This window comes from Bacillus cereus group sp. BfR-BA-01524 (assembly GCF_022662595.1).
Classification (GTDB): domain Bacteria; phylum Bacillota; class Bacilli; order Bacillales; family Bacillaceae_G; genus Bacillus_A; species Bacillus_A thuringiensis_S.
Map to the genome: position 1 here is coordinate 1 of NZ_JAKUDW010000023.1, position 57,671 is coordinate 57,671.

The window sequence follows — 57,671 nt, forward strand, 5'->3', positions numbered from 1 at the left end:
AGAATAAGAAGAGCTAACAGTATTGTATTGCCAAGACGTTCCCCGATAATATCTGTTACTTTTATTTTATGTGCGTAAGAAATACCGAAATCCCCTTGTACAGCATTTGAAATCCACCTTACATATTGAGTGGGAATAGGATCGTTTAAACCTAGTTTTTCACGTTGTTCTTCGAGCACTTTTGGATCGGCTTTTGGGTTTGCTAGTTCAGCGCCACTTAATGCATCACCTGGCATTGCCTTAGCCAGTGTAAAGACGAGTACGCTTAATATGAATAATTGCGGTATCATAACTAAAACCCGGCGTAATATAAATTTCCACATGTTTTATCACTCCCTTAAGGTAATGCCACCCGGTGTGTTGGCGAGATTGGTTTTAAATCGTAAGCACGACCATTTTCATTGAAATAATTTTCGTATGATTTCTCATACTCAACGCTTACCTCACGACGCAATTTACGTTGTTGCTCGCGGTTTTCTGGACGAATATCAGGAATAGCTGATATTAGGCGCTTCGTATAGATGTGCTGTGGATTATTATAAATTTCAGCACTAGTTGCTTCTTCCACAATGCGTCCGCGATACATAACACCGATACGGTCACACATATGGCGAATTACACCTAAATCATGACTAATAAATAGGTATGTTAGTCCGAGTTCAGATTGTAAATCTTGTAAGAAGTTTAAAACTTGAGCTTGTACCGACACGTCAAGTGCAGATACAGGTTCGTCCGCGATAATAAGCTTCGGTTTTAATGTAAGTGCGCGTGCAATACCAATCCGCTGTCTTTGTCCACCGGAAAATTCATGTGGGTATTTATACATAGACTCAGGATTTAAGCCAACTTTATCAAGATAATCTTGAACAGCTCTACGCTCTTCATCAGGTGAGAGTTTCTCAAAATTTCGAAGTGGTTCAGCGATAATATCCATAACACGTTTCTTCGGGTTTAAGGATGAATAAGGATCTTGAAAAATCATCTGAATATCTTTTCGTTGTTCTCTTAGTTCTGAGCGACTTAATTTTGTTAAATCTCTATTATTAAAATGAATACTACCGCCTGTCGCTTTTGTTAAGTGCATAATTGCTTTTCCAGTTGTTGATTTGCCGCTCCCAGATTCCCCAACGATTCCGTATGTTTCGCCAGGTTGTAGTTCGAAGCTTACGCCATCAACAGCGCGAACGTAATCTAATGTACGACCGAAAACACCACCTTTAATTGGAAAATGTACTTTTAAATCTTCTACTTTAAGCAGTGCCATGAGTTACGTCATCTCCTTTCTTATGTTGGAAGTTGAAGTGTTTGTAGCAAGTGCAACGTACCCAATGGTCTTGTTTTACTTCATGTAAAACGGGATTTTCTTCATGTTGATCAGGTCTAATCCATGGAATCCGTGCTTGGAATCGACAACCTGTGCGAGGTAACTTAGCTAATGTCGGTACAACGCCTTGAATAACATGTAATTTTTCTTTTTCAGCAGATGTAGACGGGATTGAATTTAATAAGGAACGAGTATATGGATGAAGAGGGTTATTAAAAATCTCTTCGACTGTTCCTGTTTCTACAACTTGTCCTGCATACATAACGACGATACGATCAGCGGTTTCGGCCACGACGCTTAAATCGTGTGTAATTAAGATGATGCCCATTTTCGTTTGTTCTTGAATGGAACGTAATAAATCTAAAATTTGCGCTTGAATGGTTACGTCAAGTGCAGTTGTTGGCTCATCTGCAATAATGAGCCCTGGCTTACAAGCAATTGCAATTGCGATAACAATTCTTTGTCTCATTCCGCCAGATAATTCGTGTGGGTATTGTTTATATGTAAGTTCTGGTTTTGGAATACCAACTTGATGGAGTAGTTCTAAAGTGCGTTCTTTCTTTTCTGCTTTCGAAAGACTTGTATGGTAGTCTAAGTTTTCTTCAATTTGTTTTCCAACTGTCATAAGAGGATCGAGTGCTGTAAGAGGTTCTTGGAAAATCATTCCGATATTTGAACCGCGTACTTTGTTTATTTCGGCGGTTGACATGCTTAGTAAGTCCTTATCTCTATAGTAAAGCTGCCCTTGTAATTTTGTATTTGCTTCATTATGCAGTCGCATAATAGAAAGGGCAAGTGCACTTTTTCCGCAACCTGATTCACCAACTATCGCGACAATCTCATTTTCATGGACAGTTAACGAAACGTTATCAACTGCTGCATGATATTGATCTTGTATGCGAAAGGAAGTTTGCAAGTTTTCAATACGAAGAAGTGGATTCTTCATGGCTATCCCTCCATCTTTTCTGAAAAGACTAAATATTTTGTATGTTGTTATTTTAATATAAATTGACAATGTTTGACAAGGATAAGTTGAAAAAATATTCAAAAATCTTTTTATATAAAAGTGGAATGCAGTTGTATTAGGTATTGAAGTGATTTGGAAGCGCTAACATATATATGAGAGGAAAATAAATCTTTTGTAAGAAAAAAGATTTATATGTAGAAAAAAGAGAGGCATTCTGGAAAGAATGGTCTCTCTTTTTTTGATAAGTATAATATTTGTACTTAAGCTTGCTTTTGTTTTGTTGACCCTGTATTTAAAGTAAGGGCAAGGAAGAACATTGCAAGTATGCAAGATGCAAGTAATAAGATGAATCCGCCATCCCATCCGAATGCATCTACGATAAAGCCCATAGCGGCACTAGCGAAAGCAGCTCCGCCTAAGTAACCGAAGAATCCAGTTAAGCCTGCTGCTGTTCCAGCAGCTTTCTTTGGTGCTAAGTCAAGAGCGTGTAGACCAATTAGCATAACCGGTCCGTAAATTAAAAATCCAATTGCGACAAGTGCGATACTATCAACCATTGGATTACCAGGAGGGTTTAACCAGTAAACAAGAACTGCGATAAATACACCAACCATAAATAAAATACCAGCAGGTGCACGACGTCCTTTAAATAGTTTATCACTCATCCATCCGCAAAGAAGTGTACCTGGAATACCAGCCCATTCATATAGAGCGTAAGCAGTACGTGAGCTACTATGAGTAAAGCTTTTTTCTTCTACTAAATAAGTAGGAGCCCAGTCTACAACGCCGTAACGTACGAAATATACGAAAACGTTCGCAATAGCGATGTACCATAAAAACTTATTGTTTAGTACGTATTTAAATAAAATTTCTTTTGCCGAAAGTTCGCGTTCGCGATCTTTTATTTTCTCATCTGGTGGATATTCTCCAGTATGCTCTTCAATAGAAGGTAGTCCACAAGATTGAGGCGTATCTTTCATTGTAATTAATACATAAATACCAACTAAAATTGAAAGAATACCTGGGAAGTAAAAAATACTTTTCCAGTCATCTGCGAAGAAGTATAAGCCTAATGTTACAAGAGAAGGCATAAGCGCGCCGCCGACATTATGAGCGACGTTCCAAATAGACATTTTTGTACCACGTTCGCTAATAGAGAACCAGTGAACCATCGTACGGCCACAAGGAGGCCAGCCCATACCTTGTACCCATCCATTTAAAAACTGAAGTACAAACATAAGTATAATGCTCGTTGTAATGAAAGAAAATGAGCCGAAAATAATATTAATGATACCTGATAAAAATAGCCCAGCTGCTAAAAAGTAGCGAGGATTACAACGATCGGATACGATACCCATCAAGAATTTACTTAATCCGTAAGCGATAGATACTGCTGAAAGGATAACCCCAAGTTCCCCTTTACTAAAGCCTTGCTCGATTAAGTATGGCATTGCTAGTGAAAAGTTTTTTCGAACAAAGTAGTAGCCTGCATAACCGATGAAGATACCTAAGAATACTTGTAAACGTAATTTACGGTATTCGCTATCAACGCGATCAGCTGGTAAGCGTTCCGCGTGGGGCGCAGGTTTAAATAATTGTGTGAAAAACATAAAATGAAAATCCTCCCCTAATTAATTCGAAGCGTTTTAAGACAGAGAATATAAAAAGGCCATGAAATATAAAAAAGTTTCCTTTTTTATGATTCATAGCCGTGTACTCCGTTTCTCCGTGACTGTCAATATTAACTTCGTCGAAAATTATACAACTTTGTGACAAAAATGTAAACGTTTTTATGAATAAAAGTATTGACGGATTTTGTTCGCGGGATTAATATTTAAATACGTTAAATATTTTATTGTTTAAATAAGAGGTGGATAACATGCCAAATGATATGACGCATATCGATAAAATTCAAGCTCTTGCCTTTTCGATTGGAAAGAAAATGCAGACGGAGTTATTAGAACAAATGCAAGCAACAGGACTTACACCACCGCAGTTTTATATTTTAAAGATTTTAGATCATTATGGGGCTTCAAGAGCGACAACATTAGCAAAAAAGATGTATGTGAAGCCTAGCGCGATTACAGTGATGATTGATCGTCTAATCGATCAAGAACTTGTAGAACGCTATCACGACAAAGATGACCGTCGTGTTGTCATCATCGAGTTAACGAAAAAGGGGAAAGCTAGAGTAGAAGAGGCAATGACAGCTCGCAACGAGCATATTGCAAAATACTTTTCACATTTAGAGTTGCAAGAAAGAGAAGATTTATTACGTCTCTTTGAGAAGTTAGAAACCATTATTTGCGGGACACAAGAGAAAAAAGAGAATAACTAAGAGGAATTGAGGAGATTACATGGAGCAACAAGAAAATCAAAATAGAAAGTTGTTGTTAATCGGTTTAGTAATCGCGATGCTATTTGCTGCATTAGATGGAACAATTGTTGGTACAGCAATGCCACGTATCGTCGGTGACCTAGGCGGATTAAGTTTAATGACATGGTTAACAACGGCATATATGTTAACATCAACGACAGTTGTACCAATTGCAGGTAAATTAGCGGATTTACTTGGTCGTCGTAACGTATATATAACAGGGCTAGTTATTTTCATGATTGGTTCGGCGTTATGTGGTATGGCGAATGGTATGACAGAATTAATTATTTTCCGTGGTATTCAAGGTCTTGGTGGCGGTATTATGATGCCAATGGCTATGATTATTATTGGAGATATGTTCACGGGAAAAGAACGTGCGAAATGGCAAGGTATTTTTGGTGCGTTATACGGTCTTGCTTCTGTAATTGGACCACAAGTTGGTGGTTGGATTGTAGATGCAGTGAACTGGAGATGGGTATTCTACATTAACTTACCGGTTGGTATTTTAGCAACAATCTTTATTGCAATGGGATTAAAATCACATAAACAAACAGGACCAATTAAAATTGATATCGCTGGAATCTTTACGATGATTCTAGGTGTTGTAAGTTTATTACTTGCGCTAACGTTTGGCGGAAAAGATTATGCATGGGATTCTTGGCAAATTATCGGTTTATTTGCACTAGCTGTAATTGGTATCGTTAGCTTTGTTATTGTTGAAACGAAAGCTGAAGAGCCGATTTTACCAATGCATTTCTTTAAAAATCGCACATTTACAATACTGAATGCGATTGGATTCTTTATGAGTATTGGAATGTTCGGCGCGATTATGTTTGTACCATTCTTCATGCAAGGTATTGTAGGAGTAAGTGCTGCTGAATCAGGAACAATTATGACTCCAATGATGATTACAATGATTGTAATGAGTATTATCGGTGGGCAACTTGTACTAAAAGTTGGTGTAAAACCACAAATTATCGCAGGTATGCTTATTATGGCCGGTGGTTTCTGGTTATTAACAACGATGGATATGCACACAACGAAGCTTACAGCTACTTCTTATATGATGGTTATCGGTTTAGGAATGGGTCTTGTAATGCCGACATTAACATTAGCGTTACAAGAAAGCTTCCCGAAAAAAGACCTTGGTGTCGTAACGTCATCAAGTCAGTTCTTCCGTCAAATTGGTGGAACATTTGGTATTACAATTTTAGGGTCAATTATGAATAACACTTCAGGTACAACGTTAACAAATAAATTAGTACCTGTATTAGATACATTCCCGAAAGAAGCGGGACAAATGGTAACGAAATTTAAAGATATGATTCACACAGATCCACAAGGTTTATATTCGATGCTATTTAGCCCAGAGGCATTAAAACAAATGCCAGAAGCGTTTGCTAACAGCATTGTACCTATTTTGAAAAACTCTTTAGTAGACTCGCTTCATACTGTATTCTTAACAGGATTAGTATTTATCGTAGTAGGTGCCATCTTTACGATTTTCTTACAAAAAATTAAACTATCAGATCGTAAAAAAGATGCTGAAGAGCCTGCTGTAGAAGAAAAAGAAAAAACTGTATCATACTCGTAATGAAGAAGCATCGCCTTATGGCGGTGCTTTTTTGAGTATAACCTTAAAAGCTTTTTAGTGAGAAATGATTGACGTATTTTTAGAAATACGTTATATTATTTTCTGTAAACGGTTACATGAAATGAGGAGAAAAGAGAATGAGTACGATTAAAGACGTTGCGAAATTAGCGGGAGTATCTGTTGCGACCGTTTCCAGAGTTTTAAATAAAAATGGATATGTTCACGAAGATACATTAAAAAAGGTAGAGCGTGCAATTGAGATGTTAGATTATAAGCCTAGTACAGTAGCGCGTTCACTGTATAATAAAAAGTCTCGTTTAATTGGCTTAGTTGTTCCAAATATCGTGAATCCGTTCTTTCCAGAAGTTGCACGTGCCGTAGAAGATGTAGCACATAAACAAGGTTACACAGTTGTCCTTTGTAACTCTGATGAAAGTTTAGAAAAAGAGAAACAATACATTGATGTACTTAGACAAAATAATGTAGATGGATTTATTGTAGCAACGAATCCACAAAATAGTGTTAATTACATGAATTTATCTGTCCCGGTTGTTGCGATTGACCGTATGTTTAATGAGCGTATTCCTACTGTATATGCAGATAACTATGCAGGAAGTCAGGCTGCGACAAAGTTGTTACTAGATAAAGGATGTAAACATATTGCACATATTCGCGGTCCACGTGATGTGAGTACTGCAAATGAACGTTTTGAAGGTTTTGTAGACGTTATTACGCAAAATAATCTTTCGTATATGATTGCAGAGAGTACGTTTGATCCAGCAAATAGTGAGCGTGTAGCGATGGAATTATTAGAAGAATACCCGCATATTGATGGTATTGTTGCTGGGAATGATTTAATTGCGATTGGTATTGTAAAGGCCGCACTTCAAAAGGGGATTGCCATTCCAGATGATTTACAAATTATCGGATTTGATGGAATTTCTTTAACAGAAATGATGTATCCATCTATTACAACAGTTGCACAACCGATATATGAAATGGGAAAAATTGCAACAGAGTTGTTGTTAGAGCAAATGGAAGGAAATACATTAGAAGAGAAACACTATCGTTTGCCGATTGAAATTATAGAACGAAATACAACGAAGTAAGGAGATGAAACAGATGCCAAATATTGCAGTAGTAGGAAGCATTTCAATGGACTTAGTGGCTGTTTCAAAAAAACGGCCGAAAGCAGGAGAAACAGTAATTGGTGAAGCGTTTCATACAATCCCAGGAGGGAAAGGGGCAAACCAAGCAGTTGCTGCAGCTAGGTTAGGAGCAAATGTAGCAATGGTTGGAGCTGTAGGAAATGATGATTATGGAACAGTAGTTAGAAAAAATTTAGAGAACGAACGCATTTTTATCGATTATGTGGTACCGGTTACAGATAGAACGACAGGAATTGCTCATATCGTTTTAGCAGAAGAAGATAACAGTATTGTTGTCGTACAAGGTGCAAATGCTCTTGTAAATAAGTCAGTTGTAGATTGCTCCAAAGACCTTCTTGTAAAAGCGGATATGGTTGTTCTTCAACTAGAAATTCCACTTGAAACAGTAAAATATGTATTGGCTATTTGTGAGGAGCATAATATTCCTGTTATGTTGAATCCAGCGCCAGCACAAGTTTTATCAGAAGAAATTTTAGAAAAAGCAACTTATATTACGCCAAATGAACATGAGTGCCGCATCGTATTAAATGATTTTACATCACCAATTGAAGATTTACTGGCTAAATATCCAAATAAACTATTGATGACAGAAGGTTCTAACGGTGTTCGTTTCTATAATGGCAAGGAGATTGTACATGTTCCTAGCATTGCTGTTGATGTAGTGGATACAACTGGAGCTGGTGATACATTTAATGGTGCGTTAGCAGTTGCACTTTCTGAAGGAGAGACACTTCAAAAAGCAATTCGCTTCGCGAATATTGCCGGTGGTCTTTCTGTAACGAAACTTGGAGCACAGGGCGGTATGCCAACGAGAGATCGAGTACGTGAAGTGCAGGTGATTGTTGGATGAAAAAGCATGGTGTATTAAACAGTGAAATCGCGGCAGTCCTTGCTTCACTTGGGCATACAGATACGGTTGTAATTGCTGATTGCGGATTACCGATTCCGGATGGAGTAAAACGAATTGATTTAGCTGTTGAGATTGGAAAACCGAGTTTTTTAGAGGTGTTACAAGTTGTAGCTGATGATATGGCAATCGAAAAAGTGACGTTAGCAGAAGAAGTCATTATAAATAATGCGGAAGTAAATAAAGAAATAGAGCAGAAATTAATAGAGCCAGCATTTGAGTATGTATCTCACGAACAATTTAAAGAGCATACAAAGAAAGCGAAGGCGATTATTCGTACAGGCGAGGCTACGCCTTATGCAAATGTAATTTTACATGCAGGCGTGATTTTTTAATAAAGGGAAGTGATGGGAATGCATATTGAAATGAAAAACATTTCAAAGGCGTTCAATGGTAATCCTGTTTTGAAGAATGCACAGTTTATGATTGAAACAGGAGAAGTCCATGCATTGATGGGGGAAAATGGAGCGGGTAAATCAACGCTCATGAAGATTTTAACAGGTGTATACAAAAAAGATGGTGGGACAATCACGATTGATGGGCAAGAGCGTACCTTTAAAAATGCGAAAGAAGCTGAAGAGTACGGCATAGCATTTATACATCAAGAACTAAACATATTGCCGAATTTAACAGTAGCTGAAAATATGTTTCTCGGTAAAGAGTTAATGTATGGGAAAACAGGTATTTTACGCACTCGACAAATGAACGCGATTGCGCAGCAGCAACTAGCAGAGCTAGGATTGCATGTAAGAGGCGCTATGTTAGCAGAGGAACTATCGGTTGGACAACAGCAAATTATCGAAATTGCGAAAGCGTTAATGACAAACGCGAGCGTTATTATTATGGATGAACCTACTGCGGCACTGACGGATCGTGAAATCGAAACGCTCTTTACAGTAATCAATAAGTTACGTAAAGAAGGTGTTTCATTCGTGTACATTTCGCATCGTATGGAAGAGATTTTCTCAATATGTGATGCCATTACGATTTTGCGTGATGGAGAATACGTCGGAAAGAGAGTAATTCCAGAAACGTCATTTGATGAAGTAGTGAGTATGATGGTGGGGCGCAGCATTGGTGAACGTTACCCAGAGCGAAATAGTCAAATTGGTGATGTCATTTTTGAAATGCGTAACGGAACGAAAAAAGGAAAATTTGAAAATGTTTCGTTTCAAGTAAGAAAAGGTGAAATCCTTGGTGTAGCTGGTTTGATGGGGGCTGGACGCACTGATATTATGAAAGCGATATTTGGTTATGAACCTTTAGATTCTGGACAAATTTTTATAAATGGACAAGAGGTAAAAATTGATAGTCCAATAGATGCAATTAGACAAAGAATTGCTTTCATTACAGAAGATAGAAAGTCTGAAGGGTTAGTGTTAGATTTTTCAATTCGAGAAAATTTAGCTTTACCGAATTTAGAAAGTCTTTCAAAGGGAAGTGTTCTAAGTAACGAGCTAGAACAGCAGTTTACAGAAGATATGATGAAGCTTCTTAATGTGAAAGCATCTAGCGGGGAGCAGACAGTGAAATCTCTTTCTGGTGGAAATCAGCAAAAGATTGTAATCGCAAAATGGCTAGGCATTCATCCGCAATTACTTATTTTAGATGAGCCAACAAGAGGTGTAGATGTTGGAGCGAAAAAAGAAATTTACTCTATCATGAATAAGCTTACAGAGCAAGGCGATGCCGTTATTATGGTATCATCTGAGCTTCCGGAAGTTTTAGGGATGAGTGATCGAGTTCTTGTCATTCATGAAGGAAAAATCGGCGGCATTTTAGGGAAAGATGAGGCATCACAAGAGTCTATTATGGCACTAGCTACAGGGGGAGAGTAAGGATGGCTAAGAAGGGGAATGTATTACAACAACTCGGTTCTTTAATCGGTTTAGTATTAATTATCGTCGTAATTACAGCTTTAAATCCAGCGTTCATTGAAATTCCAAATTTATTTAATATACTGCGTCAAGTATCGATTAATGCGCTTATTGCATTCGGAATGACCTTCGTAATTTTAACAGGGGGTATTGACTTATCGGTAGGTTCTATTTTAGCATTATCAAGTGCACTTGTTGCTGGAATGATGGCAAGTGGCATGGATCCGTTCCTTGCAATGGCAGTTGGACTATTAGCAGGTCTTGTAATGGGAATTGTAAACGGTATCATCATTGCGAAAGGAAAAGTAGCTCCATTTATTGCAACTTTAGCAACAATGACTATTTTTCGTGGGTTGACGCTTGTTTATATGGACGGACGTCCGATCACTGGTCTTGGTGATCATTTAATGTTCCAAATGTTTGGCCGCGGTTATTTTCTTGGTATTCCGGTACCAGCTGTTACAATGATGATCGCTTTCGCAGTACTGTACTTCATTTTGAAGAAAACGACATTTGGCCGTCGTACATTTGCAATTGGTGGAAATGAAGAAGCAGCAGCACTGTCAGGTATTAATGTTACGAGAATTAAAGTAATGATTTACGGTCTTTCCGGAATTTTGGCAGCGCTTGCAGGTATTGTCTTAACATCACGACTAGATTCTGCACAGCCGACTGCAGGTACTTCTTACGAATTAGATGCAATTGCAGCAGTTGTATTAGGTGGAACAAGTCTTTCTGGGGGAAGAGGATGGATTGTTGGTACATTCATCGGTGTACTAATTATCGGTGTACTAAATAACGGTTTAAATTTATTAGGTGTATCTTCTTTCTTCCAACAAGTTGTAAAAGGACTTGTAATCTTACTAGCTGTATTAATTGATCGCCGAAAAGAAGCATAATGGAGGGACAGTTCATGAAGAAATGGTTACTTATACTCGTTGCATGTATTATGGTCATTACTGCTGGTTGTTCAATGGAACCACCAGAATGGGCAAAGGATTCTAGCGATAAAGGTCGAAATAAAACTATTAAAGTTGGATTCTCTGTTTCAACTTTAAATAATCCCTTCTTTGTAACTTTGAAAAAGGGTGCAGAAAAGAAAGCGAAAGATAGCGGCATCGAATTGATTGCTGTTGATGCGCAAAATGATGCAGCGAAGCAAACGAACGATGTTGAAGATTTAATTCAAAAGGGTGTCGATGTAGTTGTTATTAATCCGACCGATTCAGATGCTGTTGCTTCAGCGGTAAGTGCGGCAAATGCAGCAAATGTTCCTGTTATTACAGTAGACCGCGTTGCGAATTCAGGTAAGGTTGTTTCTCACATTGCTTCTAACAATATCGAAGGTGGTCAAATGGCTAGTGATTACATTCGTGAATTAGTCGGCGAAGGAGCAAACGTTGCTGAGTTAGAAGGAATCCCTGGATCGTCTGCTGCTCGTGAACGTGGGAAAGGATTCCATAACGTAGCCGATAAGTCTTTAAAAGTAGTTGCCAAACAAGCGGCTGATTTTGATAGAGCGAAAGGATTATCTGTTATGGAAAACATTTTGCAAGCAAATAGCGATATTAAAGCCGTGTTTGCGCATAACGACGAGATGGCATTAGGTGCACTTGAAGCATTGAAGTCTGCTGGAAAAACAGATGTAGTAGTTGTTGGATTTGATGCAACTGAAGATGCTGTGAAAGCGGTTAACGATGGGCGTATGGCTGCAACAGTCGCTCAAAAACCGGAATTAATCGGAGAGAAGGCGATGCAAACAGCAAAAGAGATAACACAAGGTAAAAAAGTGGACAAATCTATTCCGATTGAATTAGAGCTTATTAAGAAAAATAAATAAATATAAAATGAAAATTAGGAAGGAAGAATAACAAATGAAATTCTTTATTGATACAGCAAACATTAACGAAATTAAAGAGGCAAATGCATTAGGCGTAGTAGCTGGAGTAACGACAAACCCATCACTTGTAGCAAAAGAAGGCGTAGATTTCCATGAGCGTATTCGTGAAATTTGCAGCTTTATAGAAGGACCTGTAAGTGCAGAAGTAATTAGCTTAGAAGCTGATAAAATGATTGAAGAAGGAAAAGAATTAGCGAAGATTGCTCCAAACGTTGTTGTAAAAGTTCCAATGACAACAGAAGGTTTAAAAGCAGTAAAAGCGTTCTCTGATTTAGGAATTCGTACAAACGTTACATTAGTATTCTCAGCAGTTCAAGCATTACTTGCAGCTCGCGCTGGTGCAACATATGTTTCACCATTCTTAGGTCGTTTAGATGATATCGGTCATAACGGTATGGATTTAATTCGTCAAATCGCAGAAATCTTTGCAATTCATGGCATCGAAACAGAAATCATTGCAGCATCTGTACGTCACAGCGTTCACGTAACTGATGCAGCATTAAACGGTGCACATATTGCAACAATCCCAGCAAACGTAATTGCTTCATTAGTGAAGCACCCATTAACAGATCAAGGAATTGAGAAATTCTTAGCTGATTGGGAAAAAACACAAGAGAAATAATAGAAAATCAAGAATCCTAGTTTAATTGACTAGGATTCTTTTTATTTAAAAGAATTTTCATGCAATTTTGCATATTGTCTTTTAAATTTGTTATATAAGATATTTAATATATATCACATAACTCTTTATTTTTCATATTTCGATATAAAGTGAAACTTTAATCAGTGGGGGCTTTGTTCATCAGCACACTGAGTATTAGTTTTACCAAGGGATAAACAGATAGAGGGTCTGACCAGAAAACTGGAGGGCATGATTCTATAACAGAAAGTTCAATGTTTATAGAATTATGTCTTTTTATATAGGGAGGGTAGTAAACAGAGATTTCGACAAAAACGCACCGATTTATCTGAATTTTAAGTTTTATAAAAGGAGAGAAATGGAATGAGAAGAAAAGCCCCATTTAAAGTGTTGTCATCATTAGCAATTGCAGCAATTATCGGATGCACATCTGTAATGAGTGCGCCGTTAGCATATGCAGAAACGCCAGCAAAAGAGAAAGAGAATGTGTCTACAACGCCAATTGATTACAATTTAATTCAAGAAGATCGTTTAGCGGAAGCTTTGAAAGAAAGAGGAACAATTAATCCAGCATCTTCTAAAGAAGAGACGAAAAAGGCTGTCGAGCAATATATTGAAAAGAAACAAGGAGATCAGGCGAACAAAGAAATTCTTCCAGATGCTCACTCACAAGAAACGTCTGATTTCACAAAAAAATTAAAAGAGAAAAAGATGGAAGAAAAGGAAAATGTAAAAAAGACTGAAAAAAATATTAATCTTGAGCAAAAGCCAGAACCAAATAAAAAGCAATTGAATGGGCAAGTTCCAACTTCAAAAGCAAAGCAAGCTCCATATAAAGGATCTGTTCGATCAGATAAAGTATTAGTGCTACTCGTTGAATTTAGTGATTATAAACATAATAATATTGATCAAACACCAGGTTATATGTATTCGAAAGACTTTAGTAGAGAACATTATCAAAAGATGTTGTTCGGTAAGGAGCCTTATACATTATTTGATGGTTCAAAAGTAAAAACGTTTAAACAATACTATGAAGAGCAGTCTGGTGGTAGTTATACGACAGACGGATATGTAACGGAGTGGCTAACAGTTCCAGGAAAAGCATCTGATTATGGAGCTGATGGTAGCAGTGGTCACGATAATAAAGGTCCGAAAGGTGCACGTGATTTAGTGAAAGAAGCTTTGCATGCAGCTGCTGAGAAAGGACTAGATTTATCTCAATTTGATCAATTTGATAGATATGATACAAACGGGGATGGGAATCAAAATGAACCTGACGGTGTAATTGATCATTTAATGGTAATCCATGCTGGTGTTGGTCAAGAAGCAGGTGGTGGTAAATTAGGTGATGATGCGATCTGGTCACATCGTTCAAAATTAGCAGTAGATCCAGTAGCGATTGAAGGTACAAAATCAAAGGTAGATTACTTTGGTGGAAAAGTAGCAGCACATGATTACACAATTGAACCAGAAGATGGAGCTGTAGGTGTGTTTGCGCATGAATTTGGACATGATCTTGGATTACCAGATGAATATGACACGAAATATACTGGAAATGGTTCACCTGTCGAAGCTTGGTCATTAATGAGTGGAGGTAGTTGGACAGGAAAAGTCGCAGGAACGGAGCCGACAAGTTTTTCACCACAAAATAAAGACTTCTTACAAAAGAATATGGGTGGCAACTGGGCAAGAATATTAGAAGTAGATTACGATAAAATTAAGAGTGGTGTGGGAGTTCCTACCTATATTGATCAAAGTGTTACGAAATCAAATCGTCCAGGCGTTGTACGTGTTAACTTACCAGGTAAAAGTGTTGAAACGATTAAACCGGAGTTTGGAAAGCATGCATATTATAGTACAAGAGGCGATGATATGCATACAACGTTAGAGACACCATTCTTTGATTTAACAAAAGGAACAAATGCAACATTCAATTATAAAGCAAATTATGAGTTAGAAGCAGAGTGCGATTTCGTCGAAGTACATGCAGTAACAGAAGATGGAACGAAAACATTAATTGATAGGCTTGGAGAAAAAGTAGTCCAAGGAGATAAAGATACAACAGATGGGAAATGGATTGATAAATCATATGATTTAAGTCAATTTAAAGGGAAAAAAGTGAAACTACAATTCGACTATATTACAGATCCGGCTGTAACATATAAAGGTTTTGCGATGGATAATGTGAATGCAACTGTTGATGGACAAGTTGTATTTTCTGATGATGCAGAAGGACAGTCTAAAATGAATTTAAATGGTTTTGTTGTTTCTGATGGGACAGAGAAGAAAGCTCATTATTACTACTTAGAATGGAGAAACTATGCGGGATCAGATAATGGATTAAAAGCAGGAAAAGGTCCAGTGTATAATACAGGTCTTGTCGTTTGGTATGCAGATGATAGCTTTAAAGATAACTGGGTTGGGGTGCATCCAGGTGAAGGATTCCTTGGGGTTGTAGATTCTCATCCAGAAGCACTTGTTGGTAATTTGAACGGGAAACCAGCGTACGGTAATACGGGCATGCAAATTGCAGACGCTGCATTTTCATTTGATCAAACACCAGCATGGAGTGTAAATTCGTTAACACGTGGACAATTTAATTATAATGGATTACAAGGTGTTACAACATTTGATGATTCAAAAGTATATAGTAATAAACAAATTGCTGATGCAGGACGCAAAGTTCCAAACCTTGGACTTAAATTCCAAGTTGTTGGACAAGCAGAAGATAAGTCGGCAGGTGCTGTTTGGATTAGACGTTAATAAAATAAAAGCACATTCTTCAAATGAAGGATGTGCTTTTTAATTTGTACAGTAAGTTATTATTTTAGTTCATGTAATACAAATGTTTATTCATGTGTAGTGTATCAAATTATGTGGGGAAAGGAAATATTTCCGAGGAAATTGTCGAAGTATCGTCGGTATTTATAAACTTTCTTTTTAAAAGAAGAGAAGTATTATTGCCTTTACGGCCCAATTTATTTACATTGTTATTTGGTTATACACAAAAGTAATATATTGGGCAAAAAAGAGTTCTATTCGATAGGGCTCTTTTTATAGATAGAAAGGAGTAAGCGATAAATGAAAGAAGTTATTGGATGTCCACAGTGTGAAGGGGATATTACTGTACAACATATTATTGATCTCCCGCATCCTTTTTCATTAAGGTGTCCACATTGTAAGGTGAAGTTGAAAGAAATAAGGATAACGCCATGTTTAATATTAGCGATGATTTGTATAATTCCACTGTTTATTATTATTGGAGAGAGTATTAAGGAATTACTAGTAAAATATTTTTCTATTGTAGACAATGTACCAACTGTACTTATTTTCTTTTTATTTTGTTATCCATTGTATTATTTCTATGAAAAATATAATGCTATATTATTTATTAAATATGGTTTGTTGAAAGTTAAAAGTTGAATTGAATAGGAGATTGTCATTATGCTTTGGAAAATATATTTAGTTATTGTAGCAATGTTAGCTATTATTTCGTTAGTAAGGGGTATGTTTCAAACACCAATTCAAAAGTTTGACTTTGTAGTATCTATTATTATGTGGATAGGGCTCTTTGGTTTTGTATTTGATATACAAATATTAACCCCAATCGTTTGGAAATGTATCTTCGTGTTTAGTATTATTTGGACTTTAACTGCAGTTTTTGTTTTTCGTTTATATGAAGAGCGAGATGAGCCGTTACCTTTTATATTTAAAGTAATTGGAATTATTCCAACGCTTCCATTATATTATGGATTATATCAATATGCATTTTAAAAAAGACAACGATGGATTATCCCATCATTGTCTTTTTTACTTTGCTTCTTACATAAATCATCCCAGCAAATGTTAATAAAAATGCTGTCCCGATAATGAAGCTAGCGCTAGGTGATGCTCCGATTGCGCCGACTGTAAAGGAGCCAGCAACAACTCCTAATGAGAAGAAGGCATAAAATAATCCGAATGCCTTTCCGCGATTATCGTCTGTAGTATTTTCAACGAGTAAAGCGTTAATAGACGGGAAGAGGATCGCGAATCCAATTCCATAAATCATCATTACGATAAAGAGCATACCTTTTGTAGCAAATAATCCGAGTAAAGATAATGCGAATGCCATAACTGCAATTCCGATTAGCATTAGTTTCGAACGATTAAATCGATCGTAAATACGATTTGTTGGAAGCAAGAAGAAGAGGATAGCAGTTATACCGAATACACTTAACATCATGCCTGTTGTAGATGCTTTAAGCGCTAATGCCTCAACTTTTACTGGTAACATATAAGTGACAATTCCTTGTGAAAACATTAATGTGAAAGCACCAATATATGCTTGTAATAACGGTTCTGATTTTAAAAGTTCAACCATATCTTCTTTGTTCATCATTTGCGTTCTTGATGTATCTTTTCTTGATACGTTATTTGGTAAGAAGAATAGAGATACGATTGTACCAAGAGCCATTAAAATAGAAATAGTAATGAAGACCCATTCTACGCCAGCTGTTGCTTTCATAATACCGCTGAAAGCAGGTCCGACGATTGCCGCTGTTCCAACAGCAGCACCAGATAGAGCCATTGCTTTTCCTTGTTTTTTTGCATTTGTTTGTTTTGATAAAAATGTAAAGGCAGCAGGAATTAAAAAGCCATCACTAAATCCATGCATAAAGCGAACAACTAATAGTTGTTCACCACTTTGAACAACGGTGTATAACAAGACTATGAAACTCGTAATTCCCATGCTTATATAAAGGATTTTTTTTGCACCAAATTTATCGACAGCGGCTCCAGCAATAATATTACCGATCATATTAGCGAATGAGTACATACCGACAACTAGCCCGATAATAAGAGGAGTTCCTCCAAGGCTTTGAGCGAAAGTACTCATAATAGGTAATTGTGAAAATGTATCTAAAAATGCCACGATAACGATAAAGTAAATAAAATATTTCAAGCGATATTCACCTCTCCTATGCTATTATGGCACAATGCTAATTTCACCTGCAATGAAATTGAATTAACAGATGTGGAAAAAAGTACAAAGTGACAAAATATTGAACGTTATTTGTAAAAAATTAGTGAAAATGCGATTGTTTTTTTGAAATATATGGATAGAAGTATTATAATAGAATCGTAAACTTCACCAGGTTAAGTATATACATAGAGAGGGATGTATAAAATGAAAGCACTACTTTGGCATAATCAACGTGATGTACGAGTAGAAGAAGTACCAGAACCAACAGTAAAACCAGGAACAGTGAAAATCAAAGTTAAATGGTGTGGTATTTGTGGGACAGACTTGCATGAATATTTAGCAGGGCCTATTTTTATTCCAACAGAAGAACATCCATTAACACATGTGAAAGCACCTGTTATTTTAGGTCATGAGTTTAGTGGTGAGGTAATAGAGATTGGTGAAGGAGTTACATCTCATAAAGTGGGAGACCGCGTTGTTGTAGAACCAATTTATTCTTGTGGTAAATGTGAAGCTTGTAAACATGGACATTACAATGTTTGTGAACAACTTGTTTTCCACGGTCTTGGCGGAGAAGGCGGCGGTTTCTCTGAATATACAGTAGTACCAGAAGATATGGTTCATCACATTCCTGATGAAATGACGTATGAACAAGGTGCGCTTGTAGAACCAGCAGCAGTAGCAGTTCATGCAGTACGTCAAAGTAAATTAAAAGAAGGGGAAGCTGTAGCGGTATTTGGTTGCGGGCCAATTGGACTTCTTGTTATCCAAGCAGCTAAAGCAGCAGGAGCAACTCCTGTTATTGCAGTTGAACTTTCTAAAGAACGTCAAGAGTTAGCGAAATTAGCAGGTGCGGATTATGTATTAAATCCAGCAACTCAAGATGTGTTAGCTGAGATTCGTAACTTAACAAATGGTTTAGGTGTAAATGTTAGCTTTGAAGTAACAGGTGTTGAAGTTGTACTACGTCAAGCGATTGAAAGTACAAGCTTCGAAGGACAAACTGTAATTGTTAGTGTATGGGAAAAAGACGCAACAATTACTCCAAATAACTTAGTATTAAAAGAAAAAGAAGTTATTGGTATTTTAGGATACCGTCACATCTTCCCAGCTGTTATTAAATTGATTAGCTCCGGTCAAATTCAAGCAGAGAAATTAATTACGAAAAAAATTACAGTGGATCAAGTTGTTGAAGAAGGATTTGAAGCACTTGTAAAAGATAAAACACAAGTGAAAATTCTTGTTTCACCTAAATAAGATAGAATCGAAAAGAGTAGCCCTTTTCTAGAAATAGAAGAGGGCTACTTTTTTTCTATACTGAAAGGTGATAGACTTTCCTTTGACTAAATGTATTTTTGTTTGGAAGGGAGAATCTAATGCTTTCATTTTTGTTAACTTTAAAGCGAATGTTAAGAGCTTGTTTACGAGCGTGGAAAGATAAAGAATTTCAAGTATTATTCATATTAACAATTTTGACTTTACTATCGGGTACGATTTTTTATAGTACAGTTGAAGGGTTACGTCCTATTGACGCTTTATATTTTAGTGTGGTCACGTTGACGACTGTCGGTGATGGGAATTTTAGTCCGCAAACTGATTTCGGAAAGATATTTACAATCTTATACATATTTATTGGGATTGGATTAGTGTTTGGATTTATTCATAAGTTAGCAGTTAATGTACAATTGCCAAGTATATTATCGAATAGAAAAAAAGAGTAAAGCATGTGGGTGCTTTACTCTTTTTTTACATTAGTTTAGACAAGCCTTAATAATAGTTTATTAAAATGAAAGTGTATTCATTCATTATATTCACTGTGTATAAAGTTATAATGATATGAACATTTGCATATTTTAATTTAGTGATAGAAATTTCGTGAAAGGTGGGATATTCTAGTCATAGGTTAACCGGACGACATCATAGGATCCTAACAAAATGTTTACAATAATTCAATTATAAAATGGAGGATTTTATATGAAAAAGAAAGTACTTGCTTTAGCGGCAGCTATTACATTAGTTGCTCCATTACAAAGTGTTGCATTTGCTCATGAAAATGATGGGGGACAGAGATTTGGAGTTATTCCGCGCTGGTCTGCTGAAGATAAACATAAAGAAGGCGTGAATTCTCATTTATGGATTGTAAACCGTGCAGTTGATATTATGTCTCGTAATACAACACTTGTAAAACAAGAGCGAGTTGCACTATTAAATGAATGGCGTACTGAGTTAGAGAACGGTATTTATGCTGCTGACTATGAAAATCCTTATTATGATAATAGCACATTTGCTTCACATTTCTATGATCCTGACAATGGGAAAACTTATATTCCGTATGCAAAGCAGGCAAAGGAAACTGGAGCTAAATATTTTAAATTAGCTGGTGAGTCTTACAAAAATAAAGATATGAAACAAGCATTCTTCTATTTAGGATTATCTCTTCATTATTTAGGGGATGTAAACCAACCGATGCATGCGGCAAACTTTACGAACCTTTCGTATCCACAAGGATTCCATTCTAAATATGAAAACTTTGTAGATACGATAAAAGATAATTATAAAGTAACGGATGGAAATGGATATTGGAACTGGAAAGGTACGAATCCAGAAGATTGGATTCATGGAGCGGCAGTAGTTGCGAAACAAGATTACGCTGGCATTGTAAATGATAATACGAAAGATTGGTTCGTGAGAGCTGCTGTATCACAAGAATATGCAGATAAATGGCGCGCTGAAGTTACACCAATGACAGGTAAGCGTTTAATGGATGCACAACGTGTTACTGCTGGATACATTCAGCTTTGGTTTGATACGTACGGAAATCGTTAAGTATTTGAAAAAGGTCAAATCTCAGAATAGAGTATTTGGCCTTTTTATCACTATACAATACATGGAGGTATGAAACGTGAAAGGTAAATTGCTAAAAGGTGTACTTAGCTTAGGGGTTGGTTTAGGAGCTTTATATAGCGGAACGTCAGCTCAAGCAGAAGCATCTACAAATCAAAATGATACATTAAAAGTGATGACGCATAATGTATATATGCTATCAACAAACTTATATCCGAACTGGGGACAAAATGAGCGTGCTGATTTAATCGGGGCGGCAGATTATATAAAGAATCAAGATGTTGTTATATTAAATGAAGTGTTTGATAATAGTGCTTCAGATCGTTTATTAGGGAATTTGAAGAAAGAATATCCAAATCAAACAGCAGTATTAGGTCGTAGTAGTGGAAGCGAATGGGATAAAACGTTAGGAAACTATTCATCTTCAACTCCTGAAGATGGTGGCGTTGCGATTGTGAGCAAATGGCCAATCGCTGAAAAGATTCAATATGTATTTGCAAAAGGATGCGGGCCAGATAATTTATCGAATAAAGGATTTGTATACACGAAAATTAAGAAAAATGATCGTTTCGTTCACGTGATTGGGACGCATTTGCAGGCTGAAGATAGTATGTGCGGAAAAACTTCACCAGCATCTGTACGTACGAACCAATTAAAAGAAATTCAAGATTTTATTAAAAATAAAAATATACCAAATAATGAGTATGTGTTAATTGGTGGTGATATGAACGTAAATAAAATAAATGCAGAGAACAATAATGATTCAGAGTATGCATCTATGTTTAAAACATTGAACGCTTCTGTACCATCTTATACTGGACATACAGCGACTTGGGATGCAACGACAAACAGTATTGCAAAATATAATTTCCCTGATAGCCCTGCCGAATATTTAGATTATATTATTGCAAGCAAAGACCATGCGAACCCATCGTATATAGCGAATAAGGTGTTACAGCCGAAATCTCCACAATGGACTGTTACATCGTGGTTCCAAAAATATACGTATAATGATTACTCTGATCATTATCCAGTAGAGGCGACTATTTCTATGAAGTAGTTTCAAAAAGTTTCTTCGTAAAGAAGAAACTTTTTTTATTTGCAAACAGGAAAATCATACTTTCTTTCCAATATGTATAAGACATATTGAGAAGAGGAGAGAAAAATGTGGATCGAGGAATTTTTAAAGAAGTTCCATTACCGTGTGCATTTTTGGATGAAGTGGCTTTAGATAGAAACATTCAATCGATTATAGAGTTAAGTGGAAATAAGAAGATTCGTATAGCGAGTAAATCGTTACGTTCTGTTCCAATTATGCAAAAGATTTTAGCTGCAAATGATCGATTTCAAGGTATTATGTGCTTTTCACCTAGAGAGATTTTATTTTTAATAGAACAAGGATTTAATGATTTATTGCTCGGATATCCTGCTTATGATGAAAGAGCTTTGTATGAAATTAGTTTGCTAACAAAGAAAGGTTTCATTATAACTTGTATGGTGGATTGTGAAGAGCATATTGTGTATTTAGAAAAAATTGCTGAGAAATCTAAAGGATGTTTTCGTGTTTGTTTGGATATTGATATGAGTAGTCGTTTTTTTCAATTTCATTTTGGTGTACAAAGATCCCCGGTAAAAAATGTGCAGGATGCGTTGAAAGTAGTAGAAAAGGTGAGAAGGTCATCATATTTAATGTTAGATGGTGTGATGGGTTATGAAGCTCAAATTGCTGGGGTGGGCGATCATATACCGAATCAATGGCTGAAAAGTAAAGTGATTTCGTATTTAAAGAAGAAATCAGTGTTAGAAGTTAAAGAAAGAAGAGAACATATTGTAAAAGCAATACAAAACCTTGGTATTGAGCTAAGGTTTGTAAATGGAGGGGGAACAGGAAGCATAAAAACAACCGAGAAAGATAATTCAGTTTCAGAGATTACAGTAGGTTCTGCTTTTTATTCTCCGAAGCTGTTTGATTATTATAAAGAGGTGAAATTTCATCCAGCGGTCGGATTTGCCTTACCAGTTGTGCGTAAACCAGCCCCGTTTATTTACACTTGCCTAGGTGGTGGATATATTGCTTCAGGAGCAGTTGGAAAAGATAAAGAGCCTGAAGTTTGGAGACCGAAGGGTGCAAAACTATTAGCTTTAGAAGGTGCTGGCGAGGTACAAACGCCAATTTTTTATAACGGCGAGGAACGAGTGGATATAGGAGAGTCCATTTTGTTTCGTCATAGTAAGGCTGGCGAGTTATGTGAACGCTTTCCTTTTTTGTATCGTGTTAAAAAAGGAGAGATTGTTGGGGAGTATTCAACATATCGGGGGGATGGCCAATGCTTTCTATAAAGGGGAAAAAGTGGAGGAATTGGACAGGGAATGTAGAAGGAACGCCGCATTATACGATGTATCCAGAAAGTATACAAGATGTAGTAGAAGTTGTGGATCTTGCACGAAAAAAGGGGAAGAAAATTCGTGTTGTCGGTTCAGGACACTCGTTTACCCCCCTTGTGCAAACGGAAGAAGTTTTAGTTTCTTTAGATGAATTGAAGGGCATTGTGAATATTGATGCAGAGAAGATGGTTGCTGAAGTATGGGCAGGAACAAAGTTACATGATTTAGGGAAGTTACTTGAGGAAAAAGGTTATGCGCAAGAAAATTTAGGGGATATTGATTCACAATCTATTGCAGGAGCGATTAGTACGGGGACTCATGGAACGGGTATTACCTTTGGGAGTTTATCAACACAAGTTATAGAGATTACGGCAGTTTTGTCTAATGGTGAGAGTATAGTTTGTTCGGAAGCTGAGAACGTAGAATATTGGAGAGCGTTTCAGTTGTCACTTGGAATGTTAGGTATCATTGTAAAGATAAAATTGAAGGTTATTCCAGCGTATGCACTCGTTTATGAAAGTGAAAAACAGTCATTATCTACTGTAATGAACAAACTAGAAGAATATAAGAAGAATCGTCATTTTGAATTTTTCGTTTTTCCTTATTCTGATGAAGTACAAGTGAAATTTACGAACGAAACAACGAATACAGGCAGTGATTTGAAATGGCATAAACTAAAGGTTGAGTTACTTGAAAATAGGATGTTCTCTTTGCTATCTCAAGGGTGTAAATGGTTTCCTTCTATAAGTAAAGGAGTGAGTCGATTATCAGCTAAGGCTGTACCAAACACAAAAATAATTGGCCCGAGCTATGAAGTATTTGCTACATCACGTACGGTACCATTTTATGAAATGGAGTATAGCATTCCCTCAAAGTATATGAGGACGGTTGTAGAAGAAATCTCAAATCTTATTGAAAAGAAAAAGTATAAGGTGCACTTCCCAATCGAATGCCGCTATGTGAAAGGTGATGATATATGGCTTAGTCCAGCCTATGGAAGAGATTCAGCGTATATCGCTGTTCATATGTATAAAGGTATGAAATATGCTGCTTACTTTGGCGAAGTGGAAAAAATTTTTCTGAAGTATGAAGGGCGTCCGCATTGGGGGAAAATGCATACATTATCATATGAGCAATTACAAGATATATATCCAGAGTTTCATTCGTTTTTACAGGTGAGGAAATCTCTAGATGAACTTGGAATGTTTTTTAATCCTTATGCAGAAAATTTATTTATCCCGCTATTTGCCGGGCAGTAAGACCCCCACTGATTAAAGTTTCACATTATGTATATGAAAAAGCTGACAAGTAATTATTTGTCAGCTTTTTTTAACGTAATTGCATTTCTTGTATGACTAATATGTTCATAAAATAGTAGTTTATCACGGCTAAATACATGCAGTAAAACATGAATAATAAATAGGCCGTTAATGATAAATAGGAATAACAATGTAACGAGTAATACTAAAGGTTCTGTATGATTTAACATAGAGCTACTAGAAAGAATGTAATTGATTCCGCCTAACGCAAAATAAAATATACCGTAGCGAATAAATAGTTCTTTTAATGTAATACGATCTGATTTTCCTTTCAGGTGAATGCGAAGCAATGCTTTCCCAATTGTTTTTCCATTCGTAAAGTATGGAATAATAATAAAGTAAATAAGGATTGAACACGTAATGAAAATGAGTTCATACATATTGGTGTAAGATTGCATATTAGAAACGAAGAAAGAATTTCCTTTGTTTTTAATGACAGGTACAACGATAGATAAGAAAATCCAATCAATTTGCATTGCAATAAGGCGACGAATGAATCCGACTGGTTTCGTTTCCAAATCAATATAACTATCTAACTCATTTGTCTTCGGAAGGAAGTACGTAAATATTGGTGCAATGATAAAACCAATTACGCCACCTAATGTATTTAAAAACAAATCATCGATATCAAATAATCGGTATGCACAATTGTATATACCGTATAATCCAGTCACTTGTGTTAGCTCGAAAAATAGTGAAAGGAAAAAGGAAATGCAAATTGTTTGTAAGAAACTACGTCGGAAATAATAACGTAAGTAAATACCGAATGGAACAGTTAATAGAACATTAAAGGCAACTTGTAAAAACGCAGACTCTTTTAATAAGTAGAAATAAGTAGCTGGTTTCGTTAAAACTGCCGATGTATGACTACTAATCTCTTGCATGAAATAAAATGGTGAGAGTTGCATGTGTTGTGTATTAGCTGGTTGTAGGCTACAAGTATCAAACGTTTGTGGTAACGGCAAAATAACAAGAAAATAGGCATTTAATAAGTAAAGTAATAATGAGTATAAAATAAATGAGCGCCATTTATTTAAATAACCGTATTTTCGATAATTAAATATTAAAAAAGGGATTAAAAGAAACATTGCTAAAAAGGGAAATAAAATAAATGCTGTTTTTACTGGAAATAAATATGCAGTCAAAGTAAAACTCCTTTCAATGAAAATTCGTTTATCATTATAGCGCTAAAAATATTTAAATACAAAGTTAAAATCTTTCGAAATAGAAATAATTACTAATTTTATAGGAATTAAGTTATAATAAATTTAATATGAGGATATTATGATTATATAAGTTGAGAGAGGGTACAAGAGATGCGATATGAACTTTTTTCTGTAAGTGGGGATCATATTACGACTTTTGAAAGTGCATGGCGTTTTCAGGAGGGAGAACAGATTTTTGTTCATGATGATCAAACAAAAAGAAACTTTATTATTATTCGTCTGACGCATGATGTATTTCAACAAAATAAACATGTTATTCGTTTGTATTGTCAAGAAAAGAAAGTGTATGCATAAGAGAAGCCCTCTTACAGTATGAAAAGTAAGAGGGCTCTTTATCCCGCTATTTGTGGGAAGCACGATTGGTGAGGATTAAAGTTTCACTTTATCATTTTGCACTTCGTAAGGAATAAAAACAGAAGGGTTAATGTACATAGGTAGCATTTGATTTGGAAGAAAGGATATAGCCTTGTATTTTGCGCTTCAAAGTTACATTTCTTTCTCTTTGAGAAAGCCATGTACGGTAATCTTGTTGTGTTTTCCATAACATACGAATCATATATTCTGCCTTATCATTTGTACGATGAACATGTGAAAACTCTATGTTAATACAACCGTTCGTTCCGGGAGAAGGATAATATTGTTTAAGCCCATAAAGAAGCTCACTTTCATATCCGTACTTAATGTGAATGAGTTTAGTAACAATAAACATATAAACACCTCTTTTACGATAATAGTAGGAAAGATAGCTTTACTATAATAGTGAATTTAAATATTATTATATTATTCAGAAAATTCAAAGTAAATGATAGATTTTAACTTAATAAAGGTATAAAAAAGCGAGGCATCTAGTGTAATAGAATGACTCGCTTTCAATTTGTAAGTTTCATTTTATAAGAAAATAAGAGTAAGTACACCTACGATAATACAATAGAAAGAGAAATATTTTAAATTTCCTTTTGCCATAATGTTCATAAACCATTTTAGTGAAATATACGTCATGATAAATGTTGCGATGAATGCAACAACATATGGCACGAATAATGTGTCTAGATTTGGATCATTTGCAATGTCTGTAATGCTTAACAATAAGCCACCTAAGCTAACAGGAATGTATAGTAAGAATGAGAAGCGAAGAGCTGTTTCTTGCTTCATACCAAGTAACATTGCTGCTACGATTGTGGCACCAGATCGGCTTATTCCGGGAATCAGTGCGCAAGCTTGTGCTAATCCGACGATGATTGCATCTTTCATAGAAAGGTCGCCATCATTTTTACGACCGCGTAAATTTCTAATAATCCAAAGGCCGACAGCAGTAATGAGAAGGGAAATCCCAACCATCTTCACACCTTTTAAGTATTGATCGATGTAATCTTTAAATAAAACACCAATAACACCTGCTGGAATGGTTGCAATAACAAGATAAATAATAAAGAAGAAATCTGATTTTGCGTCTTCTGCTCTTGTAAATATATAAGAGAGACCATTCTTCGTTAGACGAATTAAATCATTTCTATAAATAAGTAATACAGCTAATAATGAAGCTGAATTAACAAGTAGTTCGAAGCTAAACCCTTCTATTTTTAGTCCTAGCAAATGTTGTGCTAAAACGAGGTGACCACTTGAAGAAATCGGAATTGGTTCTGTTAGTCCTTGGAACAGACCGAGAATTAAATATTTTAAAACGTAGTAAAATTGTTCCATAATAACCTCCTTGTTTATTAGTTGAAAGAAACAACTTTTCCATTATAACAAAGATATGGATGAATATTGAAAAGAAATAAATATTCGAAATAAAATAAAAATCCCTTATAGCAGTATAAGGGATTTTTATTTTTAATTAAGAATTTACTGTTCCTTGAAGACTTTTAGACAATTGAACATCGACTTTTTCAGCATCATGAATATGATTCATAATAGTAGTATTTAATTTTTGGAACATGTGTTGTGTGTTAGCGAATTCTCGTAATATGTCATCATTACAAGATTTTTGGTTTTCAATAGCCTTAATAACATTTGTAGCACCATTTTGTAACGTTTGAATCATAACTAAAATATTTTCAATTCTAGCGTTTGTATCGGCGCTCATTTCTACACCTTCATCGACTAAATGTAAATTATCTTTTGTGTTATCGTATGCTTTTTCAATTTCTTCTTGAATTTTTTTCGTTAAGTTGCCGATGTTTTTTGTACTTTCTGCTGTACTTTCTGCTAGTTTTCTTACTTCATTGGCAACGACAGCGAATCCTTTACCGTGCTCTCCAGCACGCGCGGCTTCAATACTCGCATTTAAAGCAAGTAAATTTGTTTGTGCTGCAATGTTTTGAATGACTTCTACAATTTGCTCGATTTCCTTTGAGCGTTCGCTTAGATGATTCATACTATTAGACGTGCGTTGGGATTGTTCACCTAATTTATTAATTACAATAAGTAAGCGGTGAACGGATTCTTTTCCTTCATTAGAGCAGTCAATAATTTCTGCAATAGACTGAATTAAGCTTTGTTCCTTTTGCAACATTTCATTATTTAACTCATTGGAATGTGTCGTACGTGTTGAAACATTCTCGAAACATGAGCTTAATTGTTGAACTAAATTTTGGAGTGTATTGTGTTGGTTATTTACAAGTTGATGCTCTTGGACAACGCTTTGTACACGATCGTGGATAGTAGAAATAGTCTCTTGTTTTTCAATATCTTTTTGTTTTAATTCTGCTTCTAATTCTTGTATACGCTCTTCTAATTGAGCAATTGTATGTTGGAGTGATTTCTTTTGAGTAAACATGTATTTATTTCAACCGCCTTCGAAAGTTATATTTTCTCTATATTTGGATTTTAGCATCTTTTGTATTTTTTAAATATAGGAATTGTTAAATATTTAAGAATCTATTACATTTTATTCATAATTCTCTTTTTTTCGTCACGAAAAATAAACTGTATTTAATCGTTTTGTAAACAAACTGTAAAATAAATCATGTATAACTGTATAAGAAGGGAGTCGGATTATGAACTATTTTAAGCGAATCAGTAGTCTAGTATTAGCAGGAATTATCGGTCTTTCTAGTACAGTCGCTGTAAAAGCAGAGTCAAACGACGAGAAACTTAACAACATGCAACAGCAATTGCAACAAAACGATGCAGAAATGCAAAAGAAAGAGCAAGAGAAGCAAGCTGTTAGTAAAGAAATTAAAGGTATCGAAAACGAACTACATAATTTAAATAATACAATTGCAAAAAATAAAGAGGATCAAGCTGCTATTCAACGTAAAATTGATGAAACACATAAGCAGATTGAACAAAAAAAGGAAGAAATTATCGTTTTAGAGGATAAAGTCCTTGCTCGTAAAGATATTATGAGAAAACGTATGGTTTCTGTTCAAAACAGTTCAAATACAAGTTTAGTAGTAGAAGTTGTAGTAGAGTCAAAAAACTTTGCAGACTTCTTACAACGTATGAACGCAGTTTCTACTATTCTAGAAGCTGATAAAGAAATTTTACGTCTACAAGAACAAGATCTTCGTCAAATTGAAGAGGACAAGAAAACAATTGACGAAAAAGAAGCATCTTTAGTAGTAGACAAACAAAAATTAGCAAAAGCGCAAGCTGAACTGCAAGATAACTTGAAGAAACGTCAAGATAACTTACAAACAGTTCAAGCTAAATATAATGAGGTTGCAAGTCAACTTAATTTAGCAGCGGAAGAGAAAGCTAAAATTGAATCAAATATGAAGGCAGTACAAGAAACGATTGCTCGTGAGCAAGAAGCAGCAAGAATCGCAGCGGAAGAGCGTGCAAAAGCAGAAGCGGCTGCAAAAGCAGAGCAAGAAGCCTTAGCGAAAGCACAAGCAGAAATTGCTGAAAAGCAAAAGCAAGAAAAAGCTAGTAAACCGGCAGAACCAGTTGCTAATAATAATTCGAAGGTAGAACCTGCACAACCTTCTAAGCCAACTGCTGGTGGGAAAGAAATTTATGTAGAAGCTACAGCTTATACAGCTGATCCAGCGGAAAATGGTTATGCGTCAGGTCAACAAGTATTTTCTGCATGGGGACCAGGTGGTAAAGGTTATAATCTAACTGCAAACCCAGGAATGAAATTAATTGCTGTAGATCCAAGTGTTATTCCATTAGGCAAAACTGTAAATGTTGAAGGTTATGGAGTCGCAATTGCAGCAGATACTGGTGGAGCGATTAAAGGTAACAGAATTGATGTGTTAATGCCTGATAAAGGGTCTTCTAGTCAATGGGGAAGAAAAATCGTTAAAGTTACAATTTTAAACTAAAACGTAATCCAACTTTACAATACGTAGAGTTGGATTTTTTTATAATAATAATGTTAAGTTGAGTTTACATTTTGTTAAGGATAGCATACAATAATGGTGAGAGGTGGTAAATTTGACCATTTTAAACAGGGTAAAAGAATTAAGAGCTCGTTTTAATTTTTCACAAAGTGTATTAGCAGAAAAGGTTGGAGTGACGAGACAAACAATTGCTGCAATTGAAAAAGGGGATTACGTTCCTTCATTGTTACTAGCATTGACGATTTGTGATGTATTCCAGTTAAAGATGGAAGACGTGTTTGTTTTAAATAAGGAGGGGGAAGAGGATGAATAGAATTGGTTTTTCTTATATTATAAATGTACTCTATACTGCACTAGCATGCTGGACATTTGTTGAATTTTATAGTGTTATTACAGAGTTAGCAGACATATTTAAAAACGAGAAATTCCCGTTTGAAGTAGCGGTTAATGGAGTACCATTTATTTTATTATTTATTGGAGCTATTATAGTTACAATTTTTTATAGAATTCAAAAGAAAAAATATAAGAATTTATCTTTTTGGATGTATCCATTATTATTTCCACTAGAAGATGAACGTGAAAAAGCGATTACGGATAAAGCTTGTCGAACAACATTTGTATCGTTATGGTTTGTGTTACCTTGTGCAGTTGGATTTTTAACTTTTTCGCCTATTATTAATGAATATCTTCCTGGATACCCATTATATATTCTATTTTCTATCTTCTTTATTCAAATGACAGTATTTCACGTATCACTATACAGAAATAAATTAGCTTAAAAAGAAACCTTCTTGCACCGGCAAGAAGGTTTCTTTTCAGCTAATACTTGTACATATAGCGATATTATTTTATCATTTTATATAGAGTAAGATTTTGTAAGGGAAAGGAATTGTATATGAATAAGCAAAGAATTTATAGTATAGTAGCAATCCTTCTATTTGTTGTAGGTGGCGTGTTAATTGGAAAGCCATTTTATGATGGATATCAGGCTGAAAAGAAACAGACTGAAAATGTGCAGGCTGTTCAAAAGATGGATTATGAAAAGCATGAGACGGAATTTGTAGATGCTTCCAAAATTAATCAACCAGACTTGGCGGAAGTAGCGAATGCATCATTAGATAAGAAACAAGTAATCGGTCGTATTTCGATTCCAAGTGTTTCAGTAGAACTGCCTGTTTTAAAAGCTTCTACTGAAAAAAACTTATTATCAGGTGCAGCGACAGTAAAAGAGAATCAAGTTATGGGAAAAGGAAATTACGCACTAGCAGGACATAACATGTCTAAAAAAGGTGTTTTATTTAGTGATATAGCTTCTTTGAAAAAAGGTGATAAAATTTATTTGTATGACAATGAAAATGAATATGAGTATGCGGTTACTGGTGTATCTGAAGTAACTCCTGATAAGTGGGAAGTTGTAGAGGATCATGGGAAAGATGAGATAACGCTTATTACATGTGTATCTGTAAAGGATAATTCTAAGCGTTATGTTGTTGCTGGTGATTTAGTAGGAACGAAGGCGAAGAAGTAAAAAAAGAAGGTGAACTCTTTAAAGAGTTCACCTTCTTTTTTACTAATGTTGAGAAATAATAGATTATTTTGGTTGGCATTTAAGTATTCTTCTATTTATGTATAATAAAGTTAGAATTCTATATTTTGGGAGGAACAAGAGTGAGACAACAGGTGAAGAAACTTCTTTTAACAACGAGTATAGCGTTATTGGTAGCTCCAATTTCAGCTTATGCGCATCCAGGGCGTACAGATGCTAATGGCGGACATACGTGTCGTACAAATTGTGAGAAATGGGGATTACAGTACGGGGAATATCATTATCACAATAAACCAGCCTCTAGTAGTGGTGCAACGAGCCCAGCTCCTAGCCAGAATAATAATAGTGCTGTAGAAGCTGAGAGACAAGCAGAAGCACAGCGTAAAGCTGAAGAAGAGAGACAACGTGTAGCCGAGGAACAAAGAAAAGCTGAAGAGGCACGTAAACAAGAGGAAGCGCAGCGCCAAGCTGATATGGAAAAAGGTCAACTTGAAGGTCAAAAGAATGGAGAAAATGATTTTAAAGCAGGAAAAAATGATGCAGAAGTGCATCTAGCTGGAAAATCTGATGCATATAAACAAGCGTTTAAAGCGACTTATGCAGCCGCATGGTCTTTAGAAGAGCAGAAGAAAACGCATTTTGAAAAAGGAAAAGAACAAGGTTTAGCACAAGAGACGATGGACGATAGTCAAGTTGCTGCAGAGTTTAAGGTAAACTTTGTAGACGGGTTCAAAGTAGGGAATAAAGAAAGAACAGAAAAAATTGAAAAAGAGCAAGCTGAATTAGGGGAAAAGACAGGGAAAGAACTAGCCGAAAAGAATCCTGGAAATAGAGAGAAAGAAGTATACGTGAAGGCATATGAAACAGCGTATGAAAAAGGCTATAAGTCTACAAAAAAGGCAGTAGAAAAAGCTGGCTATAAGTATGCATTTGAAAACTATGATTTAAAAGTTCCTGCTAAGTATGAAAGAAATGAATTGTTAAAGAAATGGTTTACTGAAGGATTTAAATCGAATAAAAAAGCAGCGGAAATTCGAGAAGAAGGGTATAAAAAGGGAGACAGCTGGTTCTCATTCTTCTATAAGAGTTTCGTACCAAGTGAATATAAAGAACATAAAGAGCTGTACGAACAAGCAATAGAAAAAGGTAAAACAGCATAAAAAAAGATGAGGAGAAATTCCTCATCTTTTTTAATCCATCCATTTCACTAATTTCTTAGAAATTAATAATAAAACACAACCTAATACAATTGCCACAGCGCCAATAACTGTGAATACTTCAGCGTATCCAAGTGAAGTTGTGAAGCTTGCAAGTTGTCCGCCTAAAATGTTGGCGATACCTGAACTTGCTAGCCATACACCCATTAGTAAAGATGCTAATTTTACCGGAGCAAGCGCACTAACCATTGATAGTCCGACAGGTGATAAGAATAGCTCACCTAACGTATGGAAAAGATACGTAAAGACGATAAATAGTAAGTTTGCTTTTTCTGTAATGTTATGTTCATCACTACCTGTTTTTAATGTAGCGATAACGAGAATGATATAACCGATACCGAGCAAGATCATCCCAAGTCCCATTTTAGTTGGGATTTTTAAATCACCGCGCTTGCGAGTTGCAAGTTTTGCCCATAATGCAGAAATGACTGGAGCAAGCAAAATAATAAATAATGGATTGACCGATTGGAACCAAGATGTTGGAACTTCCCATCCGAACACAGAGCGGTCTACAAATTTGTTTGTATATAATGTTAATGAGCTACCAGCTTGTTCAAAGCCAGCCCAGAAGAAGACAACGAAGCATGTTAAAATGACGATAACTGCGGTACGTTGTTTTTCTTTTTTTGTTAATGGTGTATCTCCTACTGATGGTTGTCCAGCAGCTGTTTGTAAATCGCGAGTTGGTTTTTTACCGATATTACCAAGGAAGCGATTTGATAGTGTTGTAAATAAAATTTGTCCAATAATCATTCCGATTGAAGCGGCTAAGAAACCGTAACGGAATCCGTAATGTACAACGCCATCAACTGTTGTTTTGAATAAATTTTCTGATAAAAATCCGCAAACGAGTGGAGCTAAAAATGACCCGACGTTAATACCCATATAGAAAATGGTAAATGCACTATCACGTTTTGGATCGTTCTCTTCGTATAATTCTCCAACCAGTGTAGAGATGTTCGGTTTGAAGAATCCGTTACCGATAATAATAAGCGCTAATCCGAGGTATAGGCCTAATTGGTTTTGCAAGGCAAATAGTGTAAGGTTACCGATTGCCATTGTTATACCACCAATTGTGATCGCTTTTCGTCTACCTAGAAAACGATCTGTTAAGTATCCACCAATCATTGGTGTGAAATAACAGGCTCCAGTGTAAAATCCGTAAATAGAGAGTGCCCATGCGGGACTAAACCCAAGACCACCGCTTACTAAAGCTGTCGTTAAATATAATGTTAATAATCCTCGTAATCCATAGTAACTAAATCTTTCCCACATTTCTGTAAAGAAGAGTAAGTATAAACCTGGAGGATGTTTCTTTTTTCTTTGTTGTTCTTTTTCTAGTTGTATCGTTGATTCCATTTTATTTTCCTCCTGACACAAACAAAAACAAAGTTAATAATTTTGTACATTTAATATTTTACCTTATTAACTATTATAAGTCAATAAAGGTTGATTTTTCAGAAGAAATTGGAAAAGGGGGATAGCTATAGAAGGGGTGTTTCTTTTGTGATAGACTATGGACTATGTTTTCTTTGTAAGGAAGCGGGTTATTGTACTTTTTTATATGTGGAATTGATTTCATAAGAGATGAAATTAAAGAAGGAGAAAGAAATGAAATTGTTACAGAAAAAAGAAATTTTACTTATTAGTCTTATGTTATTTTCGATGTTCTTTGGAGCAGGGAATCTTATATTCCCACCTTTTCTTGGATATGAAGCAGGAGAACATGTGTGGATTTCATTAGTAGGATTTATTATATCAGCAACAGGTCTTCCTATATTAGGTGTTATTTCTATTGCGAAAGCAGGAAGTTTTCAAACGTTAGCGGGTAGAGTTCATTCTTCATTTGCAATTATTTTTCCATGTATCGTGTATGTATTTATTGGACCTGGGCTTGGTATACCACGTGCGGGAAGTTTAGCTTTTGAAATGGGGCCAGGTCAGTTATTCCCTGAAGCAGGAAGCGGAGTATTATTGTTTTACACAGTTATTTTCTTTAGTATTGTTTACTGGTTAAGTTTATCACCATCTAAGTTAATGGGTTTGTTTGGGAAAGTTTTAACACCATTATTATTATGTATGATTGCCATTATTTTTATAAAAAGTATGTTTACATCAGTAGGTGGCGTGAAAGAGGCTGCGGGGAATTATGGACAAGCTCCTATGTTTCAAGGATTTTTAGATGGATATTTAACAATGGACGCGTTAGCTGCTTTAATTTTTGGAATTGTGATTGCAAATGCATTACGTGCAAAAGGTATTGAAGATGATAAAGGTTTAGCGAAATATATGAGTATTGCTGGAATCGGGGCAGGCCTATTATTATCGATTATTTATGTCATCCTTGGATATGTGGGGTCAATTAGTGGCTCATTAGGAACATTTGATAACGGTGCGAAAGTGTTAGCACAAGTGATGACCACATTATTTGGACAGGGCGGAGTCGTTTTATTAGGTCTTATTTTTACTATCGCGTGTTTATGTGTTTCAATTGGACTTGTTACGTCTTGTAGTCAATTTTTTGCAAGTGCATTTCCGAAAGTATCTTATAAAGTTTGGGCATTTATAGTAAGCGTTGTTAGTATGATCTTAGCTAATTTAGGATTAACGCAAATTTTAAAAGTGTCAGTACCAATTCTTGGATTTATTTATCCGATTGCATTAACACTTATTATTCTAGGTTTATTCCATAAGTATATGGGAAAGTATGCATACGTATATGCAGTGACCGTTGAGGTTGTAGCGATATTTAGTGCAATTGATATTTTAAATAAAAATGTAATGATGAATCAGTGGACGTCAGTATTAAAATATATTCCGTTTTATACAGAAGGTGTTGGGTGGATAGTTCCAGCTATTATAGGCGTGTGTGTTGGTGTCATCGTTAGCATTGCTTTAAATAAGAATAAATGAGTAAAAAGGTGTTTTCCTATTTTGGGAAGGCACCTTTCTTTTTTTGGAAAAAATACTATTGAAAATGAATAGACTAAGAGTATGATAAAGATAATTGGTAATATATAGGTTCAATGAAAAGTTACGAATGAGGGGGAGCGTATGAAGAAGGATTTGGATAAGAAAATAGAAGCACTCGAAACGGCAATTGAAACGATTCAAGAAGCACTTGCTGAATTAAAAGTGAAGCAAAGGGAAATAGAAGTAGAGAACGCTCAGCAACATGTTAGTAAGGAAAAGAAAGAATATATTGAAACGGTAATGGAGGAAAAGCCAAAAGAAGAAATAGTTACGATAAAAGAGCCTATGCAAGAATATGAGGTAAAACAAGTAGATATATCTGCTTTTAAACCAGAGCCATTTAATATTATTAAGTTTTGTCAAACGTGGTTACCGCGTGTATTTGTCGGTATTATGTTGCTTGGAGTGATCTGGTTATTTAAAGCAGGGGTAGATGCTGGTTTATTAACACCAGCAATACGAATTGTGTTTGGTATCGCATTATCTATCGGTTTGTATTATATAGGAGATATTCAAATTAAAAGAGAGCGGCAGGCGTTAGGATTAGTATTGGTTGGAGGAAGTATTTCGGGGATTGTTTTAACGACGTTTGCGGCACATTATTTGTATGCATTTATTCCGGCAAGTATCGCGTTTCTCTTTAATATTGCATGGGTTATTTTAGGGATTTATTTAGCGAAAAGATATAACTCGGAATACCTTACTATCTTCGTAGCGGTAGGAGCGTTCTTCGTGCCATTCTTGTTAAATAGTACGACTCCTAATCCTTATATTTTCTTCGGATACGAGACGATATTAACACTTAGTTTATTATGGTATGGATTGAAAAATCGTTATAAATACTTATATATGATTTCTTACGCTGTTGCGGCCATTGTTCTTTTTGTCTTCTTTGCTGTTATGTCAATATTAGTAGAGAACTTGCAAATACAGTTAACGATTGTATATGGTTTGATTCATTTACTATTATTTTGGCATATGTTTACGGAGAGAAGTTTTATACCAGAACCACGTTTGGCGATATTTAGTGCGAATGCAGTTTTCTTTATACTAGCTATTGCCAAAATACCTGATTTTACAACATGGGGATTGATTATTAGTGCAATTGTGCACGCTGCTATGTTTGTGCTTGAGTATAGGAAGAATAGACATTCTATATTTACAAATCTCTTATTTGGTTTCGCGATGGGAGCATTTAGTTTAGCGATTTTATACGAGTATAGTTTAGTGAATGCAGCGATTGTACTATTATTACAAGGTTTCCTCGGCATGGTCACTTCTATTAAAGGAAAACAACAGATAAAATTGTATGTTAGTGCGACGGTTTATGCAATTGGAATGATACAGACGATTTTTAGCCCGTTTGATGAATTTATTTCGGCAGGTTTTGTTGCTCATCTTATTTTAATAGGAACGTTCTATTATTGCATGAGACAAGCGAAAGAAGTGTTAGCGAGTATGGGTAAGTATGTGTACTCTATAGCGCTCTACTGGTTAATGGTCATTGTATTTATTACAATCACTAGAATTGGTGAAGTTCTTTCTACAGATGGAAGTATAATTAGCGTATCTGTATCGTTATTATGGATGATATATGCGTTATTTGCAGTTTGGTTTGGTCGTTATAGACAGATGAATGAAATATTATATGCTGGATTAATCGTATTAGTAGTAACGGTAGGGAAGTTATTCCTACTTGACTTACCAGAGGTATCGATGATGATTAGGGCAGTGTTATTCCTAATCGTCGGTAGTATAGGTATCGTTATTTCAAGAATGTTTTTCTCGAAGGAAGAGAAGTGAGAAGAAGGCAATCCATGTATGGATTGCCTTCTTCATTATTTTTTATTAATCGTTACAGTTTCATTATATTTCGCTGTTGTATTTTGACGTAGACGAAGCGTTGCTTGTCCAGTTGTATTTGAATCAATCTGTACATTTACAACTTTTTCAGCAGAGCCTAAGCTGTTTGTTGTGAAAGAGAATGCACTACTATATCCGAAAGCAGATGGCCAAGTGCCGTTTGTATTTTGAACTTTTGCTACTTGTGTTCCACCAGTAGTGAATATACCTAAAGAATAGTTGTTATAAGTTGTATTAGGTAGTAAGTTATTTACTTGAATCTTCATTTGGAAAATTTCATTGTTTGGTAGAATGCTAGGGTGTGTAACGACGTAGTCGCTTGTTGTTACCGCACCGTTATAACCGTATGAACCTGGTTTAAAAGTATTTGTATTAAACCATTGATAACCTGCATTTGGTGCACTCCAAGGTTCAGGTTGTGGTTCTGTTGATAAGCTTGGCTGTTCAAATGTTTGTAGAGCTGTAGGTGAATCAAGCTGTAAACCATTTACTTGATCTAAACTTGTAAATGTCTCTTTATTCGATAACCAATTTACGATGTTTTCTAATAAAATCGCATCGTTTTCTTCTTTATAACCATCGTAAGTTTTCTTTGTTTGGCCAGAATCTTCACGAACGTACTTTGGTGTAGCATCTTCAACAGGAGAAGAGTCACCAATAAAGGCAGCTTTTCCAAGTCCTACTTTTGCAATTGCAGCATATGGGCCTTCTGCAATACCACCGCCATTATAAACGCCACTATCAACAGCGTTATTCCATTTTGATGGATTTTCTGGAAGGTAAACAAGTCCTTTTGCTAGTTTTGGGTTTGTAATTGCTAGAGTAGAACCAGCATGCATTGCTACAGAAGAGACACCTTTTGTAATTCCGAAAGATTGTTCAGGCGATACAATTGTTTTCGCTGAAACATCACCAAGTGCATTGTAGCGGAAGCGAATACCGAAGTTGTCAGATAGCCAATCAGAGCTTTCTACTCCTTGCATAGCTTGTGAATTTGCTTCTTCATTAGACATTCCTTTTGCTGGATTATCCCAAGCACCGCGTCTATATCCATTAAATACTTCAGAAGAGTCCCAGCGATTTTTATTACGATCCGCATTGTAATGATCGGCAATAAAGAAGATACTACCACCATTTTTTACATATTGTAACATAGCGTCCTGCTCAGATTTTTTGTAAGGAATATTAGCTTCTGGAACGATAAATACATTGTAACCATTTAAGTCTTCGTACGTAATAGGTGTTGATTTACGAAGTTCTTTTACGTGATATCCGTTTTTTGCAATGCCGTTTCCGAAGTCAGAAAAGCCGCCGTCAATAACCCAGTCAGCTGTCCCAGCAGTTTGACCGTGTGTATTATCGAATAATACTTTCTTCCCATTGTTTTGATTTACAACTTTTGCAGCAATTTCAGGAGCTGGGTCTACAGAGCTTTCGGCATAAGTAGACGGTATGAACGAGGTCCCTATACTTAGTGTAATTGCTGTTGCTAAAGAAAATGTAATCCATTTTTTATTCTTCATAGAAGAATCCCCCTAATAATAAATATATGTGCTTTAATAATGTAATTTATTTTTCTGTAAAAATAAAGACGGAAAACATAAAAAATATTAAAAGATTGTAAAAATACCGTGAATTTTGTTGAGAAATATTTATATAGATATAAAAGCACCCCTTCCAAGTAATAAGGAAGGGGTATTTTGCTTAACTAATTTTTGAGTTAGGTGTTTCATCAATCTTATGAAACCCTTTCATGTAATATACGATTGCTAAGCCGATAAGCCAAATTGGGCCGACAATCAATGCAATTCGTGTATCTTCTGAATACGCCATTATACCTAGTACTAATACAAGGAAAACAAGTGAGAAATATGAGCTTAATGGGTATAAAGGCATTTTATACGATAACTTTTGTTTATTTTGAGTAGGTAAGCTTTTACGGAATTTAATTTGAGCAACTAATATAATTCCCCAAGTCCAAATTGCGCCGAAAGTTGAAATGCTAGTAAGCCATGTAAATACCTTTGCAGGTACGAGATAGTTTAATATAACACCAATGAGTAAAACGATAGCGGTTGCTACAATTCCTTGGCTTGGAATGCCGTTTTTATTTAAACGACCAAATCTTTCAGGAGCTTTTTTCTGCTGAGCTAATGTAAATAGCATACGGCCTGTACTAAATAAACCACCGTTACAAGAAGAAAGAGCTGCTGTTAATACGACAAAGTTAATAATACCTGCTGCTTTTGCGATACCAATTTGCTGGAATGTTAATACGAATGGGCTTCCTTTCTCACCAAGTTCGTTCCATGGATAAATTGCCATCATAACGAATAGAGCTCCTACGTAGAACAGTAATATTCTCCAAAACACGTTATCAATTGCTTTTGCGAGTGTTTTCTTCGGATTTTGAGCTTCACCAGCTGTAACACCGATTAATTCAACGCCTAAATAAGCGAATAGTACCATCTGCATGGAGAGTAGTAACCCAGAAAAACCATTTGGGAACCAGCCACCATGTGACCAAAGGTTTGAAATACCAGTAGCGATACCACCGTTTCCGAATCCGAATAAAATAATACCAGCGCCGACTACTATCATACAGATAATTGTGACAATTTTAATGAGAGCAAACCAAAACTCAAGTTCTCCAAATACTTTTACCGATAAGAAGTTAAAAGCGCTCATTAACAATAGAGCAAGTAACGCCCAAGTCCAGCGCGGGATATCTGGAAACCAGTACTGCATGTAAATACCAGCTGCTGTAATTTCAGCCATACAAGTAACAACCCATAAGAACCAGTAATTCCAACCAGTAATATAACCAGCGAGTGGGCTGATATAATCATATGCATATTTACTAAAAGAACCGGCAACAGGTTGTTCAATTGCCATTTCCCCGAGAGCTCGCATAATGAAAAAAATAACGAGTCCGGCAATCATATAGCCTAGTAAAATAGAAGGACCGGCTAGTTTAATAGCGGAAGCGGATCCTAAAAATAGCCCAACACCAATAGCTGAGCCAAGTGACATTAAAGTAATATGTCGTTCTTTTAAACCACGATTTAAAGTTCCAGATTTGTTTGTGTGCTGCATAAGAAGAATCCCCCTTGTAGAGTGAACGATATTTGAATGCGTTTACTAAATATTTAACTATTTCAAATTATAAAACATTTCCATCTGTTATGCTACAAAAATAATCATAATGAACTGTACTACATCTGTATTTGTCAGACTTAAACTTAAAATTCGAACTATTAGGGAATATATTGACTCTTCTTTTTATTGATTGTTAAGATTAAGTATTATATTTTCTCACATACTAGTAAGAAAAGAATGTGTGATAATAATTCAGGTGTAGGAAGGGTACATAAGCATGTTTCAATTACAAAAATATAACACTTCTGTGAAGCAAGAGTTTTTAGCTGGCATCACAACTTTTTTTACATTTGCGTATATTCTTGTCATCAATCCAAAAATATTATCTGATGCAGGTATACCATTTGACCAAGCGTTTACAGCAACAATTATTGCAACCGTTGTTGGAACAGTAGGTATGGCGATTTTCGCGAATTACCCGATTGTTATTGCTCCAGCTATGGGAATGAATGCATATTTTGCTTATTCTGTTGTACAGAAGGCAGAAGGGATTACATATGTAGTTGCCTTTTCAGCTGTATTTGTAACGGGGATTATTTTTCTTTTATTATCTTTTACTTCGTTTAGGCAAAAGTTAATTTTAGCAATTCCTGATAGTTTAAAGCATGCAATTGCAGGTGGAATTGGACTATTTATTGCTTTTATTGGATTGCGCCTTTCTGGAATTATCGTGGATCATCCGTCTAATTTAGTTACGATTGGTGATTTTCATTCTCCAGCCGTTATTTTAACTTTAATTGGTTTAATATTAGCGGCGGTATTAATGGCATTACGTGTGAGTGGTGCATTATTTATTAGTATGATTGTGACAGGAGTTATCGCCTTCTTTACAGGGCAATTGAAGTTTGCTGATAAAATTGTGGCGATGCCTCATTTGCCAGAGGGTATTATCGTTTCAAACCCAATCAATGCATTTTCAGATGTAATTGAATACGGATTATATGGTGTTGTATTTTCATTTTTACTTGTACTTTTATTCGATACAACAGGTGCATTACTTGGTTTAATTAAACAAGCAGGTTTAATTACAGACAATACAGAGAAGCGTTTTGGTAAAGCGTTTATTGCAGATGCAATTGGCGGGACTACAGGTTCTATCTTTGGAACAAGCCCAACAGCAGCGACGATTGAATCGTCAGCAGGTATTGCTGCAGGTGGGAAAACTGGATTAACAGGGATTGTAGTTGTTGGTCTAACAATTATAACGGCATTTTTCAGTCCTGTTATTGCTTCTTTATCAAGTGTAGCTGCTATTACAGCTCCTTCATTAATTATAGTAGGTAGTTTAATGGCACAAAGCATTCGAGATATTAATTGGAATGAATTTGAAGATGCGTTACCAGCATTTTTGATTTTTATAGGTATTCCGTTAACATCTAGTATTGCAAATGGAATCGCAATTGGATTTTTAGTATATCCGGTTTTGAAAATTGTGAAGGGTAAAGGAAAGGAAGTACATCCATTACTATACTTATTTACAATTTTATTTGGATGTCATTTATTTTTATAATATAGATATAGGAGAGGGAGCTTCTTATGAGAGGCTCCTTTTTTGTGTATAATAAAGTGAAACTATAGGCAGTAGTGGGGATTTATCCCCACTGTGTATTAGCCCGCATCAATCGGGATAATGTGGAAATTAAATTGATTTCGCAAAATATAAATTACCTAATGGAATATATATGTTACAATAAAGGTAGAGGAGGAACATGAATGGCTGTAAGTAAAATAAAAGTCGCGCGTGTTCAGTTAGATTTAACACAGCAAAAATTAGCAGAAAAAGTAGGCGTTACAAGGCAAACGATTAGTTTAATTGAGAAGGGGAAATACAACCCATCTTTAGATTTATGTTTGAAAATTTGTTATGCAGTAGATAAAACGTTGAATGATTTGTTTTGGGAGGAAAAGGAGTGATAGGATGAAAATCGTGAAAGATGAACGTTTAATGATTGAAGGGTTAAAACATATTAGATTAGTTTTCATCTTACAAAATATCGTCATACTAGCTATCGTCTTTTACCGCTATGTCTTGCAAGGGGCAGGATATGAAAATGTTTCGGATCTATTAATGGTATTTATGGGCGGGATCGTAGCCATTAACTTCTTAAATTTAAAACATTCTGTAGAGGCATATGAGCATACAGGTGGGGTATCACGTAGCTATTTCATGAAACTATTATTCATTCCGGTAGGTATTGTTATTGGACTGTTAGCTATTTGTATTATTGTAACACCGGATATTTCGATAAAAGAAATCAGTATAACAGCACTTATTATGTTTGCTTGTTTTTTAGGTCCTAGTTTATTTATCTACATGTATATGAAAAAGATAAAAAGTGAAGATTGAAATATAAGAAAAGCTTTCCCGTATTGAGGAAAGCTTTTCTTATATCTTTTTATACAGTACTTTATGAAGGCCAATCGGTTCAATTTCAAAGATTTCACCATGCTCCTGAAAGTCTAATCGCTTGTAATAGTCAGTTACAGTAATACGGCCATTACACCATAGGATGTTTGCTTTCCGTTCTTTTAAAATTTGTTCTGCCTTCTGAATTAAGGAGCTTCCAGCTCTTTTGTTCCGAAAGTTAGGTAATGTTGCCATTCCTCTTAGTCTATAATGGATACCATTTTGCAAATCAGGATATATTTCTTTTGAGAAGGAAGCGATGCTAATCAACTCATCGTTTATAAAGGCACCTAAGTGGAATGTGTCTTTTTCGTAGTCAGAAGAGTATTTACAGTTTGCTAGGGACTGATTAGGACGCAACACCGCTTGGCGTAATAAGTGTGTCTCGGATGCATCAATATACTGCACAGTAATCATATTATCATCCTTTCTTATAAACCTTTTTCTATAAGTTGTATAAAGAAGTATGCAGGTGCAGCGAGAAGACCGAGTATACTAGCGGTTCCGAGAAGGAGTGAAAGAAAAAGGCATGAGTATTTAACTCCATTTGATTTTTTCCAACCATAGCTGCAAATTTCAATGCTAACACCGATGAGAATAATGGCGACGAGTACTTCCGCTAATAATAAGAGAGCTAAAGTTACAATAGACATAATGTAATCCATCCTCATAATATGTGATAGTAACATTTTACCATATGAAATTAAAAAAATGCCCCTCAATTATGTGAGGGGCATTTTTTTACTCTAATATGTTTTTTAGTGTATCGATATGCTCTTTTGAACCTGTTACAAGTAATGTATCACCGTGTTGTAGTCTTGTATCACCATGTGGTATTAATGCTTTATTACCGCGGTAGATTTGAATCACAAGTACATCACCTAAAAACGGAAGGCGGCGAAGTGCAACGCCGTTATATTTATTGCTGCGTAGTTCAACTTCGCGTACTGTTTCGTTTGCAGTTGTAATTAAGCGAACGAGACTAGGTTTATCAATAAGTGCACGTAATAAAATACGTGTAGAGTTAATTGTTGAGAATACAGCGATATGTTCTTGCGTTGCTTTTTCTTGTAGAAGTGGATCTTCTACACTTGCAATAACATGTTCAACACCTAGCTCTTTTGCATGTTCTGCTAATAATAAGTTTTGTTCATCATCGCTTGTTGCAACAACGACGCGATCTGCATCAAATGCTGTTTGTTCAGTTAATGATGCGATTGTGATGTCATCTAATTTCACGATAGGGAAGTCATGCGATTTCGCTTCCTCATCATTTATTTTGTTTTGACGCATCATATATAGCGTTACGTCATAATCTTCTCGTTTTAAATCTAGTGATAACGGAAGGGTAATTCTGCTCGCGCCAATAATAGCTACTTTTGGTTTTGGTGTTTCTACTTTTGGGAACATTTTTTTAAACAATACAGGTGCAAAAATACAAGTAATAACTGCGCTTAAAATAAGAGAGGCAGATAAACTTGGACTGATGATCCCTAGTTTTTCACCAATTTGTGCAGCCGCAATAACTAAAGAAAGTGTCGATGTTAATAAGATTGCACTTCCAAGTACGATATTACGTGGATACCATTTTCGTAAGACGAGTGATGGTAAGAGTTTTGAAATAAAGAGTCCTATAATTAAGATTGGGATCATTAGCATGCTAGAAGGCTCTTTAAAAATAGACCATACCTCTAGATTTACACCAACCATTACGAAGAAAATAGGGATGAAGAAACCATAGCCGATGGAATCAAGTTTTTCCACCATATCTTCATTGGGTGATAATAACGATACAAGTACACCTGCTAAGAAGGCACCTAAAATATTTTCTGCTCCAACAGATTCCGATAACCCAACTAAGATTAAAATGAGTGCAAAAACAGCCCGTGTATCAATTTGTACACTACCAGCTTTTAAACTATCTAAGTATGGAATGTTTTTAAAGCGTTTTGCAATAAAGTAAATGACAATACCGGCACCGAATAGAAGAAGTAAGAGCCACATACTTTGGCCGCTTTCGGAATTTAATCCGACGAAAACAGCGAGTAAAATCATTGTAACTAAGTCTGCAATAACAGCAACTAATAAAATGATTTGTCCGATCGCAGTTTTTCCTAGGTTGTTTTCTTTTAATGTTGGTACAACAACCCCTAAAGAAATAGTTGAAATAATTAAAGTCATGAACATTGCATTATCTACAAATCCTAGCCATACGAATAGTAATGATAAGGCATAAGATAAGATGAAAATAAATAAGAAGATAATGCTTGCTGCTTGAAATGTATTTGGTTCGTTTGTCGTATTTTTTTTCCCTTTTTGTTTAAAGATAGAAAAGTCAATTTCTAAACCGCTTAAGAACATGAGGAAGATAAATCCTAATGTTGATAAAACTTGAAGCCATATATCTGGCTCAATAATATTAAACCCACTTTTACCTACAAAGATTCCTGCGATAATTTCTGCAACGACAACAGGAAGTGCTTTTAATTTAAAGCGTTGTAACAAAAGGGGAACGAAAAACGCGATTGCAACGACAACCATAAGTGATAGAACAGAAGTATGATGTTCCATTGCGTTCTCTCCCTTCAAATAAATATAGTACCTATTTAGCCATATAATAGGTAGAAAAGCAACGCATATGGATTCGATTTCATAAAGAAAGACTTTTCTTAAGATTTGTCATAATAAGTATATTTTTCATGATTCTGTTGTTAATTCCGTAATGTGGATGTAATAGGGGAGGAGAATAAAAAAAGACTGCTGAGATTCCTCAGCAGTCTTTTTCATGTACATTACATTGAGAAGAAGATCCATACAGTTAAACCGACTGTTGCAGTTGCAACGAAGAAACTGTATATCATTGTAAGAATTTGAACTCTTCCTTCTCCTTCTTTTAAATGCATGAACATAATTAATTGTAATAACGCTTGCGCAACAGCCATTATGATAATAGTTGTTAAGACTGTTGAAAGTGGCAATGTTGTGTAAAGTGCCACGTATAGCGCTAGGAACGTTAGTGCAAGCGATAAAATAAATCCGAAAACGTGTGACCAAGGGAATCCGCTATGCGCATGCCCGTTTGCTTGGTTATTATTTTGACCCATTTACGCCACCATCCCGTTCAAGTAAACTAGTGTGTAAATAAAGACCCAAACTAGATCAAGGAAATGCCAGTATAAGCTGATAATGAATACTTTACGAGCTGTAACTGGTGTTAAACCTCGTTTTAAAATTTGGATAATAACACAAGTTGCCCAAATGATACCGCCTGTTACGTGGGCTCCGTGCGTTCCAAGAAGAACGAAGAATGCAGATAGGAAAGCACTTGTTTGAATTGTTGCGCCTTCACCGATGTACATAATGAACTCTTCGATTTCAAAGAATAGGAAACCTGCACCTAAAAGTAATGTAAGGATGAACCATCCAAGCATTGCTTTTTGATTGTGCTTACGCATTTCGTGAATTACGATACCACATGTGAAACTACTTGTTAAAAGTAGTAATGTTTGAATTAAAAGCGTTTTAAGTTCAAACAGTTGCGCTGGAGTTGGGCCATCTGCCGTACGACCAGCAAGGACTAGATAAGAGGCGAAAAGTGTTGCGAACAGCATAATTTCAGCCCCAAGAAAAATCCAGAATCCTAGGATATTCAATCTGCTTTGTTCGGATTGATATTCCAAAGGTAAGCTTTTATCTAAAGCCGCCATGTCATTTCACCTCTCATGCTATATGTTCTGTTTCTTTAATTTCATCAACACTTACGTAGTAACCATCGTCATAATCGAATGAACGATAGATTAAGCAAGCTAAAATACCAATACCACCGATTGCTGCAAGCCAGAACCAGCTAAATACTAATGCGAAACCTGCAAGACCGAAGAATCCAGACGCAATAATAGGCACACCAGAGTTACTTGGCATGTGAATTGGTTTGATATCTTCTGCAGCTGGTGTAACTGTTTCTCCGCGTTTTTTCATGTACCAGAAAGCATCAGCTTCTTTGATTTCAGGAAGTTTCGCGAAGTTGTAATGTTGTACAGGAGATTGAGTTGCCCATTCAAGTGTACGGCCATCCCATGGATCTCCAGTTGTGTCACGTTCACCGTGACGTGCACTCCAAATTACGTTGTAGCAAAGAAGTAGGAAGCCGATACCCATCATTACCGCACCAACTGATGCGATTTGGTTTAGCCATCCCCATCCAAGACTTTCAGAGTAAGTGTACATACGACGAGTCATACCGTCTAAACCTAAGAAGTACATTGGGAAGAAACAGATGTTGAATCCGCTCATAAAGATCCAGAATGTCCATTTACCTAGGCGTTCATTTAACATATGACCAGTCATTTTTGGATACCAGAATGTGAATCCAGCAAGCATAGCGAATACTGTACCTGCGATTAATACGTAGTGGAAGTGAGCAATTAGGAAGTAGCTGTTATGGTATTGATAATCAGCTGCTGCCATTCCAAGCATAACCCCTGTAACCCCACCGACTACGAAGTTTGGAATAAATGCCAATGACCAAAGCATTGGAACTGTAAAACGGATACGTCCTTTATACAGTGTAAACAACCAGTTAAAGATCTTAACACCGGTTGGAATCGAAATCGCCATTGTCGAAATCGAGAAGAATGAGTTAACCGCTGGACCTGCACCCATCGTGAAGAAGTGGTGAAGCCATACGACGAAACTTAGTAAAGAAATTGCAACCATTGAGTATACCATCGCACTGTAACCGAATAGACGTTTACGTGAGAATGTACTAATGATTTCAGAGAAAATACCGAATGCCGGTAAAATAACGATATATACTTCAGGGTGACCCCATACCCAGAACAGGTTGGCCCATAACATCGGCATACCGCCGCTCGCCATCGTAAAGAAGTGAGCATCGAATAGACGGTCAAATGTCATTAATGCAAGAGCAACTGTTAATACTGGGAAAGCGAAAATAATAATAATTGTTGTAATTAAGATTGACCAAGTAAACATTGGCATTCTCATTAAAGTCATACCAGGTGTACGCATTTTTAAGATAGTAACAAGGAAGTTAATACCGGTCATTAGCGTACCGAGACCTGAAATCTGTAATGCAATTGCGTAGTAGTTATTTCCTACGCCTGAAGTAAACTCTGTACCTGCCATTGGGAAGTAAGAAGTCCACCCAGCGTCTGGAGAACCACCGATTACGAAAGCGATGTTGAATAACATTGCTCCGACAAAGAATAACCAGAAACTTAAAGCATTTAAGAACGGATATGCAACGTCACGAGCACCAATTTGTAATGGTACTACAAGGTTCATTAATCCCATAACGAATGGCATTGCCATGAAAAGAATCATTACTGTACCATGTGTTGTAAAGATTCCGTTATAGTGTTCAGCGTTTAAATAAGTTGTTTCTGGGAATGTTAACTGTGCACGGATCATTAAACCATCCATACCACCACGGAATAACATGATAACCGCGGAAATAATATACATGGCTCCGATTTTTTTATGGTCAACAGTTGTCAACCATTCGTCCCAAAGCCATTTCCATTTTTTATACTTTGTTAGTACGAAAATGATTGCTAATGTCACAAGAACGATAGAAGCGTCTGCACCGTAAATAATCGGGTCACCTGTGACAAAGAATTCATCAAGCTTCACTGTGTTCACTCCAATCTGTTGGAATAATAGCTATTATTTTTTGTTTTTGTAGTAGTTGTAATCACAATATTCAAGTGATTTTGGATCTACATAACTTAAGTGGTGACTAGAGAACGTCATGCGTCCAACTACACCAGGTTTAATAATTTCGTTGTATTTCTGTTCTGTTAACTTATCAGCGGTTTGTTGTACTTCTTTAACCCACTTGTCATATTTCTCTTTAGTTTTCGCTTCAACTTCGAACTCCATGTGAGTGAATCCTTCACCAGAGAAGTTCGCACTACGACCTAGGTAAGAACCTGGCTTATCAGCTTGTAAATAAAGATCCATAATCATGCCATCCATTGTGTACTTCATACCACCAAGTTCTGGTACCCAGAAAGCATTCATTGGGCCGACAGAAGTCAGTTTGAATTGAATTGGTACACCAGCTGGGATGTTTAAATAGTTAACGGTTTCAATTTTTTCCTCTGGGTAACTGAATAACCATTTCCAGTTTGCAGATGTAACATAAATTTCAACTGGTTTAATATGTTTGGACTCTTTCGGAACCTCTTCCGAAGCATAAGTTGCTTTTACTGTTGGAATCGATAATGCGATAACGATAATAACAGGAACAAGCGTCCAAATAATTTCTAGTAATGTGTTACCGTGTTGTTCAGGTGGCTCATAGTCCATATTCTCTGGTTTTTCACGATAACGAATCAAGATGACTGTAAACAGAATGAATACAATTGCGATAATTAATGACATAAGCAAGAATGACCAAACAATTAAATCATACTGTGCTTTTGCAACAGGTCCTTGCGGATTTAATACTGCGAGTTTTTTATCACAGCCACCGAGGAACAGAAGTAATGATAACGGAAGAAGCGAAGCCAACTTCCAAAACGCTTTCTTTAGTTGCACGATTGAAAATCTCCTTTCTCCTTGGATTGAAACTATGCCAATAAAACAATATAAACCTATTAATTTATAGAAGGCAATAGTTTTTGATATATTGTTAAAAAATAGACACAAATGCACACTTTTTAAGGTGAATATCATTTGTAACTTGATTACATTGTAAACTATTTTCCAGAGAAAAACGTGATTGTGAAAATTTTAAGATAAATAAAGTTATACCAGGATATCCAAGAAATAGAAAAAAGCTATCTTATCATAAGAAAGATAGCTGAATATTTTTTATTTTTAGTTTATTTCTCGTGTGACAGTTCGTGGCTGTTCAAGTGTGACAACTTTTTTATATTTAACTTGGTATAAAATGTAACAAATAATCATAAATGGAATGCCACAATAAAGAGCAATTCTTTGATCTGGAATGAAAGCCAAACTAACAAATGTAATGAAATTAAGTGAGAACGCTACGATTGGAACTAGCGGATAGAGCGGTGTACGATATTTTAAATCATTTATGTCGCCACCATTTTTCACGAAATTTCTACGGAAGAAAAACTGTGAAGCGGCGATTGACATCCACACGACAACAGCAGCCATTGCTGCAATAGATGTTAAAACTAGAAAGACAGTATCTGCCGCAAATACACTTGTTAATAAAGAAAGGCTAGCGAAAATTAGGCTGAAAATTAGTGCATTTAGCGGTACACCTTTTTTAGTTAATTTCGTAAATGCTGGACTTGCCATTCCTTGTTTTGCCATCGCCCAAAGCATACGAGAATTTGCGTATAGACCAGAGTTAGCAACGGATAATACAGCTGTAATAATAACGAAGTTCATAATGTCTGCTGCATATGGTACACCGGCTACATCAAAAACAAGTACAAAGGGACTTTCGACTAGATTAGCCTCTTGCCATGGGAGTAAACCTACAACAACTGATATCGCTAAGACGAAGAAGAAGAGAGTTCGCCAAATTGTGTTTTTGATTGCTTTTGGAATTGTTTTTTCAGGGTTTTCACTTTCTCCTGAAGCGATTCCGATTAATTCTGTTCCTTGGAAGGAGTAATTTACTGTAATCATCGTAAGAAGAACAGCTAATGCGCCGTTTGGAAATAGCCCGCCATTTTCAGTGAAATTATGAAGCATTGGAGCTGGCTTTCCATTAAAGTCTAGTAGACCGAACATAACAGCGCCACCAAGTACGATAAAAATAACAATTGTCGCGACTTTTACACTTGCGAACCAAAACTCTGCTTCTGCATATGCTTTTGCTGATAAAGCGTTTACGAGGAAGAGTGCTGCTGCAAATGTAACGCACCAAATCCATGAAGAAACGTCTGGAAACCAGCGTTTCATTAAAATACTTACAGTTGTTAACTCTACTCCCACCGTAACAGCCCAATTTAGCCAATACATCCAACCGACAACAAATCCAAAACCAGGTGAGATAAATTTGCTTGCATAGCTTTGGAATGAACCTGCTTCTGGCATAGCAACGGATAATTCACCAAGACATAACATCGTTAAATACATAACAAATCCACCGACTAAAAATGCAAGAATAGCACCACCAGGTCCGGCATTATGGACGATTTGACCAGATCCCATAAATAGACCGGTTCCGATAACGCCGCCGAGTGCAATCATAAATAGGTGTCTACTTTTCATTGTTCGTTTTAAATCTGTTTGTTCAATTTGTTGATTCATATGCCCCTCACCCCGTATTTTCTTGAATGTGTGAACTTCGTTTTATTCTGAGTTTTTAATCATTAGTGGGGGATGCAACACACACTCGGTTTATTTGCTATGAAATGAATGGAGTATGTAAAAAAACGAACTATGACTAAATACTCTAAGAATGTTTGTTAACATGGTGATATCTTCACTATGTTAACAATTTTGATTTTAGCAAAATATTCTGGAAATGTATATTTATTTTTCTTTTTATTAAAAATAATTAGAATTTTTATAATTAATTCTATGAGCGATAATTCACATGATCTTTCTAGCAAACTAGTAAGAAGAAGGGTACAATGATAAGAGTTGTGTCTGTAAAATAATAATTAATGGAGTTTTGTTTATAATGAAAAAGTTAAAATATCTTTTTGTTTTTGGGATTATACTTGCTGCTGCATTTTTTATAGGAAAAGATAAAATCATGCAAAAGGCGCAAGTTCTACGCTTAGAGTTTCTATCTGAAATGAAAGAAGCAGCTATGATTGAAGATGTTCCGTTTATTAAACAATTACCAGAATTACCTCGAGGATGTGAAGTGACAAGTTTAGCTATGTTGCTGCAATATAAAGGTGTACAAGTAGATAAGATGCAACTTGCTAGCGAAATTCATCGCGTTCCATTTGAACAAAATGGCGTACGGGGAAATCCTTACGAAGGGTTTGTTGGAAATATTTACACAAAGGCAGAGCCTGGATATGGTGTATATAATCAACCGATTTTTAATTTAGCAGAAAAATATGTTCCTGAAAAAGTAATTAATTTAACAGGTAGAGACATGCAAGATATATATAAAGTAATTAGTTCTGGTTCACCGGTATGGGTCATTATCAATACGACGTTTAAGCCGCTAGCTGAAAGTAGTTTTGAAACATGGAATACGAGTTCGGGCGAAGTGAAAATTACATATTATGAGCATAGTGCAGTAGTAATTGGATATGATCAAAACTTTGTATATGTAAATGATCCTCTTAAAAATAATCCGCGTTTGGCTGTTCCACGAGCAGAATTTGAGAAAGCTTGGGAGCAAATGGGAAAACAAGCAATTACTATTTTATGATAATGAAAAAGTCACCTTTTGGATGGCTTTTTCTTTTTAGTTTATAATCACTGAAAATTAAGAATATTCTTTTAAAAGTTAACAATTCACGTTATAATAACATTTAACTTGGTGAAGAAGGAGTGAAGGGGTATGGATGTTGCAAAGGAACTTGTTTTGTCAAAAAATCAGTTAGTTGAGTGGAGAAGGCATTTTCATAAGTATCCAGAGTTATCTTTTCAAGAAGAAAAAACATCGCAGTTTGTGTTCGACATACTTCGAAAATCCCCGTATTTAGAAGTGTCACGGCCGACTAAATATAGTGTGATGGCAAAGTTAGTAGGTAAACAGCCGGGCAAAACAGTTGCGGTTCGAGCCGATATGGATGCTCTTCCTATTCATGAAGAAAATGAGTTTGATTTTATTTCTACATATAAAGGTGTGATGCATGCATGCGGTCATGATGGACATATAGCGATATTAATTGGAGTCGTACATAAGTTAGTGGAAGAAAGAGAGAAGATTAAAGGGGAGATTCGTTTTCTATTCCAACATGCTGAAGAGAATTTCCCTGGTGGTGCAGAGGAGATGGTTGCTGCAGGTGTAATGGAAGGTGTGGATTATATTATTGGTGCTCACCTTTGGACGTCGTTAGAGGTTGGGAAAATAGGCGTTATTTATGGTCCTGCAATGGCTGCACCGGATGTTTTTAAAATTAAGATAGAGGGAAAAGGTGGACATGCTGGAATCCCTCATGAAACGGTGGATAGTATCGCAATCGGAACACAAGTCGTTTCGCAACTTCAGCAAATTGTATCTCGCCTCACGAATCCATTAGATTCTCTCGTAATATCTGTTACACAATTTCATGCGGGGACAACTCATAATGTAATACCAGAGCAAGCGGAGATTGAAGGGACAGTGAGAAGTTTAAGACATGAATTACGAGGTGAAACAGAGAAGAAGATTGAGCGGATTGTGAAGTATATTACGGAATCTTACGGAGCGAAATATACATTTTCATATGAATATGGATATCGACCAGTTGTAAATGACTATGAAGCTACAGATCTTATTGAACAAACGGCATTACAACTTTATGGAAGGGATAGAGTTGTTCGTTTACAGCCGACGATGGCTGGAGAAGATTTTTCAGCGTTTTTACAAAAGGCACCGGGGACATTCTTTTTTATCGGAGCAGGAAATAAAGAGAAAGGTATTATATATCCTCACCATCACCCTCGTTTTACAATTGACGAAGATGCATTACCGATTGGAGTCGAAGTCTTTGTATCAGCCATTATGAATTTTATAAGTAAAGGAGAATGAGATGAAGAAAATATACATCCTAGCGCTTATTCCAGTTCTTTGTTTAGTAGTTGGGCCAATATTTGCGAATTCAGTTACTCCTTACGTATTAGGGATGCCATTTTTATTATTTTGGGTATTATTATCAGTGTTTATTACATCTCTTTGTATGGGGCTTGTGTACGTGTTTGATCCTGCTAATAAGGAGGATGTAAAATGACTGCATTACTTATCATTATTTTATTTTTGTTTCTCGCATTATTTTTAGGGATTCGGGCACAACATGGAAAAGATATGGATTTAGAGCAATGGTCAGTTGGGGGAAGAGGATTTGGCACTATTTTTGTTTTTCTCCTTATGGCAGGTGAAATTTATACGACGTTTACATTTTTAGGGGGAAGCGGTTGGGCGTATAGTAAAGGCGCGCCTACCTTTTATATTTTAGGTTATGGCGCTTTAGCTTATCTTTTATCGTATTTTTTATTGCCACCGATTTGGAAGTATGCGAAAGAGCATAACCTTGTTTCACAGTCGGATTTTTTTGCGAAGAAATATAGAAGTAAAGCGCTTGGACTTATTGTCTCAATTGTTGGTGTTGTTTCCATCATCCCATATCTTGTTTTACAGTTAAAGGGACTGGGAATTATCGTTTCAGAAGCGTCTTACGGAAGGGTGTCACCTGTTGTTGCGGTTTGGATTGGTGCCATTGTTATAACTATATATGTAATGGTTTCAGGTATACACGGTTCAGCTTGGACGGCTGCTTTGAAGGATATTATGATACTGTTTATCGTTATGTTTTTAGGTATATATTTACCGTATCATTATTATGGAGGATTTCAGCCGATGTTTGAAGCTGTAGAAGCAGCGAAACCGGGGTTTTTATCTTTACCTGAAGAAGGAATGAGTATTTCTTGGTTTGTTTCTACTATTATATTAACGGCCCTCGGCTTCTATATGTGGCCTCATACATTTGCTTCTGCTTTTTCTGCAAAAAATGAAAAAGTATTTCGTAAAAATGCAGCAATTATGCCATTGTATTCTTTAGTGTTACTTTTCGTATTTTTCGCAGGGTTTGCTGCTATATTGCAAGTTCCTGGGTTAAAGGGAGCGGATGTAGATCTTTCATTAGTCCGTCTTGCTTTACAAACTTTTGATCCTTGGTTTATTGGGATTATTGGTAGTGCGGGAGTATTAACGGCATTGGTTCCAGGCTCTATGCTCGTTATGGCGGCTTCTACACTGTTAGCGAAAAATATTTACCGAACGATCGTTCCGTCAGCTTCAGATAGACAAGTTGCTAAAGCCGCAAAGTTATTTGTACCTGCAGTAACGCTCGTAGCAGTTTTATTTACATTTAAAGGAGGAGAAACAATAGGAGCCCTTCTTTTAATGGGATACAGTATCGTTACGCAACTTTTCCCTGCACTTGTATGTAGCTTGTTTCCACGCCAAATTGTTACGAAGCAAGGAGCGATTGCAGGAATGGGAGTTGGGCTGTTGGTGGTCGCATATATTACCTTATCTGGTTCAACTATAGCCACGATGTTTCCGAGTTTTCCGCAGTATATAAAAGATTTGAATGTAGGCATAGTCGCATTGTTAATTAATATGATTGTGATGTTTGTAGTTAGTGGATTTACAAAAGGTGTATTTATAAAGAAAAACACTACAATAGTAGAAAAGTAATTCGTTTATTGGAGCTATCTTTGCAAAGAGATAGCTCTTTTTTGTATATATTTTCTTCTATTAGCGGAATCTAACTAAAAACTTGTTGAAAAGGAAGTTAGGTGGGGAAATTGTTAGAGCTTGAAGGTAACTTATTTGAAGTTATGAAAGAAATTAGGGATGAGTTAGGTTCACCTAATGATTTAACAATTAGAGAAGTTGCTCTTGCTGGGAGTTTTACACGTTGTGCGGTTGTGTTTTTATGTGGATTAACAGATAAGGATAATGTTTATAAATATGTCATTCGCACACTGCAATACGAAGAAATTCAAAATGAGGAAGCTGTTGTTCAAACGTTATTGGATCGTTTTATTTCTATCGCAGAAGTAGGTGTAAAGACGAAGTTTCCAGATATTATGAATGCGATTTTAGCAGGAGATACAGTTATATTAATTGATAATATTCAAACTGCTATCGTTATTAATAGTAGGGCTTGGGAGAAGAGAAGTTTAGAGCCACCAGTGACAGAAGATTTAATACGCGGACCGAGAGTTGGATTAAATGAAGATATTAATGTGAATAAAATGTTAATCCGACGCAGTTTACGCGATCCAAAGTTGAGGTTCCAATCTTATATTATGGGGAAGCGATCGCAGAAAGAAGTAACCCTAGTATATATAGAAGATATTATTAATCCTCACATTGTAAAAGAGTTAGATCGCCGTCTTCAATCAATAGTGACAGATGTCGTTTTGGAAACAGGTACGATTGAACAATTAATTCAGGATAATAATTTATCCCCATTTCCACAATTTTTGAATACGGAGAGGCCTGATAATATTATAGCCTCATTAGCGAAAGGGAAGGCGGCCATTTTAGTAGATGGATCCCCATTTGCTCTTATCGCGCCACTCGTATTTGTTGATATTTTTCAATCTGTAGAAGATCATTACGAGCGCTGGGTGATTGGAACGTTATTAAGATTTTTACGTATGGGATCAGGTATAATTGCGGTTTTGTTACCAGCTATGTATGTAGCACTTGTATCTTATCATCAAGGACTTATTCCTTCTAAACTGGCTTATTCAATTGCGGGTGCGAGGGAAGGTGTTCCGTTTCCAGCATATATTGAAACGTTAATGATGGCCTTGACTATGGAATTAATACGAGAAGCTGGAATCCGATTGCCGAAACCGATGGGACAAACGATAGGGATTGTAGGAGGTCTTGTAATTGGAGAAGCTGCGGTAAATGCAGGAATTGTAAATCCGTTTTTAGTTATTATTATTGCGGTTACTGCGATTGCTACGTTCTCGCTTCCTGTATATAGTATTACAATTACGTTCCGAATTTTACTTTTTGTCTTTGTGTTAGCTGCAACGGCTTTTGGGTTGTATGGGATTATTCTAGCTCTGATCGCACTTGCTATTCATATTACAAATTTAACGAGTGTTGGTATACCGTATACAACTCCAATTGCTCCTGCATTTTATAAAGATTGGAAAGAAGAATTTATTCGCATGCCAAAATCGATGTTGAAAGATAGACCAGAGTACTTACAAACAAAAGATTCTACAATACGTCCAAAGGAGCGAAAATAATTGAAACCATTTGAGTATGGCGATGAAGAGATTGGATCTCGGGAAATTGGATTTGCGGTATCGTCAACAATTATTGGTATAGGGGCATTGTCTATGCCAAGAGATATTGCTAGCCAAACTTTATTTTCGGACGGTTGGGTTATTTTGCTTTTGGGTGGATTGGTCTGTGCAGTTTTAGGCTGGTTTGTGACGAGAGTGGCTATCTTATTCCCAAAACAAAACTTTGTTCAATATACGAGTGCGCATTTGACGAAGCCTGTTGCATACACAATTAGTAGCATTTTAGTATTAACGTTTGCTGCTTTGACAGCATATGAATCGCGAATGATTTCAGTTATTTCTCAAACGTATTTATTTAGTGATACACCAATACAACTACTGTCTTTCTTTTTCTTATTAGTTGTTATTTACGGAATAGCAGGATCAAGAGCGGCCTTATTAAGGTTAAATGTTTTATTCTTACCTATTGTTTTAATTGCGATAGTGCTTCTTTCTTTATTGAATATAAATTTAATGGAAATAAATAATTTACTACCAGCTTTTCAAACTAAAGTAAGTCAATATGCTGTTGGAGTTAAAAATTCTATTTTTACGTTTATTGGATTTGAAGTAGCTCTGTTTTATGCGGTGTTGCTAAATGATAAGGCAGCGAAAAAAGCGCCAATGGCAGTTGCGAAAGCGGTGATGGTAAACGTGTTGTCATACATTTTAATTTATGTAACTTGTATTAGTGTTTTTACGTATATGACAACACGTGGATTGACATATCCAACAATTGAATTAGGGAAAGAAATTGAAATTGGTGGAGGATTTT

At 36.0% G+C, this 57,671-nt stretch carries 53 protein-coding genes and 2 pseudogenes (1 of these 55 running past the window's edge); 35 read left to right on the forward strand and 20 right to left on the reverse strand.

The window, feature by feature from the left end:
• From MR170_RS10450 to glpT, 4 genes and pseudogenes are all read right to left on the reverse strand, one after another.
• Positions 1–323: pseudogene (locus tag MR170_RS10450) on the reverse strand (ABC transporter permease); the annotation flags it as partial.
• Between the two features lie 14 nt (positions 324–337).
• The gene (locus tag MR170_RS10455) at positions 338–1,264 is read right to left on the reverse strand and encodes an ABC transporter ATP-binding protein (protein ID WP_043935149.1); all 927 of its coding nucleotides are present in this window, start codon (positions 1,262–1,264) and stop codon (positions 338–340) included.
• The gene (locus MR170_RS10460) at positions 1,251–2,270 is read right to left on the reverse strand and encodes an ABC transporter ATP-binding protein (RefSeq protein WP_029441571.1); all 1,020 of its coding nucleotides are present in this window, start codon (positions 2,268–2,270) and stop codon (positions 1,251–1,253) included. Before MR170_RS10460 ends, MR170_RS10455 begins: the two co-directional genes overlap by 14 nt.
• Positions 2,271–2,551: 281 nt before the next feature.
• Positions 2,552–3,901: a glycerol-3-phosphate transporter gene (gene glpT, locus MR170_RS10465; RefSeq protein WP_000466382.1), complete on the reverse strand. Its 1,350-nt coding sequence runs from the start codon at positions 3,899–3,901 to the stop codon at positions 2,552–2,554.
• 269 nt (positions 3,902–4,170) lie between these two features.
• Here glpT and MR170_RS10470 point away from each other — a divergent pair, with 269 nt between their 5' ends.
• From MR170_RS10470 to MR170_RS10525, 12 genes are all read left to right on the forward strand, one after another.
• The gene (locus tag MR170_RS10470; RefSeq protein ID WP_001132365.1) at positions 4,171–4,629 is read left to right on the forward strand and encodes a MarR family winged helix-turn-helix transcriptional regulator; all 459 of its coding nucleotides are present in this window, start codon (positions 4,171–4,173) and stop codon (positions 4,627–4,629) included.
• Between the two features lie 19 nt (positions 4,630–4,648).
• Positions 4,649–6,262, forward strand: coding sequence for an MDR family MFS transporter (locus MR170_RS10475; protein ID WP_000437647.1), 1,614 nt, complete (start codon positions 4,649–4,651; stop codon positions 6,260–6,262).
• A 137-nt stretch (positions 6,263–6,399) separates the two neighbouring features.
• The gene (rbsR, locus tag MR170_RS10480; protein ID WP_000104047.1) at positions 6,400–7,371 is read left to right on the forward strand and encodes a ribose operon transcriptional repressor RbsR; all 972 of its coding nucleotides are present in this window, start codon (positions 6,400–6,402) and stop codon (positions 7,369–7,371) included.
• 13 nt (positions 7,372–7,384) lie between these two features.
• Positions 7,385–8,281, forward strand: coding sequence for a ribokinase (gene rbsK / locus MR170_RS10485; protein ID WP_043935148.1), 897 nt, complete (start codon positions 7,385–7,387; stop codon positions 8,279–8,281).
• The gene (gene rbsD / locus MR170_RS10490) at positions 8,278–8,673 is read left to right on the forward strand and encodes a D-ribose pyranase (RefSeq protein WP_000716151.1); all 396 of its coding nucleotides are present in this window, start codon (positions 8,278–8,280) and stop codon (positions 8,671–8,673) included. The genes rbsK and rbsD overlap by 4 nt, the downstream gene beginning before the upstream one ends.
• A gap of 18 nt (positions 8,674–8,691) precedes the next feature.
• Positions 8,692–10,176 (forward strand): ribose ABC transporter ATP-binding protein RbsA, encoded by a 1,485-nt coding sequence (gene rbsA / locus MR170_RS10495; RefSeq protein ID WP_242308211.1) that lies wholly within the window; start codon positions 8,692–8,694, stop codon positions 10,174–10,176.
• Between the two features lie 2 nt (positions 10,177–10,178).
• A complete protein-coding gene (locus MR170_RS10500) occupies positions 10,179–11,114 on the forward strand; it encodes an ABC transporter permease subunit (RefSeq protein WP_001074641.1) in 936 nt (311 codons plus the stop codon).
• Between the two features lie 14 nt (positions 11,115–11,128).
• The gene (gene rbsB / locus MR170_RS10505; protein ID WP_000758976.1) at positions 11,129–12,055 is read left to right on the forward strand and encodes a ribose ABC transporter substrate-binding protein RbsB; all 927 of its coding nucleotides are present in this window, start codon (positions 11,129–11,131) and stop codon (positions 12,053–12,055) included.
• A gap of 34 nt (positions 12,056–12,089) precedes the next feature.
• Positions 12,090–12,737: a fructose-6-phosphate aldolase gene (gene fsa, locus MR170_RS10510; protein ID WP_000667666.1), complete on the forward strand. Its 648-nt coding sequence runs from the start codon at positions 12,090–12,092 to the stop codon at positions 12,735–12,737.
• Positions 12,738–13,118: 381 nt separating this feature from the next.
• Positions 13,119–15,518, forward strand: a complete 2,400-nt coding sequence (gene inhA2 / locus MR170_RS10515) for a M6 family metalloprotease immune inhibitor InhA2 (protein WP_043935147.1) — start codon at positions 13,119–13,121, stop codon at positions 15,516–15,518.
• 318 nt (positions 15,519–15,836) lie between these two features.
• Positions 15,837–16,178 carry a hypothetical protein gene (locus MR170_RS10520; protein WP_016083518.1) on the forward strand — a complete coding sequence of 114 codons (342 nt, stop codon included), beginning with the start codon at positions 15,837–15,839 and terminating at the stop codon, positions 16,176–16,178.
• Positions 16,179–16,199: 21 nt separating this feature from the next.
• Entirely contained in the window at positions 16,200–16,529 is a 330-nt protein-coding gene (locus MR170_RS10525; protein ID WP_043935146.1) for a hypothetical protein, read from the forward strand.
• 16 nt (positions 16,530–16,545) lie between these two features.
• Here the strand turns inward: MR170_RS10525 and MR170_RS10530 are convergent, their stop codons facing one another.
• A complete protein-coding gene (locus MR170_RS10530; RefSeq protein WP_043935145.1) occupies positions 16,546–17,700 on the reverse strand; it encodes an MFS transporter in 1,155 nt (384 codons plus the stop codon).
• Positions 17,701–17,925: 225 nt separating this feature from the next.
• On the opposite strand from MR170_RS10530, the gene bdhA reads away from it, so the two are divergent.
• The 6 genes from bdhA (at position 17,926) to MR170_RS10560 (ending at position 24,209) form a co-directional block, all read left to right on the forward strand.
• Entirely contained in the window at positions 17,926–18,978 is a 1,053-nt protein-coding gene (gene bdhA, locus MR170_RS10535; protein WP_000645827.1) for a (R,R)-butanediol dehydrogenase, read from the forward strand.
• A gap of 119 nt (positions 18,979–19,097) precedes the next feature.
• Positions 19,098–19,442 carry a potassium channel family protein gene (locus MR170_RS10540; protein WP_043935144.1) on the forward strand — a complete coding sequence of 115 codons (345 nt, stop codon included), beginning with the start codon at positions 19,098–19,100 and terminating at the stop codon, positions 19,440–19,442.
• A 253-nt stretch (positions 19,443–19,695) separates the two neighbouring features.
• On the forward strand, positions 19,696–20,547 hold the full coding sequence (gene cerA, locus MR170_RS10545; protein WP_043935143.1) for a phospholipase CerA: 852 nt from the start codon (positions 19,696–19,698) through the stop codon (positions 20,545–20,547).
• A 76-nt stretch (positions 20,548–20,623) separates the two neighbouring features.
• Complete coding sequence (gene sph / locus MR170_RS10550; RefSeq protein WP_043935142.1) at positions 20,624–21,625, forward strand: sphingomyelinase C; 1,002 nt, start codon at positions 20,624–20,626, stop codon at positions 21,623–21,625.
• A gap of 107 nt (positions 21,626–21,732) precedes the next feature.
• Positions 21,733–22,905: an amino acid deaminase/aldolase gene (locus tag MR170_RS10555; protein WP_043935141.1), complete on the forward strand. Its 1,173-nt coding sequence runs from the start codon at positions 21,733–21,735 to the stop codon at positions 22,903–22,905.
• Positions 22,893–24,209, forward strand: a complete 1,317-nt coding sequence (locus MR170_RS10560; protein WP_242308212.1) for a D-arabinono-1,4-lactone oxidase — start codon at positions 22,893–22,895, stop codon at positions 24,207–24,209. The genes MR170_RS10555 and MR170_RS10560 overlap by 13 nt, the downstream gene beginning before the upstream one ends.
• 53 nt (positions 24,210–24,262) lie before the next feature.
• Here the strand turns inward: MR170_RS10560 and MR170_RS10565 are convergent, their stop codons facing one another.
• Complete coding sequence (locus MR170_RS10565) at positions 24,263–25,414, reverse strand: VanZ family protein (RefSeq protein WP_242308213.1); 1,152 nt, start codon at positions 25,412–25,414, stop codon at positions 24,263–24,265.
• Positions 25,415–25,585: 171 nt separating this feature from the next.
• Between MR170_RS10565 and MR170_RS10570 the strand changes: the two genes are divergently transcribed.
• Positions 25,586–25,789: a hypothetical protein gene (locus tag MR170_RS10570; protein WP_001268332.1), complete on the forward strand. Its 204-nt coding sequence runs from the start codon at positions 25,586–25,588 to the stop codon at positions 25,787–25,789.
• A 127-nt stretch (positions 25,790–25,916) separates the two neighbouring features.
• Here the strand turns inward: MR170_RS10570 and MR170_RS10575 are convergent, their stop codons facing one another.
• The 3 genes and pseudogenes from MR170_RS10575 to MR170_RS32695 form a co-directional block, all read right to left on the reverse strand.
• On the reverse strand, positions 25,917–26,204 hold the full coding sequence (locus MR170_RS10575) for an antibiotic biosynthesis monooxygenase (RefSeq protein WP_016083512.1): 288 nt from the start codon (positions 26,202–26,204) through the stop codon (positions 25,917–25,919).
• 179 nt (positions 26,205–26,383) lie between these two features.
• Positions 26,384–27,196 carry an undecaprenyl-diphosphate phosphatase gene (locus MR170_RS10580; protein ID WP_000434794.1) on the reverse strand — a complete coding sequence of 271 codons (813 nt, stop codon included), beginning with the start codon at positions 27,194–27,196 and terminating at the stop codon, positions 26,384–26,386.
• Positions 27,197–27,332: 136 nt separating this feature from the next.
• A pseudogene (locus tag MR170_RS32695) lies at positions 27,333–27,863 on the reverse strand (methyl-accepting chemotaxis protein); the annotation flags it as partial.
• A gap of 631 nt (positions 27,864–28,494) precedes the next feature.
• On the opposite strand from MR170_RS32695, the gene MR170_RS10590 reads away from it, so the two are divergent.
• The 5 genes from MR170_RS10590 to MR170_RS10610 all read left to right on the forward strand — a co-directional run bounded on the left by MR170_RS10590 (position 28,495) and on the right by MR170_RS10610 (position 32,493).
• Entirely contained in the window at positions 28,495–29,769 is a 1,275-nt protein-coding gene (locus tag MR170_RS10590; protein ID WP_029441638.1) for a 3D domain-containing protein, read from the forward strand.
• Positions 29,770–29,881: 112 nt separating this feature from the next.
• Entirely contained in the window at positions 29,882–30,100 is a 219-nt protein-coding gene (locus MR170_RS10595) for a helix-turn-helix transcriptional regulator (protein WP_000154011.1), read from the forward strand.
• Entirely contained in the window at positions 30,093–30,566 is a 474-nt protein-coding gene (locus MR170_RS10600; protein WP_016083509.1) for a DUF2178 domain-containing protein, read from the forward strand. Before MR170_RS10595 ends, MR170_RS10600 begins: the two co-directional genes overlap by 8 nt.
• A gap of 116 nt (positions 30,567–30,682) precedes the next feature.
• The gene (locus MR170_RS10605) at positions 30,683–31,315 is read left to right on the forward strand and encodes a class A sortase (RefSeq protein ID WP_001041724.1); all 633 of its coding nucleotides are present in this window, start codon (positions 30,683–30,685) and stop codon (positions 31,313–31,315) included.
• Positions 31,316–31,455: 140 nt separating this feature from the next.
• Positions 31,456–32,493 (forward strand): YHYH domain-containing protein, encoded by a 1,038-nt coding sequence (locus MR170_RS10610; protein ID WP_242308215.1) that lies wholly within the window; start codon positions 31,456–31,458, stop codon positions 32,491–32,493.
• Positions 32,494–32,523: 30 nt separating this feature from the next.
• Here MR170_RS10610 and MR170_RS10615 read toward each other — a convergent pair whose 3' ends face one another.
• A complete protein-coding gene (locus tag MR170_RS10615) occupies positions 32,524–33,909 on the reverse strand; it encodes a peptide MFS transporter (protein WP_029441641.1) in 1,386 nt (461 codons plus the stop codon).
• A 252-nt stretch (positions 33,910–34,161) separates the two neighbouring features.
• Between MR170_RS10615 and brnQ1 the strand changes: the two genes are divergently transcribed.
• The gene (gene brnQ1, locus MR170_RS10620; RefSeq protein ID WP_242308217.1) at positions 34,162–35,463 is read left to right on the forward strand and encodes a branched-chain amino acid transport system II carrier protein BrnQ1; all 1,302 of its coding nucleotides are present in this window, start codon (positions 34,162–34,164) and stop codon (positions 35,461–35,463) included.
• A gap of 141 nt (positions 35,464–35,604) precedes the next feature.
• Positions 35,605–37,326 carry a DUF2339 domain-containing protein gene (locus tag MR170_RS10625; RefSeq protein WP_242308219.1) on the forward strand — a complete coding sequence of 574 codons (1,722 nt, stop codon included), beginning with the start codon at positions 35,605–35,607 and terminating at the stop codon, positions 37,324–37,326.
• Positions 37,327–37,361: 35 nt separating this feature from the next.
• Here MR170_RS10625 and MR170_RS10630 read toward each other — a convergent pair whose 3' ends face one another.
• Positions 37,362–38,909: a DNA-binding protein gene (locus MR170_RS10630; protein ID WP_029441643.1), complete on the reverse strand. Its 1,548-nt coding sequence runs from the start codon at positions 38,907–38,909 to the stop codon at positions 37,362–37,364.
• A 181-nt stretch (positions 38,910–39,090) separates the two neighbouring features.
• Positions 39,091–40,482 (reverse strand): amino acid permease, encoded by a 1,392-nt coding sequence (locus MR170_RS10635; protein WP_001164901.1) that lies wholly within the window; start codon positions 40,480–40,482, stop codon positions 39,091–39,093.
• A gap of 280 nt (positions 40,483–40,762) precedes the next feature.
• On the opposite strand from MR170_RS10635, the gene MR170_RS10640 reads away from it, so the two are divergent.
• From MR170_RS10640 to MR170_RS10650, 3 genes are all read left to right on the forward strand, one after another.
• Positions 40,763–42,055: an NCS2 family permease gene (locus tag MR170_RS10640; protein WP_016083503.1), complete on the forward strand. Its 1,293-nt coding sequence runs from the start codon at positions 40,763–40,765 to the stop codon at positions 42,053–42,055.
• A gap of 203 nt (positions 42,056–42,258) precedes the next feature.
• Positions 42,259–42,459 (forward strand): helix-turn-helix transcriptional regulator, encoded by a 201-nt coding sequence (locus MR170_RS10645; RefSeq protein ID WP_000301177.1) that lies wholly within the window; start codon positions 42,259–42,261, stop codon positions 42,457–42,459.
• Positions 42,460–42,463: 4 nt separating this feature from the next.
• On the forward strand, positions 42,464–42,892 hold the full coding sequence (locus MR170_RS10650) for a hypothetical protein (RefSeq protein ID WP_016083502.1): 429 nt from the start codon (positions 42,464–42,466) through the stop codon (positions 42,890–42,892).
• Positions 42,893–42,931: 39 nt separating this feature from the next.
• Here MR170_RS10650 and MR170_RS10655 read toward each other — a convergent pair whose 3' ends face one another.
• From MR170_RS10655 to MR170_RS10690, 8 genes are all read right to left on the reverse strand, one after another.
• On the reverse strand, positions 42,932–43,369 hold the full coding sequence (locus tag MR170_RS10655) for a GNAT family N-acetyltransferase (protein WP_016083501.1): 438 nt from the start codon (positions 43,367–43,369) through the stop codon (positions 42,932–42,934).
• A 14-nt stretch (positions 43,370–43,383) separates the two neighbouring features.
• A complete protein-coding gene (locus MR170_RS10660) occupies positions 43,384–43,641 on the reverse strand; it encodes a DUF4022 family protein (protein WP_003260542.1) in 258 nt (85 codons plus the stop codon).
• A gap of 52 nt (positions 43,642–43,693) precedes the next feature.
• Positions 43,694–45,523 (reverse strand): monovalent cation:proton antiporter family protein, encoded by a 1,830-nt coding sequence (locus MR170_RS10665; RefSeq protein WP_016083500.1) that lies wholly within the window; start codon positions 45,521–45,523, stop codon positions 43,694–43,696.
• A 221-nt stretch (positions 45,524–45,744) separates the two neighbouring features.
• Complete coding sequence (gene qoxD / locus MR170_RS10670) at positions 45,745–46,056, reverse strand: cytochrome aa3 quinol oxidase subunit IV (protein ID WP_000531386.1); 312 nt, start codon at positions 46,054–46,056, stop codon at positions 45,745–45,747.
• Entirely contained in the window at positions 46,057–46,659 is a 603-nt protein-coding gene (qoxC, locus tag MR170_RS10675; RefSeq protein ID WP_000729314.1) for a cytochrome aa3 quinol oxidase subunit III, read from the reverse strand. It abuts the gene before it with no gap.
• Between the two features lie 13 nt (positions 46,660–46,672).
• Complete coding sequence (gene qoxB / locus MR170_RS10680; RefSeq protein ID WP_016083499.1) at positions 46,673–48,607, reverse strand: cytochrome aa3 quinol oxidase subunit I; 1,935 nt, start codon at positions 48,605–48,607, stop codon at positions 46,673–46,675.
• Between the two features lie 33 nt (positions 48,608–48,640).
• Positions 48,641–49,516, reverse strand: coding sequence for a cytochrome aa3 quinol oxidase subunit II (locus tag MR170_RS10685; protein WP_001176166.1), 876 nt, complete (start codon positions 49,514–49,516; stop codon positions 48,641–48,643).
• A gap of 282 nt (positions 49,517–49,798) precedes the next feature.
• Positions 49,799–51,214, reverse strand: coding sequence for an amino acid permease (locus MR170_RS10690; RefSeq protein WP_016083498.1), 1,416 nt, complete (start codon positions 51,212–51,214; stop codon positions 49,799–49,801).
• A gap of 376 nt (positions 51,215–51,590) precedes the next feature.
• Between MR170_RS10690 and MR170_RS10695 the strand changes: the two genes are divergently transcribed.
• The 6 genes from MR170_RS10695 to gerLB form a co-directional block, all read left to right on the forward strand.
• Positions 51,591–52,301, forward strand: coding sequence for a C39 family peptidase (locus MR170_RS10695; RefSeq protein ID WP_000734491.1), 711 nt, complete (start codon positions 51,591–51,593; stop codon positions 52,299–52,301).
• Between the two features lie 132 nt (positions 52,302–52,433).
• Positions 52,434–53,609, forward strand: a complete 1,176-nt coding sequence (locus MR170_RS10700) for an amidohydrolase (protein ID WP_242308221.1) — start codon at positions 52,434–52,436, stop codon at positions 53,607–53,609.
• Between the two features lies 1 nt (position 53,610).
• Positions 53,611–53,808: a DUF3311 domain-containing protein gene (locus MR170_RS10705; protein ID WP_000725525.1), complete on the forward strand. Its 198-nt coding sequence runs from the start codon at positions 53,611–53,613 to the stop codon at positions 53,806–53,808.
• Positions 53,805–55,277, forward strand: a complete 1,473-nt coding sequence (locus tag MR170_RS10710) for a sodium:solute symporter family protein (protein ID WP_016083496.1) — start codon at positions 53,805–53,807, stop codon at positions 55,275–55,277. Before MR170_RS10705 ends, MR170_RS10710 begins: the two co-directional genes overlap by 4 nt.
• A gap of 101 nt (positions 55,278–55,378) precedes the next feature.
• Complete coding sequence (gerLA, locus tag MR170_RS10715) at positions 55,379–56,857, forward strand: spore germination protein GerLA (protein ID WP_103574563.1); 1,479 nt, start codon at positions 55,379–55,381, stop codon at positions 56,855–56,857.
• Positions 56,858–57,671, forward strand: partial view of a spore germination protein GerLB gene (gene gerLB, locus MR170_RS10720; protein WP_016083494.1) — the 5' portion only. The gene runs 311 nt beyond the window's last position; 814 of the gene's 1,125 nt are visible here — the first part of the coding sequence; the start codon lies at positions 56,858–56,860; the stop codon falls past the right edge of the window.

Bases quoted from the DNA above. Each gene is read 5' to 3' on its own strand.
- MR170_RS10630 (WP_029441643.1), bottom strand. From the start codon at position 38,909: ATGAAGAATAAAAAATGGATTACATTTTCTTTAGCAACAGCAATTACA.
- MR170_RS10645 (WP_000301177.1), top strand. From the start codon at position 42,259: ATGGCTGTAAGTAAAATAAAAGTCGCGCGTGTTCAGTTAGATTTAACA.
- fsa (WP_000667666.1), top strand. From the start codon at position 12,090: ATGAAATTCTTTATTGATACAGCAAACATTAACGAAATTAAAGAGGCA.
- cerA (WP_043935143.1), top strand. From the start codon at position 19,696: ATGAAAAAGAAAGTACTTGCTTTAGCGGCAGCTATTACATTAGTTGCT.
- MR170_RS10605 (WP_001041724.1), top strand. From the start codon at position 30,683: ATGAATAAGCAAAGAATTTATAGTATAGTAGCAATCCTTCTATTTGTT.
- MR170_RS10665 (WP_016083500.1), bottom strand. From the start codon at position 45,523: ATGGAACATCATACTTCTGTTCTATCACTTATGGTTGTCGTTGCAATC.
- MR170_RS10520 (WP_016083518.1), top strand. From the start codon at position 15,837: ATGAAAGAAGTTATTGGATGTCCACAGTGTGAAGGGGATATTACTGTA.
- rbsR (WP_000104047.1), top strand. From the start codon at position 6,400: ATGAGTACGATTAAAGACGTTGCGAAATTAGCGGGAGTATCTGTTGCG.
- brnQ1 (WP_242308217.1), top strand. From the start codon at position 34,162: ATGAAATTGTTACAGAAAAAAGAAATTTTACTTATTAGTCTTATGTTA.
- glpT (WP_000466382.1), bottom strand. From the start codon at position 3,901: ATGTTTTTCACACAATTATTTAAACCTGCGCCCCACGCGGAACGCTTA.
- qoxD (WP_000531386.1), bottom strand. From the start codon at position 46,056: ATGGGTCAAAATAATAACCAAGCAAACGGGCATGCGCATAGCGGATTC.
- qoxC (WP_000729314.1), bottom strand. From the start codon at position 46,659: ATGGCGGCTTTAGATAAAAGCTTACCTTTGGAATATCAATCCGAACAA.
- MR170_RS10695 (WP_000734491.1), top strand. From the start codon at position 51,591: ATGAAAAAGTTAAAATATCTTTTTGTTTTTGGGATTATACTTGCTGCT.
- MR170_RS10650 (WP_016083502.1), top strand. From the start codon at position 42,464: ATGAAAATCGTGAAAGATGAACGTTTAATGATTGAAGGGTTAAAACAT.
- MR170_RS10655 (WP_016083501.1), bottom strand. From the start codon at position 43,369: ATGATTACTGTGCAGTATATTGATGCATCCGAGACACACTTATTACGC.
- MR170_RS10615 (WP_029441641.1), bottom strand. From the start codon at position 33,909: ATGGAATCAACGATACAACTAGAAAAAGAACAACAAAGAAAAAAGAAA.
- MR170_RS10690 (WP_016083498.1), bottom strand. From the start codon at position 51,214: ATGAATCAACAAATTGAACAAACAGATTTAAAACGAACAATGAAAAGT.
- MR170_RS10640 (WP_016083503.1), top strand. From the start codon at position 40,763: ATGTTTCAATTACAAAAATATAACACTTCTGTGAAGCAAGAGTTTTTA.
- MR170_RS10635 (WP_001164901.1), bottom strand. From the start codon at position 40,482: ATGCAGCACACAAACAAATCTGGAACTTTAAATCGTGGTTTAAAAGAA.
- MR170_RS10455 (WP_043935149.1), bottom strand. From the start codon at position 1,264: ATGGCACTGCTTAAAGTAGAAGATTTAAAAGTACATTTTCCAATTAAA.
- MR170_RS10590 (WP_029441638.1), top strand. From the start codon at position 28,495: ATGAACTATTTTAAGCGAATCAGTAGTCTAGTATTAGCAGGAATTATC.
- rbsD (WP_000716151.1), top strand. From the start codon at position 8,278: ATGAAAAAGCATGGTGTATTAAACAGTGAAATCGCGGCAGTCCTTGCT.
- MR170_RS10710 (WP_016083496.1), top strand. From the start codon at position 53,805: ATGACTGCATTACTTATCATTATTTTATTTTTGTTTCTCGCATTATTT.
- MR170_RS10700 (WP_242308221.1), top strand. From the start codon at position 52,434: ATGGATGTTGCAAAGGAACTTGTTTTGTCAAAAAATCAGTTAGTTGAG.
- MR170_RS10580 (WP_000434794.1), bottom strand. From the start codon at position 27,196: ATGGAACAATTTTACTACGTTTTAAAATATTTAATTCTCGGTCTGTTC.
- rbsB (WP_000758976.1), top strand. From the start codon at position 11,129: ATGAAGAAATGGTTACTTATACTCGTTGCATGTATTATGGTCATTACT.
- MR170_RS10575 (WP_016083512.1), bottom strand. From the start codon at position 26,204: ATGTTTATTGTTACTAAACTCATTCACATTAAGTACGGATATGAAAGT.
- MR170_RS10600 (WP_016083509.1), top strand. From the start codon at position 30,093: ATGAATAGAATTGGTTTTTCTTATATTATAAATGTACTCTATACTGCA.
- MR170_RS10470 (WP_001132365.1), top strand. From the start codon at position 4,171: ATGCCAAATGATATGACGCATATCGATAAAATTCAAGCTCTTGCCTTT.
- rbsK (WP_043935148.1), top strand. From the start codon at position 7,385: ATGCCAAATATTGCAGTAGTAGGAAGCATTTCAATGGACTTAGTGGCT.
- MR170_RS10525 (WP_043935146.1), top strand. From the start codon at position 16,200: ATGCTTTGGAAAATATATTTAGTTATTGTAGCAATGTTAGCTATTATT.
- MR170_RS10570 (WP_001268332.1), top strand. From the start codon at position 25,586: ATGCGATATGAACTTTTTTCTGTAAGTGGGGATCATATTACGACTTTT.
- rbsA (WP_242308211.1), top strand. From the start codon at position 8,692: ATGCATATTGAAATGAAAAACATTTCAAAGGCGTTCAATGGTAATCCT.
- MR170_RS10500 (WP_001074641.1), top strand. From the start codon at position 10,179: ATGGCTAAGAAGGGGAATGTATTACAACAACTCGGTTCTTTAATCGGT.
- MR170_RS10540 (WP_043935144.1), top strand. From the start codon at position 19,098: ATGCTTTCATTTTTGTTAACTTTAAAGCGAATGTTAAGAGCTTGTTTA.
- MR170_RS10660 (WP_003260542.1), bottom strand. From the start codon at position 43,641: ATGTTACTATCACATATTATGAGGATGGATTACATTATGTCTATTGTA.
- inhA2 (WP_043935147.1), top strand. From the start codon at position 13,119: ATGAGAAGAAAAGCCCCATTTAAAGTGTTGTCATCATTAGCAATTGCA.
- MR170_RS10460 (WP_029441571.1), bottom strand. From the start codon at position 2,270: ATGAAGAATCCACTTCTTCGTATTGAAAACTTGCAAACTTCCTTTCGC.
- MR170_RS10705 (WP_000725525.1), top strand. From the start codon at position 53,611: ATGAAGAAAATATACATCCTAGCGCTTATTCCAGTTCTTTGTTTAGTA.
- MR170_RS10560 (WP_242308212.1), top strand. From the start codon at position 22,893: ATGCTTTCTATAAAGGGGAAAAAGTGGAGGAATTGGACAGGGAATGTA.
- MR170_RS10475 (WP_000437647.1), top strand. From the start codon at position 4,649: ATGGAGCAACAAGAAAATCAAAATAGAAAGTTGTTGTTAATCGGTTTA.
- bdhA (WP_000645827.1), top strand. From the start codon at position 17,926: ATGAAAGCACTACTTTGGCATAATCAACGTGATGTACGAGTAGAAGAA.
- MR170_RS10625 (WP_242308219.1), top strand. From the start codon at position 35,605: ATGAAGAAGGATTTGGATAAGAAAATAGAAGCACTCGAAACGGCAATT.